63 protein-coding genes, 1 pseudogene and 1 riboswitch (1 of these 65 running past the window's edge) are annotated in these 56,962 nt (G+C 41.9%); of the genes and pseudogenes, 13 read left to right on the forward strand and 51 right to left on the reverse strand.

Features of this window, described 5'->3' with window-relative positions; all coding sequences use genetic code 11:
* Window positions 1-73: 73 nt before the first annotated feature.
* The 9 genes from JOC94_RS02895 to prsW form a co-directional block, all read right to left on the reverse strand.
* A complete protein-coding gene (locus JOC94_RS02895) occupies window positions 74-670 on the reverse strand; it encodes a YphA family membrane protein (protein ID WP_077113304.1) in 597 nt (198 codons plus the stop codon).
* 398 nt (window positions 671-1,068) lie between these two features.
* Window positions 1,069-2,211 carry a 30S ribosomal protein S1 gene (rpsA, locus tag JOC94_RS02900; protein WP_077113303.1) on the reverse strand — a complete coding sequence of 381 codons (1,143 nt, stop codon included), beginning with the start codon at window positions 2,209-2,211 and terminating at the stop codon, window positions 1,069-1,071.
* A 141-nt stretch (window positions 2,212-2,352) separates the two neighbouring features.
* Complete coding sequence (locus JOC94_RS02905; RefSeq protein WP_077113302.1) at window positions 2,353-2,937, reverse strand: lysophospholipid acyltransferase family protein; 585 nt, start codon at window positions 2,935-2,937, stop codon at window positions 2,353-2,355.
* Window positions 2,934-3,614: a (d)CMP kinase gene (gene cmk, locus JOC94_RS02910; protein ID WP_077113301.1), complete on the reverse strand. Its 681-nt coding sequence runs from the start codon at window positions 3,612-3,614 to the stop codon at window positions 2,934-2,936. The genes JOC94_RS02905 and cmk overlap by 4 nt, the downstream gene beginning before the upstream one ends.
* A gap of 97 nt (window positions 3,615-3,711) precedes the next feature.
* Window positions 3,712-3,879 carry a DUF5359 family protein gene (locus JOC94_RS02915; RefSeq protein WP_171973995.1) on the reverse strand — a complete coding sequence of 56 codons (168 nt, stop codon included), beginning with the start codon at window positions 3,877-3,879 and terminating at the stop codon, window positions 3,712-3,714.
* A gap of 57 nt (window positions 3,880-3,936) precedes the next feature.
* Window positions 3,937-4,590, reverse strand: coding sequence for a flagellar brake protein (locus JOC94_RS02920; protein WP_077113300.1), 654 nt, complete (start codon window positions 4,588-4,590; stop codon window positions 3,937-3,939).
* Window positions 4,591-4,700: 110 nt separating this feature from the next.
* Complete coding sequence (gene ypeB / locus JOC94_RS02925; RefSeq protein WP_077113299.1) at window positions 4,701-6,050, reverse strand: germination protein YpeB; 1,350 nt, start codon at window positions 6,048-6,050, stop codon at window positions 4,701-4,703.
* A gap of 15 nt (window positions 6,051-6,065) precedes the next feature.
* Window positions 6,066-6,830, reverse strand: coding sequence for a spore cortex-lytic enzyme (sleB, locus tag JOC94_RS02930; protein WP_236016959.1), 765 nt, complete (start codon window positions 6,828-6,830; stop codon window positions 6,066-6,068).
* A gap of 145 nt (window positions 6,831-6,975) precedes the next feature.
* Window positions 6,976-7,668 (reverse strand): glutamic-type intramembrane protease PrsW, encoded by a 693-nt coding sequence (prsW, locus tag JOC94_RS02935; protein ID WP_077113297.1) that lies wholly within the window; start codon window positions 7,666-7,668, stop codon window positions 6,976-6,978.
* 116 nt (window positions 7,669-7,784) lie between these two features.
* Here prsW and JOC94_RS02940 point away from each other — a divergent pair, with 116 nt between their 5' ends.
* On the forward strand, window positions 7,785-8,801 hold the full coding sequence (locus JOC94_RS02940; RefSeq protein WP_077113296.1) for an asparaginase: 1,017 nt from the start codon (window positions 7,785-7,787) through the stop codon (window positions 8,799-8,801).
* A 190-nt stretch (window positions 8,802-8,991) separates the two neighbouring features.
* Here the strand turns inward: JOC94_RS02940 and JOC94_RS02945 are convergent, their stop codons facing one another.
* The 6 genes from JOC94_RS02945 to JOC94_RS02970 all read right to left on the reverse strand — a co-directional run bounded on the left by JOC94_RS02945 (window position 8,992) and on the right by JOC94_RS02970 (window position 16,020).
* On the reverse strand, window positions 8,992-9,978 hold the full coding sequence (locus JOC94_RS02945; RefSeq protein WP_077113295.1) for a YpdA family putative bacillithiol disulfide reductase: 987 nt from the start codon (window positions 9,976-9,978) through the stop codon (window positions 8,992-8,994).
* 351 nt (window positions 9,979-10,329) lie between these two features.
* The gene (locus tag JOC94_RS02950) at window positions 10,330-10,905 is read right to left on the reverse strand and encodes an adaptor protein MecA (protein WP_077113294.1); all 576 of its coding nucleotides are present in this window, start codon (window positions 10,903-10,905) and stop codon (window positions 10,330-10,332) included.
* 1,108 nt (window positions 10,906-12,013) lie between these two features.
* Entirely contained in the window at window positions 12,014-12,790 is a 777-nt protein-coding gene (locus JOC94_RS02955; RefSeq protein WP_077113292.1) for an ABC transporter, read from the reverse strand.
* On the reverse strand, window positions 12,765-13,751 hold the full coding sequence (locus tag JOC94_RS02960) for an ABC transporter ATP-binding protein (RefSeq protein WP_077113291.1): 987 nt from the start codon (window positions 13,749-13,751) through the stop codon (window positions 12,765-12,767). The genes JOC94_RS02955 and JOC94_RS02960 overlap by 26 nt, the downstream gene beginning before the upstream one ends.
* Window positions 13,752-13,972: 221 nt before the next feature.
* The gene (locus tag JOC94_RS02965) at window positions 13,973-14,926 is read right to left on the reverse strand and encodes an LpxL/LpxP family acyltransferase (RefSeq protein WP_205178556.1); all 954 of its coding nucleotides are present in this window, start codon (window positions 14,924-14,926) and stop codon (window positions 13,973-13,975) included.
* A gap of 2 nt (window positions 14,927-14,928) precedes the next feature.
* Window positions 14,929-16,020 carry a HesA/MoeB/ThiF family protein gene (locus tag JOC94_RS02970; RefSeq protein ID WP_205178558.1) on the reverse strand — a complete coding sequence of 364 codons (1,092 nt, stop codon included), beginning with the start codon at window positions 16,018-16,020 and terminating at the stop codon, window positions 14,929-14,931.
* Between the two features lie 350 nt (window positions 16,021-16,370).
* On the opposite strand from JOC94_RS02970, the gene JOC94_RS02975 reads away from it, so the two are divergent.
* Both JOC94_RS02975 and JOC94_RS02980 read left to right on the forward strand, forming a co-directional pair.
* Window positions 16,371-18,887 (forward strand): ABC transporter permease, encoded by a 2,517-nt coding sequence (locus JOC94_RS02975; protein ID WP_205178560.1) that lies wholly within the window; start codon window positions 16,371-16,373, stop codon window positions 18,885-18,887.
* A gap of 24 nt (window positions 18,888-18,911) precedes the next feature.
* On the forward strand, window positions 18,912-19,586 hold the full coding sequence (locus JOC94_RS02980; protein ID WP_077113287.1) for an ABC transporter ATP-binding protein: 675 nt from the start codon (window positions 18,912-18,914) through the stop codon (window positions 19,584-19,586).
* Window positions 19,587-20,039: 453 nt separating this feature from the next.
* On the opposite strand, the gene JOC94_RS02985 is transcribed toward JOC94_RS02980, so the two are convergent.
* Entirely contained in the window at window positions 20,040-20,813 is a 774-nt protein-coding gene (locus JOC94_RS02985; RefSeq protein WP_205178562.1) for a metallophosphoesterase, read from the reverse strand.
* A gap of 388 nt (window positions 20,814-21,201) precedes the next feature.
* On the opposite strand from JOC94_RS02985, the gene JOC94_RS02990 reads away from it, so the two are divergent.
* The 3 genes from JOC94_RS02990 to JOC94_RS03000 are packed head-to-tail and all read left to right on the forward strand — an operon-like array spanning window position 21,202 to window position 22,305.
* A complete protein-coding gene (locus tag JOC94_RS02990; protein WP_205178564.1) occupies window positions 21,202-21,423 on the forward strand; it encodes a spore coat associated protein CotJA in 222 nt (73 codons plus the stop codon).
* Window positions 21,424-21,426: 3 nt separating this feature from the next.
* Entirely contained in the window at window positions 21,427-21,684 is a 258-nt protein-coding gene (locus JOC94_RS02995) for a spore coat protein CotJB (protein ID WP_205178566.1), read from the forward strand.
* 51 nt (window positions 21,685-21,735) lie between these two features.
* Complete coding sequence (locus JOC94_RS03000) at window positions 21,736-22,305, forward strand: manganese catalase family protein (RefSeq protein ID WP_077113283.1); 570 nt, start codon at window positions 21,736-21,738, stop codon at window positions 22,303-22,305.
* A gap of 60 nt (window positions 22,306-22,365) precedes the next feature.
* Here JOC94_RS03000 and JOC94_RS03005 read toward each other — a convergent pair whose 3' ends face one another.
* The 4 genes from JOC94_RS03005 to JOC94_RS03020 all read right to left on the reverse strand — a co-directional run bounded on the left by JOC94_RS03005 (window position 22,366) and on the right by JOC94_RS03020 (window position 24,475).
* Complete coding sequence (locus tag JOC94_RS03005; RefSeq protein ID WP_205178701.1) at window positions 22,366-22,509, reverse strand: hypothetical protein; 144 nt, start codon at window positions 22,507-22,509, stop codon at window positions 22,366-22,368.
* 182 nt (window positions 22,510-22,691) lie between these two features.
* Window positions 22,692-23,153 (reverse strand): DUF2663 family protein, encoded by a 462-nt coding sequence (locus JOC94_RS03010; RefSeq protein ID WP_236016955.1) that lies wholly within the window; start codon window positions 23,151-23,153, stop codon window positions 22,692-22,694.
* 67 nt (window positions 23,154-23,220) lie between these two features.
* Window positions 23,221-23,877, reverse strand: coding sequence for a LysM peptidoglycan-binding domain-containing protein (locus JOC94_RS03015; RefSeq protein ID WP_205178575.1), 657 nt, complete (start codon window positions 23,875-23,877; stop codon window positions 23,221-23,223).
* On the reverse strand, window positions 23,861-24,475 hold the full coding sequence (locus JOC94_RS03020; protein WP_077113281.1) for a CPBP family intramembrane glutamic endopeptidase: 615 nt from the start codon (window positions 24,473-24,475) through the stop codon (window positions 23,861-23,863). Before JOC94_RS03020 ends, JOC94_RS03015 begins: the two co-directional genes overlap by 17 nt.
* 255 nt (window positions 24,476-24,730) lie before the next feature.
* Here JOC94_RS03020 and JOC94_RS03025 point away from each other — a divergent pair, with 255 nt between their 5' ends.
* Window positions 24,731-24,979 (forward strand): ferredoxin, encoded by a 249-nt coding sequence (locus JOC94_RS03025; RefSeq protein WP_077113280.1) that lies wholly within the window; start codon window positions 24,731-24,733, stop codon window positions 24,977-24,979.
* A gap of 125 nt (window positions 24,980-25,104) precedes the next feature.
* Here the strand turns inward: JOC94_RS03025 and JOC94_RS03030 are convergent, their stop codons facing one another.
* The 12 genes from JOC94_RS03030 to JOC94_RS03085 form a co-directional block, all read right to left on the reverse strand.
* Entirely contained in the window at window positions 25,105-25,686 is a 582-nt protein-coding gene (locus tag JOC94_RS03030; RefSeq protein ID WP_328799766.1) for an ECF transporter S component, read from the reverse strand.
* A gap of 150 nt (window positions 25,687-25,836) precedes the next feature.
* A riboswitch (FMN riboswitch) is annotated at window positions 25,837-25,974 on the reverse strand.
* Between the two features lie 124 nt (window positions 25,975-26,098).
* Entirely contained in the window at window positions 26,099-27,874 is a 1,776-nt protein-coding gene (locus JOC94_RS03035) for an ATP-binding protein (RefSeq protein ID WP_205178593.1), read from the reverse strand.
* Complete coding sequence (locus JOC94_RS03040; protein ID WP_077113277.1) at window positions 27,871-28,587, reverse strand: response regulator transcription factor; 717 nt, start codon at window positions 28,585-28,587, stop codon at window positions 27,871-27,873. Before JOC94_RS03040 ends, JOC94_RS03035 begins: the two co-directional genes overlap by 4 nt.
* Before the next feature lie 98 nt (window positions 28,588-28,685).
* Window positions 28,686-29,867: a c-type cytochrome biogenesis protein CcsB gene (ccsB, locus tag JOC94_RS03045; RefSeq protein ID WP_077113512.1), complete on the reverse strand. Its 1,182-nt coding sequence runs from the start codon at window positions 29,865-29,867 to the stop codon at window positions 28,686-28,688.
* Window positions 29,848-31,521, reverse strand: coding sequence for a cytochrome c biogenesis protein ResB (gene resB, locus JOC94_RS03050; RefSeq protein ID WP_077113276.1), 1,674 nt, complete (start codon window positions 31,519-31,521; stop codon window positions 29,848-29,850). Before resB ends, ccsB begins: the two co-directional genes overlap by 20 nt.
* Before the next feature lie 15 nt (window positions 31,522-31,536).
* Complete coding sequence (resA, locus tag JOC94_RS03055; protein ID WP_077113275.1) at window positions 31,537-32,064, reverse strand: thiol-disulfide oxidoreductase ResA; 528 nt, start codon at window positions 32,062-32,064, stop codon at window positions 31,537-31,539.
* A 107-nt stretch (window positions 32,065-32,171) separates the two neighbouring features.
* A complete protein-coding gene (locus JOC94_RS03060) occupies window positions 32,172-32,900 on the reverse strand; it encodes a pseudouridine synthase (RefSeq protein ID WP_077113274.1) in 729 nt (242 codons plus the stop codon).
* 90 nt (window positions 32,901-32,990) lie between these two features.
* Window positions 32,991-33,524, reverse strand: a complete 534-nt coding sequence (locus JOC94_RS03065; protein ID WP_077113273.1) for a spore maturation protein — start codon at window positions 33,522-33,524, stop codon at window positions 32,991-32,993.
* Between the two features lie 2 nt (window positions 33,525-33,526).
* Window positions 33,527-34,120 (reverse strand): nucleoside recognition domain-containing protein, encoded by a 594-nt coding sequence (locus tag JOC94_RS03070; RefSeq protein WP_077113272.1) that lies wholly within the window; start codon window positions 34,118-34,120, stop codon window positions 33,527-33,529.
* Window positions 34,113-35,258, reverse strand: a complete 1,146-nt coding sequence (locus tag JOC94_RS03075; protein ID WP_139345701.1) for a D-alanyl-D-alanine carboxypeptidase family protein — start codon at window positions 35,256-35,258, stop codon at window positions 34,113-34,115. Before JOC94_RS03075 ends, JOC94_RS03070 begins: the two co-directional genes overlap by 8 nt.
* 457 nt (window positions 35,259-35,715) lie before the next feature.
* Window positions 35,716-36,300, reverse strand: coding sequence for an SMC-Scp complex subunit ScpB (scpB, locus tag JOC94_RS03080; RefSeq protein WP_077113270.1), 585 nt, complete (start codon window positions 36,298-36,300; stop codon window positions 35,716-35,718).
* Window positions 36,287-37,045, reverse strand: a complete 759-nt coding sequence (locus JOC94_RS03085; protein WP_077113511.1) for a segregation/condensation protein A — start codon at window positions 37,043-37,045, stop codon at window positions 36,287-36,289. Before JOC94_RS03085 ends, scpB begins: the two co-directional genes overlap by 14 nt.
* Before the next feature lie 723 nt (window positions 37,046-37,768).
* Between JOC94_RS03085 and JOC94_RS03090 the strand changes: the two genes are divergently transcribed.
* Window positions 37,769-38,266 (forward strand): DUF309 domain-containing protein, encoded by a 498-nt coding sequence (locus JOC94_RS03090; protein ID WP_171973989.1) that lies wholly within the window; start codon window positions 37,769-37,771, stop codon window positions 38,264-38,266.
* 516 nt (window positions 38,267-38,782) lie between these two features.
* Here the strand turns inward: JOC94_RS03090 and JOC94_RS03095 are convergent.
* The 16 genes and pseudogenes from JOC94_RS03095 to JOC94_RS03170 all read right to left on the reverse strand — a co-directional run bounded on the left by JOC94_RS03095 (window position 38,783) and on the right by JOC94_RS03170 (window position 52,375).
* Window positions 38,783-39,148, reverse strand: a complete 366-nt coding sequence (locus JOC94_RS03095; protein WP_077113269.1) for a GNAT family N-acetyltransferase — start codon at window positions 39,146-39,148, stop codon at window positions 38,783-38,785.
* A 255-nt stretch (window positions 39,149-39,403) separates the two neighbouring features.
* Window positions 39,404-40,723, reverse strand: coding sequence for a diaminopimelate decarboxylase (gene lysA, locus JOC94_RS03100; RefSeq protein ID WP_077113268.1), 1,320 nt, complete (start codon window positions 40,721-40,723; stop codon window positions 39,404-39,406).
* Window positions 40,724-40,856: 133 nt separating this feature from the next.
* Entirely contained in the window at window positions 40,857-42,353 is a 1,497-nt protein-coding gene (locus tag JOC94_RS03105) for a spore germination protein (RefSeq protein WP_077113267.1), read from the reverse strand.
* Window positions 42,354-42,378: 25 nt separating this feature from the next.
* Window positions 42,379-42,834 (reverse strand): stage V sporulation protein AB, encoded by a 456-nt coding sequence (locus tag JOC94_RS03110; protein ID WP_077113266.1) that lies wholly within the window; start codon window positions 42,832-42,834, stop codon window positions 42,379-42,381.
* A complete protein-coding gene (locus JOC94_RS03115) occupies window positions 42,794-43,414 on the reverse strand; it encodes a stage V sporulation protein AA (RefSeq protein ID WP_077113265.1) in 621 nt (206 codons plus the stop codon). Before JOC94_RS03115 ends, JOC94_RS03110 begins: the two co-directional genes overlap by 41 nt.
* Window positions 43,415-43,511: 97 nt before the next feature.
* Entirely contained in the window at window positions 43,512-44,273 is a 762-nt protein-coding gene (gene sigF, locus JOC94_RS03120) for an RNA polymerase sporulation sigma factor SigF (protein WP_077113264.1), read from the reverse strand.
* Between the two features lie 12 nt (window positions 44,274-44,285).
* On the reverse strand, window positions 44,286-44,726 hold the full coding sequence (gene spoIIAB, locus JOC94_RS03125) for an anti-sigma F factor (protein WP_077113263.1): 441 nt from the start codon (window positions 44,724-44,726) through the stop codon (window positions 44,286-44,288).
* A gap of 2 nt (window positions 44,727-44,728) precedes the next feature.
* Entirely contained in the window at window positions 44,729-45,067 is a 339-nt protein-coding gene (gene spoIIAA / locus JOC94_RS03130; protein WP_213088966.1) for an anti-sigma F factor antagonist, read from the reverse strand.
* 121 nt (window positions 45,068-45,188) lie between these two features.
* Window positions 45,189-46,355, reverse strand: a complete 1,167-nt coding sequence (locus tag JOC94_RS03135; protein WP_077113261.1) for a D-alanyl-D-alanine carboxypeptidase family protein — start codon at window positions 46,353-46,355, stop codon at window positions 45,189-45,191.
* 426 nt (window positions 46,356-46,781) lie between these two features.
* Window positions 46,782-47,969, reverse strand: coding sequence for a phosphopentomutase (gene deoB, locus JOC94_RS03140; protein ID WP_077113260.1), 1,188 nt, complete (start codon window positions 47,967-47,969; stop codon window positions 46,782-46,784).
* Window positions 47,970-48,064: 95 nt separating this feature from the next.
* Complete coding sequence (gene xerD, locus JOC94_RS03145; protein ID WP_077113259.1) at window positions 48,065-48,955, reverse strand: site-specific tyrosine recombinase XerD; 891 nt, start codon at window positions 48,953-48,955, stop codon at window positions 48,065-48,067.
* 5 nt (window positions 48,956-48,960) lie between these two features.
* Complete coding sequence (locus JOC94_RS03150; protein WP_077113258.1) at window positions 48,961-49,188, reverse strand: YqzK family protein; 228 nt, start codon at window positions 49,186-49,188, stop codon at window positions 48,961-48,963.
* 148 nt (window positions 49,189-49,336) lie between these two features.
* Window positions 49,337-49,816 carry a ferric iron uptake transcriptional regulator gene (fur, locus tag JOC94_RS03155; protein ID WP_077113257.1) on the reverse strand — a complete coding sequence of 160 codons (480 nt, stop codon included), beginning with the start codon at window positions 49,814-49,816 and terminating at the stop codon, window positions 49,337-49,339.
* Between the two features lie 102 nt (window positions 49,817-49,918).
* Window positions 49,919-50,566, reverse strand: coding sequence for a stage II sporulation protein M (gene spoIIM, locus JOC94_RS03160; protein ID WP_077113256.1), 648 nt, complete (start codon window positions 50,564-50,566; stop codon window positions 49,919-49,921).
* Between the two features lie 101 nt (window positions 50,567-50,667).
* The gene (locus JOC94_RS03165; RefSeq protein ID WP_077113509.1) at window positions 50,668-51,828 is read right to left on the reverse strand and encodes an endonuclease Q family protein; all 1,161 of its coding nucleotides are present in this window, start codon (window positions 51,826-51,828) and stop codon (window positions 50,668-50,670) included.
* Window positions 51,828-52,375, reverse strand: a pseudogene (locus tag JOC94_RS03170) (NUDIX hydrolase). The gene JOC94_RS03165 and the pseudogene JOC94_RS03170 overlap by 1 nt, the downstream one beginning before the upstream one ends.
* Before the next feature lie 72 nt (window positions 52,376-52,447).
* Between JOC94_RS03170 and mciZ the strand changes: the two are divergent.
* The 5 genes from mciZ to JOC94_RS03195 all read left to right on the forward strand — a co-directional run bounded on the left by mciZ (window position 52,448) and on the right by JOC94_RS03195 (window position 55,114).
* Window positions 52,448-52,582, forward strand: coding sequence for a Z-ring formation inhibitor MciZ (gene mciZ / locus JOC94_RS03175; protein ID WP_077113254.1), 135 nt, complete (start codon window positions 52,448-52,450; stop codon window positions 52,580-52,582).
* Window positions 52,583-52,634: 52 nt separating this feature from the next.
* The gene (locus JOC94_RS03180; RefSeq protein ID WP_205178595.1) at window positions 52,635-53,561 is read left to right on the forward strand and encodes an aldo/keto reductase; all 927 of its coding nucleotides are present in this window, start codon (window positions 52,635-52,637) and stop codon (window positions 53,559-53,561) included.
* Between the two features lie 128 nt (window positions 53,562-53,689).
* Complete coding sequence (locus JOC94_RS03185) at window positions 53,690-54,022, forward strand: GNAT family N-acetyltransferase (protein WP_213088957.1); 333 nt, start codon at window positions 53,690-53,692, stop codon at window positions 54,020-54,022.
* Between the two features lie 272 nt (window positions 54,023-54,294).
* On the forward strand, window positions 54,295-54,621 hold the full coding sequence (locus JOC94_RS03190) for a helix-turn-helix domain-containing protein (protein ID WP_077113251.1): 327 nt from the start codon (window positions 54,295-54,297) through the stop codon (window positions 54,619-54,621).
* Window positions 54,622-54,946: 325 nt separating this feature from the next.
* A complete protein-coding gene (locus tag JOC94_RS03195; RefSeq protein WP_205178597.1) occupies window positions 54,947-55,114 on the forward strand; it encodes an anti-repressor SinI family protein in 168 nt (55 codons plus the stop codon).
* Window positions 55,115-55,197: 83 nt separating this feature from the next.
* On the opposite strand, the gene JOC94_RS03200 is transcribed toward JOC94_RS03195, so the two are convergent.
* The 3 genes in view from JOC94_RS03200 to JOC94_RS03210 are tightly spaced (at most 22 nt apart) and all read right to left on the reverse strand, a layout consistent with a single transcriptional unit that may run on beyond the window.
* Entirely contained in the window at window positions 55,198-55,860 is a 663-nt protein-coding gene (locus tag JOC94_RS03200; RefSeq protein ID WP_205178599.1) for a CoA transferase subunit B, read from the reverse strand.
* Between the two features lie 19 nt (window positions 55,861-55,879).
* The gene (locus JOC94_RS03205; RefSeq protein ID WP_205178601.1) at window positions 55,880-56,569 is read right to left on the reverse strand and encodes a CoA transferase subunit A; all 690 of its coding nucleotides are present in this window, start codon (window positions 56,567-56,569) and stop codon (window positions 55,880-55,882) included.
* Window positions 56,570-56,591: 22 nt separating this feature from the next.
* Window positions 56,592-56,962, reverse strand: the 3' portion of a protein-coding gene (locus JOC94_RS03210; RefSeq protein WP_205178603.1) for an acetyl-CoA C-acetyltransferase. It continues 826 nt past the right edge of the window; only the last 371 of its 1,197 coding nucleotides appear in the window; the start codon falls outside the window, past its right edge — the gene reads right to left on this strand; the stop codon is at window positions 56,592-56,594.

Raw genomic sequence — 56,962 nt, forward strand, 5'->3', positions numbered from 1 at the left:
AAATTATATTACATCCATACATGGTATCACAGCACTTATTTTTATGCCAAAAAGAAACCGGCAGCGGGAAGTGTTAGTGCATGACCCTTTGAGTGGCATGCTGTTTCATTATTCGTTTAACAGCAGTTAATAGATGAGCAATCAAAAGCAATGTGGCGCTCAGTCCAAAAATATCCAAATATTCCAAGGAGCCGACTGTATATGGCATACTCCACTGTGACAAAAACACTCCTAAAAAAATCTCCCCGAGCAAGGTTCCGACAACGATCGCAAAAAATCGGTAAAACAATGAAGCAGGATATAGAATCCATCCGATGATATACAAAGCGGAAGAAAGAAGGATTCTTTTATCTATGAGAACCCATACGGGATCATATAGTTCAAGTAAATAAGCACCTGCGTAGCCGACCATGATCGTGAGTGCCGAAAAAATGAAATACATTTTTTGGAGAAAAGACCACTTCGAGATCACCACACAGCTTCCCATCATTAATAAAACGGCGGCTCCGTTCACAGTAACGGATTTTACAGAAAACGATATCGATGAAACTACGAGCAATAACAGAGACAAAGCGGCAATCGGCAGCCTTGCCGGATCATCCTTATTTAATAAAAAGGTCGCGACAATCCATACGCCCCACAAAAAAAATAAAAATATAATTCCTGACATGAAAATCACCCCCATTTGTTTCATTATGGGATACAAATGAGGGCTTTAATCAAATTGATAGAGCGAAATTTCAAGCAGTGGGCTTTTTAGACAGGACGAAGGCTAGGATCGAAAGCGCCCTGTTGCAAGCTCAAGCAACGCATCCCCGAAGCCCGCGCTTTTTCTTCAGCGTGACGGTGGCGGCCAAGCTTTCCTTGTCCATCGCCGCGCTCGCACTCGTACTTCCCGCAGGTCGCTTTAGGATGCGTTCATGAATCAAGGTCGAAGCTTTTTACGTGTCTTGGCGACCCGCCCCGCATCAATCAGGCGATTGAAGCAGGGAGCTTGCTGCCGGTTTACGCGCGATAAAGTTTTCCTTATAGAACAACCTTCCGTTCTTCAACGGAAGGTTTGCAGACTTATTCGTTATTAAAATCTTTTAGCTTGTCGCCAATCATGTCACTAAGCTGGAATCCCTTTGTCTCTTCAACCGGTTCGTAATTGTTATCCCGGCTGTAATCTTGTTCTTCCAATTCCTTCATGCTTAAAGACATTCTTTGTTCTTCTTCGTTCGTGTCAAGAACTTTTACTTGTACGGTTTGCCCTTCTTGAAGAACTTCATGCGGCGTACCGATATGCTTATGGGAAATTTGGGAGATATGGACAAGTCCTTCTACTCCCGGGAAGACTTCAACGAAGGCGCCAAATGATACGAGACGTTTGACTGTTCCTTCGAGAACTGTTCCCCTGGGAGCCTTCTCCGCTATATTTGTCCAAGGTCCAGGCAAAGTTTCCTTGATGGACAGAGAAATTCTCTCGTTTTCCTTATCTACCGACAATACTTTTACTTGTACTTTCTCGCCTTCCGTTACGACGTCCGAAGGTTTTTCAACATGATGGTGGGCCAGCTGGGAAATATGCACCAATCCGTCCACCCCGCCGATATCGACAAATGCGCCAAAATCGGTTATGCGTTGAACTGTTCCCTCAAGCACTTGTCCAACTTCAAGATTTTCCAGCAATTGTTTCTTTTCCCGTTTCTTTTCTTCTTCAACAACTGCGCGATGGGAAAGAATGAGGCGGTTTTTTTCTTTATCCAGTTCCACAATCTTAAACGAAAGAGTTTTTCCTTGATATCCGCTGAAATCTTCTACATAATAATCTTCAACCAAAGAAGCTGGTACAAAGCCGCGAACACCCAGATCAACCACGAGGCCGCCCTTAACCACTTCGTTTACTTCTGCATCGAATATTTCATTATTTTCAAAGCGTCTTTCCAATGTTTCCCACGCATTTTCAGCATCAACCTTACGCTTTGAAAGAATGAGTAAGTTCTCTTCTACTTTCGTAACGATTAAGTCAAGGACATCTCCCTCAGATATTACATCAGATGCTTTTTCAACATGGAGACTGGAAAGTTCACTAATCGGGATAATTCCATTTACTTTGCTGTTTTCAATGTCCACAAGAACTTGCTTTTCTTCAATTTTGGTAACTGTTCCTTTTAACTTGTCACCTTCGTTAAATGTTACCTCTTCAATATTGTTCATATCCTCTGACACTTTTACTCCTCCTATCCGGCTTAAAGATGCGCATGAATGGATTCCATTTAGCAAAAAAGAAGAACACCAATCCGCACATTTCTTTAAAATCGTCTTGATATTAACTTCTTACAAATAAGAATCTTTGTCAAGCAATACACGTCAGCCTTTGTTGTCATTGATTAATTTTTTTATGTGAGACATAATGACTTCTGTCGCCTCTTCGGCAGAACGCTTTTCCCTTCTTATTTCTTCAAAGTCGATGGGCGGCCCATAAACGACCGTAATTTTTCCGAAAGGTTTATACGGTCCGATAATCGCACAAGGCAAAACAGCTGCCTCAGATCTTAAAGCAAAAAAACCGGCTCCGGCAAGCCCCTTGCCGACTTCCCCTGTTTTGCTGCGGGTTCCTTCCGGAAACAGCCCGATGACATGCCCCTCTTTTAAGACTTTCAGCCCCGTTCTCAAAGCACCTCTGTCACTCATGCCCCTTTTTACCGGAAACGCCCTCACATGAGGCAATACCCACTTTAAAACCGGGGCTTTGAACAACTCTTCTTTCGCCATAAAAGATACTGGGCGCGGGCAAGTTATCCCAACCATCGGGGGATCGAGGTTAGATATATGGTTGGAGCAAAGGAGCACCCCGCCTGACTTTGGAAAATGTTCAATTCCTTTTATTTCCACCCGGTATAAAACCTTCAAAATGCCTTTGACGACTGTTCTTGCAAATATATAAAATTTCAAGACACTTCGATCCTTTCATTTGCCAAATGTATGATTTTGGAAACGACCTCATCCACGGAGAGGAATGAAGTGTCTATTTCGATCGCGTCTTCCGCTTTTCTGAGCGGCGATATTTTACGCTCCGTATCCTGTTTGTCCCGAGCCAGGATGTTTGTTTTGATTTTGGCAAGATCGGAAGGATATCCTTTTTCCATATTTTCTTTATGGCGTCTTTCAGCTCTAATATCCGCACTCGCCAATAAGAAAATTTTCAATTCTGCATGGGGCAGTACATTGGTCCCGATATCTCTGCCATCCATTACAACGCCGCCGGCATTGCCCAAGGCTTTTTGACGGGCAACCATTTCATCGCGAATCAACTTATGGGCAGCAACAATAGACACATTATTCGTTACATCTGGCTCGCGTATTTCTTTCGTAACATCCTTCCCGTCAAGAAGCACTATCTGCTTTTGGCCGTCATGTTTCAATTCAATCGTTGTTTCTTTTAGAACACGTATCAAATCTTCTTCGCTGCGTATATTTATATGTTCCTTTATTGCCTTATATGTAAACGCCCTGTACATAGCACCGGTGTCAATATAGATGTAAGAAAGCCGATCCGCAACAATTTTGGCCACGGTGCTTTTCCCGGCTCCGGCTGGGCCGTCTATGGCAATGCTTATTTTTTTTGTCAACCTGTTCACCTGCTTACCTGTTTATGGACATGTTTTATTTTACCATATTCTGTACACGTCGATCATAAACAAATATTAAAAAATCTCGAAAAGCTGTTCATAAATCGAGGGGTGCTTCATTTATTTCGGAAGAAACCCCCTCATATAAAAATACTTTGTTTAAATTTAAAAGATAAGTAGACGGTTGAAAAAAACCTTGAACAAGGATGAGAATAATGAGGTGAACAATAATCAACTTGCAAAGCAGCCGTTCAAAAATAGACATAGGCTCCCTCCTTTTTCTATAGTATGCAATAAATGAGGGAGCATTATTCGGTGAAACTTAGTGTAAGAATCCTTTTTTTCGGTGAGCAAGCTGCTTTTCAAAACAGAATTTCGTCAACACTTGTTGGTCATTTCGGTCGGGATTCATATACTTTACGGAAACATACTCCGTTTCTTTTCTCGTAAATGTTCGGATGACGATACATTGAAAAGTCATTGTATACATTTTCCCGGATTTCATTTTAATGGTAAATTCTACGGTGCCATGTTCTCCTTTTTGCAATTGCACGCCATCGGGAAGAATGGCGGCACAACCTCCCGCACTGATATTGTCAGTGACGGTCACAAATTCGATAGCCTTTCCCGGGAAGCGAAAGGTGATGTCAACTGCTGTTTCCACCCTGACGTATTCCCGCCTCTGTATTCTTTTTATATGGTGATCTCCAGGAAGCGGGAGCTCAACCAACGGAACAGTATCTTTCACAGTTCGGCTTACCTTCGTATGAAAACAATAACTTGCGGAGTTTTCATCTGTAAAAAAAACAGTCAACTCGGTATCAGGAGGTATAAAGGCCACTCTTTTTGTTTCCTTGTTAATCGGGTAATAGATATAGAAATGAGTATCATTCAGGTCAGCGACTTTCCCTTTGTAATGTTTCACCATCCCATCTTGATTCATTTCCAGCGTTAAATCCAAACCTATATACAGCATGGGCAAGCACTTCCTACTCATTCTTGTTACATCTATTATGTCATGAAAAAACAACATTTTCCAGATTATTTCTGAATAGGGATAAAAGAAAGCAGCCGCTAGTGGGCTGCTTAAATCACGTCTTCGTATATGGGTTCGGCATTTTGCATTTTTTCCACTTTTTCTTCATAGCCATTCTCAGCATTGATATATATTCGATACGTATCATTGTCCATTGTGCCAATTACTTCGTAGCAAAGCACTTCATCCCCAAGGTCGTTCGTAATGACGGCAAGCCCGTCCTCCATGACCTTGACATTGGAATTTAGATTACCGCGAGCCTCTTCTTTCGTTATTTTCGGGGAAGGCAGATCCCGCTCGCGATTGCTTTGCAAGTAATCACTGCCTGTAAATCCGACAATTTGTCCATTATCAAGCGCCACCTTGATTTTAATGGATTCCGGATAAATTCGGACATCGTCCTGCATGGTGACATATGTCAACAAGCCTGTCGAATCGTACTGGACACTTTCCGCTAATTGTAATTTTTTATAACCATGCTTTTGTAAAAATTGTTCCGCTTTTTTCGCGGCCTCGTTTAAACTGATTTTTTGGTCCTTTACTTCACGGTTATCCATAAAATATATGGGGTAACCTCCGGTTTTTGTAATATCCATGGCAGCCTCATGTCCTTTGCCGTTTTTCAGTACGACATTATAGAATCCATATGCGGACCCCTTTCCGTTTTCAGTGACACGGACATCTTTCGGTTTTTGTATCCCGCTATATTTTTGAGCGAGTTTTATCGCTTCATTTTTGGAGATTTTTTTCCCTTTTAAGTGATCAAAATTTTCGTCCCGCTGTTGAAAGCTGACGATTGACGAGTTTTGTAAATTTTCTTCATCATAACCGGTTGCCTTTTTCTCTACTGTCTTAAAACCATCGATGATCGTATTATCAGCATTTTCTTTTCCTGAGGCCATTGCCGATTCGACATCCATCCACCGTAAATTTTCTTTGAGGACAAGATTCTGTACTTTTCTTAACTCATTCCTGATTTCACCGCTTTGGTTATATAAGCTCTTTAATGTTTTTTGCTCTTTTGCAGAAAGCGGTTCATCGTCCAAGTTTCGAACTGCCGTTTTATAACTGAAATCACCGATATTTGACAAAAATTGTTCTGTCTTATTGAAAGGAAGCAGCGTCAATGGCAATTGTCCCACCTGCCCGCGGGCATCGGAAGTAATCCTCCACACATCGGCCAAAGCGGGCGACAGTGACCTGCTTGAGTTCATAGCGAGTGTGCTGCCAATTTTATCGTGCAATAAGTCCATTTGGTATGTTAAATCGTGAAATGCTCTTTGATAGTTGTTTTCGGCATTGATCAAAATCGCGTTTTTTTCCTGGTGTTCTTGATAGCCCCACGCCCCTGCCCCGACAACTGCAACGGCAAGAACAACCAATAATATGTTTCTAAGCAATGATGGCACCTCCAGTCATTTACAAAAGATGTGTTTCCCGATTCGCTTAATTTGCGGTCTTGTCCAAATCCAGGCGCTTGTTGCGGTGTCTGGATTGAAATAATATAGGGCGCTGGTTGATGGGTCCCACCCATTAATGGCATCCAAAACCGCTCGTTTTGATGTTTCATTCGGCGTTAGCCATATTTGTCCGTCAGCTACCGCGGTAAAGGCTCTCGGTTCAAAAATCACTCCCGAGACTGTGTTTGGAAATAGCGGACTGTTTACCCGATTTAATATGACGGCGGCAACCGCCACTTGCCCTTCATAAGGCTCCCCCCTTGCTTCACCGTGCACAGCGTTTGCCATTAGCTGTATGTCATTTTGTGAAAACCCTGCTGGCGTATTGACCGCTGTTGGCGCCTGCCTTTTGGGAGCAGGGGCGGGACCTGTCTGCTTTGATGGTTCTGTTCCGCCGTAATGAGTGAATTTTTTTCCTTTCTTGATTTGCTCTTTGACAAATTGCTTGTTGTACTTGGACGCTTTTACCAATTTTGCTTTTGTGGCTTCACCAGCCAGACCATCCACTTTTAATCCGAAACTTTCTTGAAAGTTTCTAAGCGCCCAATATGTGCCCCAACCGAATACTCCGTCTATTTGCCCTTGATAGTAGCCTAAATACTGAAGCCGTGACTGCAATTCGATCACATCATCACCAACAGCGCCCTTTTGGATCACCTGGTTTGTAAAGGCGTCCGTTTTATGGGCAGGTGCGGCTGATAGCCCGAAACAGCACATCATTAAGATGAGAACAAGTTTATATTTTGCGCCAAACCTCATGTCACACCCTCCAAAGAATAAATTGTCATAGGGTTATTATGAGGAATGACGCATTTTTTATTCATAATGGCCGGCCTTGGCCACTATAAAAAAAGAACACCCCCACTTAAGAAATGGAGGCGTCCCTGCTTTGAAGTTTTTTCTTATAAAATTCTTTTGTCATCAGATGGGCATGCTTCACTTTCTTGAGTCCAAGCCACCAAAGAAATAGCATAAATGGAAAAATATAATAAATCCAGTTCCTTCCGGACAGCAAGATATAATCATATAATCCATGGAGAACAAAAGGCACAAAAAAAGCAGTAAACACCCATTTCCAACTATTTTTTTCCGTTTGAAACTTACCCTTTCCCAAGTAATAGCCCATTATAACACCGAATAGAGCATGGCTTGACACCGGGAGCAAAGCGCGGCCAAAGGCGAGACTTACGCCGTTTGCAGCCAAGTATATAATGTTTTCCACGGTGGCAAAGCCGAGTGATATACTCGCTCCATAAACAATCCCATCAAACGGCTCATCAAACTCGGCATGTTTATACACATATAGAAACAGGACAAACCATTTAAAAAATTCTTCCGTTAACGATACAGAGAAAAATGATGACAAAATATCGCTTTGAAAAATCCCTTCAACACTCATAACATATTGAATAAACATGATTGGAAAGGTCAAAATGGCACCAAGCAAAAATGTTTTAAAGACAATCAGCACAGGTTCCTGCCCAAACTGGTCCCGCAAGTAGAAATAACTCAGCAAAGCCAGCCCCGGGGCAACTCCAGCTGATATAATTGCAAGCATTATGCGGCCCTCTTTCTCTTTTTCTCTCTTTTTCTTTCTTTTTCTTTCCTTTCATCGTATCATGGAACTGACCTTTTGAACATGGCAGATCGCAAAAAATTCTAGGAGTTGAAAAGATGAAAACATTGCTTGTGATTCATACAGGCGGGACGATAGCGATGAAGAAAGATTCGACTACACAAACAGTGGGAATGGGACCAAGCAATCCGTTGACCGAATCGACCGGCGAATTGTCGGATTCCACCCATATAAACGTCATTGAGCCTTTCCATAAGCCCTCTCCCCATATGACCGTCACCGACATGGTTTACTTAAAAAAAATCATTGAAAAGGAATGTTCCGAGCAAGATTACGATGGGGTCGTGATTACTCACGGAACAGACACATTGGAAGAAACCGCCTTTTTTCTGGATTTGACAGTACAAGTGGATGTTCCAGTTGTATTGACCGGGGCGATGCGTTCAAGCAATGAAAACGGCGCCGACGGTTTGCGTAATTTCATTTCAGCGATCCGCACGGCTGAGGAAGAACAAGCGAAAAACAAAGGGGTGCTCGTTGTCTTTAATGATGACATACATACAGCTATTGAAGTAACGAAAACACATACTACAAGCGTGGCCGCGTTTCAAAGCCCTGTTGCAGGCCCTGTCGGAACCATTACCCCCCATCGAATTTTATTCCACTATAATCCTTTATTGCAAAAGAAACTGCCAGTACAAGAAATGAGCAAAAAGGTCGGGTTGTTAAAAGCATATGCCGGAATGGATTCATCCATGTTTTTGGCACTAAGGGATATGGCGTATGACGGTATCGTCATTGAAGCATTGGGGCAAGGAAATCTTCCTCCCGGATCAATACGAGGCATCGAAATGCTTATAAATTCTGGATGTCCTGTTGTGGTTGTGTCAAGGTGTCAAAGTGGATTCGTTTATCCAACGTATGATTACCAAGGAGGAGGAAGCCACTTGAAAGACTTGGGCGTCATTTTTTGCCATGGTGTAAACGGACAAAAAGCCCGGATCAAATTAATGGCCGCATTGATGAACACGGAAGACCGAAACGAATTATCCCGAATCATGGCAACACACTCTTCCCCTTCCATTGAACATTCGTTAAAAACCGCAAGCGATTGACGTACCGACTCGGAGGAGGACGATGGTGGCGATTGCAAAAAGCTAGAGATCAGAACCGATTGTCATACTTGAAAGATCAACATTTTACTATGGGTGAATGCATCTTTCAGGAAACTTTCCCAAAAGATGTGTTCACCACGTGTACGAATAAGGCTTTATTTTTTCTTTTAACAAAAAAACATCCCGGATATTAAGTAGACCGGGATGCACACATCATTTCTTTTTCTTTAATCGCTTTGGCGATTTGGCCGCCATGAAAGCGCCCATTTTCTATAAATATTTCATTCGCGTTGTTTCCGGCTGCGATCACTCCCGCAATAAATAAATCCGGGATGTTCGTTTCCATCGTTTCCGGGTCAAATAAAGGCTTTCCTGTCCTGTCATCCATGTTGACCCCCATTGCTTTGATAAAAGAGTGATCCGGATGATAACCTGTCATGGCAAAAACAAAGTCGTTATGTAGCTCCTCTTCCTTATCATCCACAACATACCGAATCGTTTTATCTGTAATTTCGCGAACAACAGCATTAAAAACCATGGAAATTTCACCGTTCCTCACGAGCGCTTCGAAGTCCGGCAATACCCACGGTTTAATGCTCGGTGAATATTCGCCGCCACGGTATAGGACAGTCACGCGCGCCCCGGATTTTTGCAATTCCAAGGCTGCATCAATGGCCGAATTTTTGCCGCCGATCACGGCGACATCTGTATCAAAATACGGATGAGCTTCTTTGAAATAGTGGTACACTTTGTCAAGCTCCTCACCCGGGATATTCATCATATTCGGACTATCGTAATAGCCGGTGGCGACAATGGCATACCGCGCGCGATAGATGTCTTTATCCGTTGTGATTGTAAAAAAACCGTTCTCTTTCTGGATACTTAAAACTTTCTCAAACCTGTTGATCCTTACATTCGTTCTTTTGACGACTTCACGATAATACGTCAAGGCCTCATTCCGTTTAGGCTTACGATTAACGGTGATAAATGGAATATCTCCGATTTCCAACTTCTCACTTGTGCTGAAAAAGGTTTGATGGGTTGGATACCGATATATGGCATTGACAATATTTCCTTTTTCAATGATCAATGGATTTTTTCCTATATTTTTCAATGCAATTGCCGCAGACAGGCCGCAGGGCCCTCCCCCAACAATGATGCATTCTTCTTGTACCATGTGCGAAAACTCCCCTATCTTGGCGATTAATAAGAAAAGCGCAAGCGTCTGTTCATCGACCCACAGACTGGAACACCTCGGCGGGAAAAAGGAAACAAGGAAGCGATGTTGAGATGGTGCTCGTATAATGTTTCCTCGTGTCGCCGTCGTGCACGGTGCGACGAGGCGAGGCTTAACCCTCATCGAACCTGCTGGCGAAGCCTGCTAGTCGATGCGCGCTGGAACTAGACAACAAAACCTTCCGTTTAAAATGTAAAACGAAAAAACTTGTACTTCCTTACCTTACAAAAAAAGCTCCTATTCATTATGATAGGAGATTTTTAGAAGTTGTGCAAAACTTACGTGCCGGCCTTAAAAGTGTTGCTGTAATATATAGATTGCTTCATTTTTAACAATCAATTCTCCATAATCGTCCAAGTAGGCATCAGAAAAGATGGACTTGTCGCCATACTCGCTGAACAGACTGTCAAAATACTCATAGTGCTTCGGATTTGCCTTCACTTTGAAAAAATACTTATTTTTAAACGCATATAAAGAGTTTTTCCCTAATGGCACCGAAGATTCTTTTAGCCTTTTTGACAATAATATGACATGTTCAAAATCATCAAATTGAAACAGAAGACTTCGGTTCCTTTTATTGGAATCATTTCCAGCTATGATGGATGGAATATCGTCTTCTTCATCATCTTCTTCAATCGTCAAAATGAGAACAAGTTCTTTGGATGTCAGTGAAAAAATTTCAACGGAGACGGCGCCGAAATGATTTAACTCAAATATGCGACCGGCTTCATCCAACATTTCATCAAATAAAACGTCCCATAAAAAAGATTCCTTCAAAATTTCATCTTGGAGAAACCCCTTTTTCGTCAGCTCTTCAAATGTAATGGAATATTTAATTTTGTTGGCTGCTATTCTTTCGAGTTTCATGTCATCCGCCCCCTGCCCGATGCTGTTACCTCCATCATATGAAGGAGCGGGCGGATGGTTCAAGAAAGGTCTTTTGGAATGAAATTTACTTTTAACTTTCTCCATGTGTGATCGGTGTAAGATGGTTTTTTTGCCTGGCACCGAGCTTTAAGGGAAGTAGTGCGTCGCATCCATGTGGATGAGAGGCGCGCAACGTTTTTACGCATCCATAACACGGATCAGGTCAATACTAAACGGTCGGACTAAATACGGGAAAGGAAAACCGGGAAAGGACAAGACTGACCAAAAACCGACTGCTGAAAATGCAACGGGAATGGAAGAAACTTGAAACGGGTGAAGAATGGTTTCTAAAAAATGGAGCGAACCCAAAAGAAAGCGTTTTAGACTGCTTCAAGAAAAAGTTTGCGTTTCACGAGGAAGAACGCTTTCCACTCGGGCTGTTTGTTCTATGGCGTGGGATTGGCGTGTTTTATCATTGCCACCCGTTCAACATGTGGTTTGATTTCGGCTCTATAAGGCATAATGCTTGCCGCGCCTAATGGCGCTTGTTCCTGTTTAATAACTGCCTATGCCGACTAAAGAGAGTGTTTATTACGATGCCTCGTCTTCGATGATCTCTGCTTCCTCTTGCTGCTGGATATACCTTCGCTATTGATCCCTGCTGCGCAACTGACATTATTCTCGCGGAATAGATCTGGGCTGCCGCTTCCTTTTTCATTTAGAATACGATCAAGCACCATGAGGGCACTTTTTCATTTGAGGAATTTCATAAATGCTGACCCACTATTGTCGTATATCTTCACTACATGAACGTTTTCCGTCACTCACACTTGCTTTGATCAATTCACTTTTTTGTGTTGGCATAGCTCCTCAAGTAGGTCCGTACTTTTTTTCGTATCTCATTGAAAAGCTTACCGACAGTATTTGAAATGAATATGATGATGTTCATTACAGTACAATCGAAGTGTGTGATAATCGATTTATACTCATGGCTATCGTCCTCTTTTGCTTGAGAATTGGTTTCGCCAGCCAAATCTCAAGCAAGGACGATTTTTCAATCCTTCCTGCTTTTGCAAGTTTTGTTCTCATTAGCATAGGCTGGAGCTTTTTAATAATGAGCCAGTAAGCCCTTTTTCATCGCGAAACGTTCACAACCAAGAAAAACAAAAAGACCCAGACCAAAATATACAATTGTGTTAATCCCTAAAAACAGATAGTCACCCCAAGTAAAATCAAACAAACCAGCATTATAAATCATTACATGCCGGATAAGATCAACCCCTTTTACGAAGGGAGCAAATTTGAGATAAGGAGCGACCGATAAGGGAACAAAGGTCAAACCCATCAAAATAAATTGAAAAATTTGCAGGAAGGCATGGATCTGTTTCACAATAACAGAAAGACCGGCAATCATGAACCCGACCCCAAACATGCTTAGCAATGTAAGAAATAAGATCGGCAGGATGGTTATTACATCCAAGTTTAACCATTGTCTTGCGGTCGCCATTGAAAGAAAGAGCAATCCAGAGATAATGACAAAGTAGAGTATTGACAGGGATACTAAGCGGGTAACCATGATTCGCCACATTCCCATAGGGGACATGGCGAGCTGTTCCAACGTCCCGCGCATCGCCTCGTTCGTGATTTCATAACCAATATTTTGCATAACCATGATTCCTAGAAACCAAATAACATAGTTGACGATCACGTGTTGTGTCGTAATCTCTTGTATCGTTGCTTCACCAAAAAACTGAATGCCCAGAAACATTCCTAAAAAGACGATGTAGAAGGTAAACGCTAACGCAATCGTATTGGGCAAATAACGTTTTAATTCGAGATATTCTTTTATTAAATTTGCTTTAAATAGATTGAGCCAGCGTTTCATGTGTTTTTTCCCCTTTTATCAGCTTAATAAAGACTTGTTCAAAATGGAGCATCCCGCGATCAATGGATTCAATCACAACTCCTTCATGTCTCAACATATCAAACAGTTCATAAATCTGTTCACTAACAGAGAAGCTAATCTCTAATACCGAATGGTGAGAAGCCGGCAAATAATTGAACATTGGAAATTTATTCTTTAATTTGCTCAATTGGTGCTCATTTAAATGTCCTTCCAACGAAATGGAATAAGCACGGGCGTCAAACAAGCGCAGCAAATTACTAACCTGATCATCAGCTACGATTTCTCCGTCACTAATGATGATGACTCGCTCACATAAATCCTGAACGACTTCCATGTCGTGAGTGCTAATAATAATTGTGCGATTGTCAACCTGGGCAATACTTCTTAATAGTTCCCGAACCTCATGCCTTGTTCCTACATCTAAACCAAGAGTAGGCTCATCCAATAAAATAACATCACTGTCAGCAAGCATCGCTACTGCAATCGCCAGCTTTTGTTGCATTCCTCGAGATAAGCGATTAACGAGTTCGTTTTCTTTTTCCTCAAGACGAAATTTCCGCAACAAATCATCCACTCGCGAAGTAATCTTCTTTTGCGACACTCCTCTGTTACCAGCAAAATATTCCATGTTTTCCCTAACAGTTAAACGCCAGTACAAGTTTCGATTGCCTTCTAAAACAGCGCTAATATGACTTAGAGCTTTTAATCGGTGTTTTTTGTTATCGATGCCTTTGATAAAAACGGTGCCCGCATCCGGTATTAAGAGACCACACATCATTTTGATCGTTGTAGTTTTTCCGGCCCCGTTTGGCCCTAAAAGTCCAAGAACTTCTCCCGCTTTAACCGAGAAAGATATTCCATTTACTGCTTGAACCTGCTCTTTTGATTTTCGTTTCTTATATGCTTTTGTAATATTGTTAACCTCCACCACCAGTCCCACTTACTTCATCCTCTCCTTTATGTTTAAGTTACGCAAGAGACGAATCAAGAATCCATTTACATCTTCATCGTTCATATAAGAAATCGCAAACCTCCGAGAGTACTCGGTAAAGCTACCCCAATAAAGGGGAAGATGGTCGGTGAGATGGATTCGTTACGGTTGGTTGTACAGGTTGCGCCGGGAGTCAATCTGCTAAAATAAACAGAACCATAAATGAACTTTTATTTACTCATTTCTTTCTGCACAACCATTTCCTCTAAGAATGCCCACCCTCTCCACTGTAGAGGATTCTCTTTTATATGGTATTCCATTTTATTGAAAATCCGCTTGTTCACCTCAGCAACATCTTTTTTATGATGAATATAAATAGGTTCGTCGAATATGATTTCCACTTGATCACGCACGGCTTCAACTCTTACTAATATAATAGGTGATTTCGTGATTGCCGCAATGGAAGCCGATCCATCTGGCGCATAGATTTCGTTACCCAAGAACTGAAGAGTTTGCCTAGGTAAAATATCTGAACCATTCACTTCAAGCGGTAAAGCGACAAAAGAATTCCGTTTTAATGCTTTTAATGCCTTCACTAAAAATCCGCTTTCCGGAACGGTTGCTGTTTTAAAATTAGACCATAAGTTTTCGGGAAAATATGCTTTTATCATATCTACTGCCCATATTTCAGCATCTTTTTCCCCAAATAACTGGAAAATAGGGTAACCTAGTTTTACCAATAATGGAAATAACAACTGGAAAGGGCCCCAGTGCAGTTGGCCTAAAATAGCGCCATTCCCATCTATTAGAGCCTGATCTAAATACTCAATATTCCTAATTGTTACATGTTCTGAAATAAACCGGTCATCGTGGGACATGATCATAAAATAAGCAGGCCATAGGGAACTTGTAGACATCAAGTATTGGATGAACTCAACCAACTGATCCTTTGGGAACACATTCTCCATGTCGAAATGTTTAAGATTCTGATGAATGTGCTGTAAGTTGGACTCCCAAAATCCCGTCTCTCTTAATTTTTTTATCTCGTCTCTTCGGATACTTTCCATGACGTCAAACAAGTTTCCTGGTTCCATATTTCTCAAGCGCTTAAATAATTCATTTTTGTCGAGTAAATCCATCGGGTTAAAGAATCCTTCTACTAGATTTTGGGCTTTCTTATCCATCATCATCTCACCTTTTTTAGTTTTTGTGCATGAGAGCAAATCCCACAGTTTTTATTTCTTTCTATATCAAAGAGCTTAATATTCAATTTAATGAAATCAAATTCTCCTCTTTTGTTTTTCATGATCGGTTCGCTAATGTTTGTCAGGACTCGAATAGCTTCCCACGCATGTAGATTTGCCACAATTGAGGAGAGAGAGCCAATTGAACCAACTCGTCTGGAGGATTTAATCAATTTCCAATCCTTATAATCACTCTCTAAGCTTTCCACAATACACTCCCAACAAATTGTTTCCCCCGGAATGATAGTCGGTCCAATAAAACCCAAGTGCCCCAAATAACCACCAGAAACAATGTGTGGAATCTTTAAATCTTGTGCAGCCCGTGATACCCACTTCCCAGTTTCGGTTACGCTTGGTTCATCAATACAACTGATGACAATGTCACTACCATTTACGACACTATGTATGTCGGTGTCTTGATGACAAAATATATCAAATGTATCTACTTGTGCCTCTTGGTTCAACATTCGAATTTTATGTTTGACAACATCCACTTTTTTTCTTCCAATATCATTATATGTATACAAATTTTGCCTTGTTAAATTGCTTTCTTCGACAATATCCCCGTCTAAAATAACAAAGTGATTGATACCAGCCATTGCAAGTGTGGTAATGACCCAACTGCCAATTCCACCAAGTCCAATAATGACGGCTTTTTTACTAGATAATTCCTTCTGAATGATCTCTCCACCCCGTGACGAATCGTATTCGTTGAAAAAATCAATTTGTCTTTGATTTCTGTTATACGAGTCTATTTGTGTTAATTTTCCGGATACTTCAAAGACAATTCCGTCCTCTAGAAGAAGTTTAATTGCATTAGTTATATCGTTTTCCGTTATTTCTGGATTCACTAGTTTAACTTCATAGATAATTTCTTTCAGGCTTCTTTTTTCTTCCATGACTTTTAACAAGGACAAAAAACCAGGATCATAATCATAGATAAGTTGTTTTTGATTATGTACAAACAAAAAATGTATAAATTCCTCACCTTCTACATAGATTTCAAGTGATTCTTTTATACCATATGTTTTCAAACCTTCATGCCCCCTTTAAACAACATGAATAGTACCTATGGAGGAAAACCACCATAGGTACTATTTGAGTTTTCAAATCATGTGCAAGCGACACAGAAGCATGACTTCTCACGAATTACTTCACCTTTTTTTGTTACTTTCATTTCTCAACCCTCCTTTTCAAAGACGTTATGTACATGTACATATCTCACCGATAGAATAGTCCAACTATTTTAATAAGACAAGAGACTTAGGAACTATTTTTATATTTTTATTTTTCTTTTATTTTTATATATTGAATTAAAAAACATACTTTGTTACACTCAACATGATAAAAATACGCAAGATAAACTTCCAATGGAGGTCATAAATTGAGTATTATATTAAAACATGTGGTAAGAAATATAAGAGAGAAAAAATTCAGAACATTGATTTTACTATTGAGCATTTTTCTCTCAACGGCGGTTTTATTTGCAGGGCTTAGTTTGAATTCTGTCATTAACGAAACGTACTCTAAAATGTTGCAAGGCGTGTATGGAAACACAAACATTGTCTTGAAAAAAAATGGTGATGCTCCGTTTTATGCCCCGTCTGATATTATGCTTGATTCCGTTTCTATAGGTCAGCGGATTGATCAACTTTACATGAATGGAAAATGGAAATCCGCTGACAAAGATGTTCGAGTTTCACTATGTGGCATGAATGTTGAGCAAGCAAAAGATGCCGAGTTGGTTTCCCCCCTTCGTCAACTGGATGGATACGGTTCGGATGAAACGATGATTATGATCAGTCAAAAAACGGCATCCGATTATGGTTTGAACCTTGGGGACGCCATTGAAATTGAGCACAGTCTGGGTAACGAAACATTTACCATTGGAGCGATAAGTGAAACGAATGGCATATTTTACTCAGAGACAGGGCAGATACTTCTTGTTACATCGCTAGACGAACTGAATCGTATTTATGGCATGGATAAAGCGGTGAATCAAACATTGATTCAAGTCCCGAAGGACGAACTGGATAAAGCAATAAATACGCTGGCGGATCAAAACGTTCATTTTACCGTTCAACAAACAAACGCGGCCGATACACTCGTTCGCGATGAAGAAACGTTTCAAATCACGATGATGTTAGCCATTATCATCATCGTCCTCATCAGTGCCTATGTCATTTCAACGTTATCTAAACTCATTCTTGCCGAACGCATGCCCGTCATAGGTACGTTCCGCAGTATCGGATTTAGTAAGCGGATGATGAATCGCGTTATTTTATTGGAATTTTTCGTATATGGCTTGCTTGGCTCCACACTGGGAGTCGTGTTCGCCTATATCATACTCCCTTATACGGCATCTATTTTCAACGAATATAAAGAGTATGACGTTAAACTGGTGACAGACCTCCCATTGAGTCAGTTGACTATTGCATACTTGTTTGGGCTGCTTTTTCCGGTAGGCATTAATTTTTTACGTATTCATAAGGCCAATTCGACACCGCTCAAAGACTTAATCCTCAATACACAGCACGTATCACAACAGCATTCCAGAATCACGACAATGATTGGAATCAGTTTTTTAGGGGCCGCCTTTATTTTATATTATCTAAATAATACCGATCACTTGCTCATGGCCATCTTTTCGGTTTTATGTTTATTTATTTCAATTGTCTTATTAACTCCGCGTATGTTAAATGGACTATCCAACTTATTTCATCTTTTTGTAAAACAGACGAGAAGTGGAAATCTCATCCTTTCAACAAAAAATATTGCAAATAACAAGATCGTCTCTAATAATTCCAGTATGATCATCGTGGTTCTCTTACTATTGCTAATGGTGGGGATGGTCAGTTCCGGGATAGACCAATTTTTAACAAATTCATTTAAAAAAGACTTCGACGTGACCGTGAGAGGATCAGAAGGTGGTGAATTAGAACCTGGTCTGATAGAGAATGTAAAGGCCATGGACGAAGTGTCGCGCACATATTATGATCACGTCAGTCTGGCAGAGTATCAGGTGAATGGGAACCGCGAGACCTTTTCAGTCCATGGGGTAGATGATATTAGAGAATTTGATACATTTTATTCGGGAATTACGTTGCTCGGTGACGCCGAAACAAAAATGAAAGAAGTTCGGAATGGCATTATTATAGATGAATATCAACTCGATAAATACGACCTTAAAATCGGTGAAACAATTCTTTTGCAGCCTTTGGATGACAACTTTCAACCGTTGGCGGACGGTTTCATTGAAGTCGTAATTTCTGGTGCGATGGAAAGTTCAGCCTTTTCCCAAAACAGAAACACCGTTCTCATTCATCAAGAATATTTCGCTCAGCACTTTGACGGTTTCTTCAATCAATTGTCCGTGAAAATCAAAGATGAAGATAAAGCTGAAGATGTGAAGGAAGCGATTGCTGATCAATTTATGGATACTCCAATAACGGTTATGACGTTTGACGAAATGATCGCTTCGCAAAAGGCGACGATTGACACTTTGATAAATGGAATCAAAGTCATTATTGCTATGGGACTGGTGGTCGGACTACTAGGCATTTCTAATAATTTGCTGGTTTCGTTTTCCCAGAGAAAAAAACAATACGCCGTGCTTTATTCCGTCTGTATGAGCAGAATGCAAATCATACGCATGTTATTTTGGGAGATGTTTATCACTTTTATTGCTGTGGTCATGATTAGTCTTTTAGGGGGGCTTGCATTAAATAAATTGATGACAAAATTGTTATATGCGATTGGATTACGGATCGAATATCAGTTTACCTTTGAATTATTTGGAATTTTATGTGCGTTCGTATTTATTTTACTCATTCTTTCCACAATACCGGTTGCCCGACAAGTCTTTAAATTAAATATGATGAAGGAACTGCGGTATGAATAGAGAGCCGGATGAGAGGAAGTGCTTATGTTGGAACATATTGTTGAAACGGAAAATCTTTGTAAGATTTACAAGGTGGGCCAGGAAGACGTGCCCATTTTAAAAAATATTGACCTTTCTATTGCAAAGGGAGAATTCGTCTCGATCATGGGGCCTTCCGGTTGCGGAAAAAGTACATTGCTCTACTTACTTGGCGGCATTGACGAACCAACATCGGGCAGAGTCCTGATCGAACAACAAGACCTTCATCAACTAAGCGATCAAAAGAAAAGTTCGATACGTCGAAGCTTTATCGGATTTGTATTTCAGTTTTATAATTTAGTGCACAATCTAACCGTTGAGGAAAATATCATGCTACCTTTAATCATGGATGGAAAAAAAGCAGCTAACTATCAGCGCCAGCTGGATGAAACATTAGAAATTGTTGGATTAGCAGATAGAAAGAAATTCACCCCAAGGGAGTTGTCTGGAGGACAACAGCAGCGGGTGGCCATTGCTCGATCCTTGATCATCAATCCGAAGCTCATCCTGGCGGATGAACCGATTGGCAATTTAGATAGCAAGACGGGAACGAACATTATGGAGCTTTTCTATCGGATCAATAAGGAAAAAGGGGTTACCATTATTCAAGTCACACACTCGAATGAAGCAGCACAATATGGCGACAGAATCATCCGCATGAAGGACGGTACACTGGTCTAAAACTCACGATAATCAAACATTTTAGCGAATCGATTCCTACATATTTTGGCAGGTCGCCAATGAAGACTATAAGAGGAGCAGGTAACAAGTTGCCAGTAGAATGACGCTGGGGAAAAACCTGTAAAAATGAATAGGCCGCATGAAATCAAATGGGAAAACCTTGATTTCATGCGGTTTTTATTTTCACGATTCGTACTAATACCAGTTCGTTTATAACTGATGTCCCTGCTTCATGAGGTCACCTCGCCCGCCATGATATGCAACCCCCAAGATCGCCGTATCCGCTTCATCCCTCCGCCAACAAAGCGATGCGGTCTAGGTTGTGGAAAAACGGACACGTACACCCAATTTACAGGAGTATTGGCAAGCGGGCTTCCTCACGAGAAATAGTATAAATCATTGCAGACTACCATTTTCATTGACGAATTGTCGAAAAAGCACGCTTCATGACGATTAGTCATTTTCCTTATTTTTGATCGTAATCAGATGGGTTTCTGCCGGGGCGCCGAGCCTTAATGGCAATAGTGTTGTTCCATACCCGTTACTGATCAGTACCGTAGCGCTGGGGCAATGAAACGTTCTTCCTCGTTGGTAAGGCCCGAATCCAAAAATTCGAATTTGGCCGCCATGTGTATGCCCACTCAAAATAAGAGAAATATGATCGGACGGCCTGATATGCTTGAGGATGGAAGGTCTATGGGATAGCAAGATTTTAAAATGACGATCGTCCAAGGAATGTGAAATAGCCCTTGATAAAGGTTCGGACGGTTCATAATCATCAAGGCCGATCAATGCGATTGAACTTTCTCCCTTTTGAAGAAAAGCCGTTTCATTTTTTAAAACAGTGACGCCACATTCATCAAACAATTCATTCAGCTTTTTAGTATCAACCTCATAATCATTATTACCCCAAATGAAAAAGACTGGTGCCACCTGTTGCAGCATTTCAATATTTTTCCGCGTTCTTGCCAAAGGGACGCCTCTTTCCGTCAAATCCCCGCCGATGATGACAATCTCGGCTTTGCCTTTTATTTGTTGAATGATGCTCTCATGAATGAGCCTTTTATGAATGTCGGAAATGAAGAAAATCGTTAATTCTCCCCATTGTGTTGGAAAGTCGGGAAATGCGAGCACCTCTTCTTTCACTTCATTGCGAAAAGCCTCTTTTACCATAAATAACAGCAAAAACACGGCTAACAAAAAGATTAACAACATCACCAAAAACATGCGATCACCCTATTTATTCAAACGGATAGAAGTTCGCGGGCTCAGAACGCCTCAACAAGTACAGCGCCTGTACGCCCCGCATCCCTAACCCCGCTGATTGAAGTTTCACCTTACCCCGCATTAACTGGCAGTAAGCCCACCGCTTTAAGAAATCAAGATAAAACGTGATTGGCTAGTGGTGGGACAACTGCCTGTATATGCCCGATTGGTTCTACTAACAATCAGCGGATGAAAACCCCGCTGATTGAAGTTTCACCTTATCATATGGGTAACATCTTACCATACGAAGAGTAAAATATGCTTTAAATAAGAAAATTTTATTGTTTTAAAGAATGTTATCGGAACAACTACAATACAATGGAATGACCATAGGAAAAGGAGGAAGCCAATGTACACGCTTTACAAGACGTATAAACCATACGTCAGTCCTTTTGATCCGTGCCCGCCCATAACAGTAAAATCTTATTCCACCCCTCCAAATTTATATTTGGGATTTCAACCACCTAATTTACCTCAATTCCCTCCCAGGGAGGCGCTCAAAGCAGGAACATTGTGGAAAGTTTTTTACGATCCGTATTATAGCCCCTATGAAAGGGCGAGGGAGGACTGACCCATGAAACAGATGCCTCCTGAATATTACAGCCAATTGGAAGAAATACAAACGATCGACTTCGTTCTTGTGGAACTGACACTTTACCTAGATACACACCCAAACGACATGGACGCGATTCGCCAATATAATGAGTATATAAAATTAAGAAAGACCGCTGTGAAAAAGTTTGAAAAACAATTTGGCGCCTTATCGCACGGTTCCACTTACTCAAGGCACCCATGGGATTGGAAAGAGGCTCCATGGCCATGGCAAGTATAACTGCTTGCAATTCCAGGATGACTAAATAATGACAAGGAGGTTCTTCCACTCATGTGGGTTTATGAAAAAAAGCTGCAATATCCTGTAAGAGTAAGCACATGCAATCCGATGCTTGCGAAATTTTTAATTGAACAATATGGTGGAGCCGATGGAGAGCTGGCCGCTGCCCTTCGTTACTTGAATCAGCGATACTCGATCCCCGATTCTGTCATTGGGCTCTTGACGGACATTGGAACGGAAGAGTTTGCCCACCTGGAAATGATTGCCACGATGGTGTATAAACTGACAAAAGACGCTACACCCGAACAAATGAAAGCGGCCGGGCTGGGAGCCCATTATGCGGATCATGACAAGGCACTGTTTTATCACAATGCCGCTGGTAATCCTTGGACGGCCACATATATCCAGGCAAAAGGTGATCCCATTGCCGACCTGTATGAAGATATCGCGGCGGAAGAAAAAGCGCGAGCCACTTACCAATGGATTATTAACATGAGTGATGATCCTGATTTAAATGACGGCCTGCGCTTTTTAAGGGAGAGGGAAATTGTTCATTCACAACGCTTCCGCGAGGCAGTGGAAATACTAAAAGAAGAAAGGGGCAAGAAGAAATTCTTTTAAGCTTTTACCAAACACCCCGATATTTTCCGAAAATATCGGGGTGTTTGCCTGTTCTACAAATTATCCTTTCATGCCTTGAAGCCAATCATCATAACATTCATCACAAAGTACTTCTTCCCTGTCCATGTCACTTACTTGGAAAGTGACGAAATGCCATTCATTTTCCTTCATATGCTTCGTATAATAAAAACAATTTTCGGACACCGTTCATCCTCCCAATGCTGGAATATGTATTAGTGTACAAAGATTGAACGTGACTTATTCGGAAAGTTTGCCTGTTTTTTCAAAAGAAGAGGGGTTTCTAGTCGATCATTCGACTGGAAACCCCATGCTTGTGTAAAAACATACGATTCAATTTTCGAATTAAACGGCAGATCGTTTCGAAATTACTTACTTTCATGAAACAAGTTGATATCATATTGGCGTTTGATTTGTTCAAAAACCTGATAGCGATCGCCCCAGCTGTCTTCGTGCCATAAATCCTTGCTTTTATCAATAATTTCACAACGCAATTCTTGATATTCCTTTTCAGCCTTCTCTTTTCTCTCATAAAAAATTTTGACGGAACCGAACAATAATGCTCCAATGATGAATAGGTAAGCAAAATAGGCTGTCCCCATAATGGCCGAAACCGCTTCTATCGCCGATAGGTCATGAGGGATAATGAAATACTCGTAGCAAACATAACCTATCGCAAGACAATACAAACAAGCAATCGTTAAAAGAAAAAAATGAATGTTTTTGTAGCGGTCAAACTTGAGCTTTCTTTCAATTAAGTTCTGAATCATTTTTTTCGTCGCTTGGTCTGTTTGATCATCCAGTTTTTGAAAAATCATTTCCATAGTCATTGTTCCCTGCCTCCTCATAGACTTCTTCCTCAATCTATGATTCAACTTGGGCATCTATGATAAATCTTTATGGCTTAGGAATTTTTAACGTTTGGCCGACACTGATTTCATTGCTGGATAATCCGTTTGCCTGTTTGATTTTGTCAACACCTTGCTGGGATTTATAATAATTCATCGCTATTCTAAACAAGGTTTCTCCAGGTTGTACTTGATGATAAATGACACCATCCTGCCCCTGCTGAGCTTGTTCATTGTTGCTAGGTGTCGTTTCCTTTTTGGGTGTCTGCTTTATCGGCTCTTCCTTTTTAGGTTCCTCTTTAACCGGTACCTCTTTTTTCACCTCTTGTTTTGGCGGAGGCTCCTGTTCTTTGACCTCAGTTGATTCTTCCTTTTGCTGCGCAGTATTCTCTTTTTCTGCCTCTTGTTTCTGTTCTTTTTCACTTACCTCTTTTTCAGTATCTTTTGAGGATTTCGCTTCATCAGTCTCAAAAAGGACTTCTTCCCCGGAACTGGAGTTTACACGATCGGCATTTGACTTGTCGCTGCCGTTAATGATTGCCAATATCGCAACCGGAAGCAACAACAGCACCATCACCAGGATAAGCGGAACGGATATTTTCACCTTACGCTTTTTTTTATGTCTTGATCTGTGGTATTCCGTCCTTGAAGGCAGACTTTCTATTTTTGCACCCGATTCATTTCCCTTTTTATTCATACCCATCATTTAACCCCTTCTTATGTTGTTGATCAAACTTCTTTTTTATATATATTCCCAGCAAAAAATCGATTGTAAAGTGCATCGCCATGACAGCGAACAATTGATTTCCGGACCATTCATATACAATCCCGATCCAAAAACTCAATACAAGGACATTGACGATTAGATACCAATGTGTCCAATAACGTATATGTATCAAAGCAAATATAATGCTGGCGATGATAAGGCCAAACTTGGTTTGAAGAATTCCCCTAAACAATAATTCCTCTGAAACAGCGACAACGCCTGCAACAACAGCTATATTCCAGTAAGACATGCCGGAAAATAGTTTTGTATTGATACCGCCGTCATCATAATACTTGTCAGGTAAAAAATTCATGAGCAGGATATCAATGAGGACAACGGCTACCCCATTGACCGCACCAAGCACAATCCATTTTGCTTCAAACCGAAAAAAAAGGTCCGGATCCCAAAAGCTCTCCACTAAAAACGATCCAGAGATGACGGCCATCAACAATATAATCAGCTGTGTGATGTATAAGTCTAGCAAAAGTTCTTTCCTGGTCATTTTGCTGATGAGATCAGCCTGTTTTTTTATTTTCATGAAGTCCACTCTTTTAAATCATTTTTATATTTCACAATGATGAACTTTATAACATTCCCATTGCAACTATATTTTATCATGAATTCAATTTTTCGACTATGTTCCCCCTCCTTCGTCAACAATAAAAAAGATTCATGAAAATATTTTTTACTTCCCGGTTTATATTGTTGAAATGTCTAAGGAGGAGCATTAATATATATTCAGTAATGAAAATATTATGATTCACATATTCTGAATCATATGGAGGTTTTTTGTGTGGCAAAGTTTACGATTGTTGACCAGGATACTTGCATAGCGTGTGGAGCATGCGGAGCCGCTGCACCTGACATATATGACTATGATGATGATGGACTTGCTTACGTCGTCCTTGATCATAATCAAGGTACAGAGGAAGTGCCTGATATATTGGAGGATGACATGATGGACGCGTTTGAAGGTTGCCCAACCGATTCAATCAAAGTTGCCGATGAACCGTTTGATGGAGATGCCTTAAAGTTTGAATAAGCTTGCGTTCCTGCAAATCGCCGAGAGGCTGAGAGCCTACTTGGTCAATGCGGAGAATCATAACGAACAAAAGCTTGCAGATTCGCTCAACAAGTAGAAAAGCGCCGAAAACGGCGCTTTTTGGTTTATGCATTTTTGTAAACGGCCTGCTTTTCGATCCAATTTTTCATACGCGCATAAATCAATAAGAAAATAACTGTTACAATCAGTCCTTTGATGATATTAAACGGCAAGATCGCTGCCACGACCAATTGCCTTAGCGCAGAGGTGGACATCGGGTCCCATCCCAACAAAATGATGTAGGCAGGGAGTATCGCGACATAATTTAAAAAACTCATAAAAAGCGACATGAATAACGTTCCGACAATAAGTGAAACAGCAAGGCCCCATTTTTTATTAAGTCGTTTAAAAACATAGTAAGTCGGAAGAACAAAAACGATTCCCGCAATAAAGTTGGCAAAATTTCCAACAGGAATACCTGCTTCACTGCCGATCATGAGATAATCAATGATGTTTTTGATCAACTCGACCAAAACTGCCGCCAACGGGCCAAACATCAACCCGGCGATTAACGCGGGAATATCGCTGAAATCTACCGTCAAATATGCCGGAAACGGCGGAATTGGAAATTTGATGAGCATTAAAATGAATGATAGGCTGCTCAGCATTCCAATAGCTACAAATGATTTCGTATTCAATTTTCTCAAGATCCTCTCTCCTTTGAGATTCATCTCATTTCGAAGAAAGGTTTGCCGGCATCATCGCCAAATAAAAACCCCCAAAGAATCGACTTTGAGGGAGAATGATCGGCATGCGCAATAAACGTCCAAATTTTGCAATTTTGAAAGTACGGCAACCTTCATCTTCTCCCATCCAGACTGTACTGTCGGCTTTGGATTCACACCAAATCCTGCCCCTAAAGAGGCTCGCGGGCTTAGAAGCTCTAAGGCTTCATCACCGCCGGTCGGGAATTTCACCACGCCCCGAAGATGAATCATATATTGTTGTTAGGTGTCATTATACAATAAAAAATGATTTATGTGAAGTGAAATATTTAGATCGATGACCAATCATGTTACCCATGAAACAAGAATTAACGCCAAGCTTCAACACTATCTGTTATTTAGCAGTCGGCAGGAAAATCGTAAAGGTTGTCCCTTCATCAAGCTTGCTGGCCACCGTCATCATGCCATTATGGGCGTCGATGATATTTTTGGCAATGGCAAGCCCCAGGCCAGTTCCGGACTTTCCTCTTGTCCTTGCTTTATCTGCCTTATAAAATCTTTCAAACACAAAAGGCAGGTCCTCTTCGGGAATACCGGTTCCATCATCCTCCACTGTGATCATAATACCATTGTCGACAGTTGTCTGGCTGACCTGTATATTCCCCCCTTCATGCGTATGCCTAATGGCATTATCAATCAGATTGGTCAACACTTGTTCAATACGATCAGAATCAAGTGAAAAATATACGTTATCTTCTACACTGCTTTTGAGTTCAATGTTGTTCTCCCGCGCAATGGCCTGAAATTTGGATGTGATTCTTTGCACAAATTTGCCTACATCCACTTTTTCATAATGAAGCGCTGTATGGCCCGCTTCCATTCTGGCTAAATCGAGCAATTCATTAACAAGCCTGCCGATTCTGAGCGATTCGTCATAGATGATTTTAATAATTTCCCGCTTTTCTTCTTCTGATCCAGCAATATCATCAATAATGGCTTCACTGTATCCTTGGAGCATGGCGATCGGCGTCCGGAGTTCATGGGAAACATTGGCCACGAAATCAATGCGTAACTTGTCAAGGCGCCGCTCTTCTGTCATGTCCCTGATAACGGCTACCGCGCCCCGGACGTTTTTCTGGTCATGGGTATAGAGCGGACTTACAATCACGACATAATATCTCCCCTGAATAGAAAGTTCCCCGGTTTGCTCCGCCTCATCGGCAATCGCTTTCTCAAGCAAAGCAGCCAATTCAGAAGGCATAGGGTGTTCCGAATCCATTTCATCGTAAGGCCATAGATGCAGAAATCGCTCTGCCGGAGGATTTGTAATTAAAATCGTACCGTCGCGGCTGAATGTCATAACGCCGTCCGCCATACTGCTTAATATGCTCGTAAGCTGTTCTTTCTCCTGGCGAAGTACGTTCATATTAAACTTCAGCCGTTTCCCCATCTGATTAAAAGCATTGGCCAGTTCTCCGATTTCATCATGAGTCAAAAAGGGAACACGTGTATCAAAGTATCCTTTTGAAAGCTCAAAGGCAGCCTCTCTCATTTTTCTGAGAGGTGCAGTAATGCGTGTTGATAAGAAGAAAGCAAATACAGTCGTCAACACGATCGCGATTCCGGCCGCAAGCAAAATCAAATTTGCTGTTTGTTTTGTCGTTTCCTTTAACACACCGAGAGACTGATAGATAAAAATGGCTCCACTTTCACCTTCATTCAGACTGAAAGGCACCCCGGCAATGATATAGTTTTTAAATCGTCCGCCAGTTTCTTCCATCTCCGACAAGGATATTTCCTTTTCAATGACCGCTTTGTTGGTAAAAACTTTTTTTAGATCTGCATCGTTTAAAAAGACGCTCGGCGGTATTTTATTGTCTTTCCCAATGTTTGGTGAGTATAAAAACTCGTCCTTGTTGTAGGCAATGGCCACACCCACGGGATCATCGACAATCTCGAACACAATTTCTTCACCGAGACCGTCATCACGATGGGATTCGATAATACTCGACATCTTCTTGGCGGTGTCCGATAAATCTTGTTCAATTTCATTCACATAATATTTTTCAAAAAATTGGATCAGCAATATCGTCAAAATAATCAACACAAAGGAAACCAGCAGCAGGATGGTCATCCAAAGCTTGCCAACAACGCTATGCCAAAGCCTCATTCATTGCCTGCCTCAAATTTGTATCCTACTCCCCAAACAGTTACAATCATTCCTGCTGCTTTTTCGGATACGCGGTTTAATTTTTCCCGCAACCTTTTGATATGGGTATCAACAGTTCTTAAATCGCCAAAAAACTCATATTGCCAAACTTCTTTCAGCAAATGCTCTCGATCAAACACTTTATCCGGAGATTTGGCCAGGAAGTGAAGAAGCTCATACTCCTTGGGAGTCAAATTCACTTCTTTTCCATCAGCTGTCACCCGGTGGGCATCATGGTCAATAGATAAATGTGGGTAAACAATAATATCCCGCGCAGTCGGATCGGTGTGCAAATAGCTTGTTTGCGAAGATCTTCTTAATACAGCTTTGACACGCAGGACCACTTCCCTTGGACTGAAAGGCTTGACAATATAATCGTCTGCTCCCACTTCAAATCCCTGGACCCTATTTGCTTCTTCTCCTTTCGCCGTAAGCATGATGACTGGTGTTGCCTTTTCTTCCCGCAATTCTTTACATACTTCAATGCCATCTTTTTTCGGCATCATTAAATCGAGTAGAATGCAATCGTAATCCTTGCTAAGCGCCTTTTCCAGCGCTTCTTCACCATCGGCTGCCTCTTCGATCACATAATTTTCGCGCTCTAGATACATTTTCAGCAGCCTTCTAATCCGATCTTCATCATCAACAACTAATATACTTACTTCCCGTTCCATCCTAATCCCTCCAAACTTCATAGTCCTATTCCTATTGTATTCGAAAAAGACCCGCACTAAAAGCGCGGGGGTCTTTCATGATAAATATTGCGCCGGAACTATGCATAAGAGTGCAAACCGGCAATAATCAAGTTAACAAACACGAGATTGAAAATGATAATGGCTACTCCCACAACGGCAAGCCAGGCTGAACGTTCGCCGTGCCATCCCCTTGATAAGCGTAAGTGAAGGAAAACAGCATAAAATAAGAACGTAATAAGCGCCCAAACTTCTTTCGGGTCCCACCCCCAAAATCTGGTCCAGGCAATCTGGGCCCAGATCATGGCAAATATTAAACCGCCAAGGGTAAAAACCGGAAAACCGATCAATACAGAGCGGTAGCCGATTTCATCAAGGAGATCCAAATTCACCCTGCGAACAAGAGGTTTCAAGAGCATGCTGATTCGTTTCCGAAAGATTAAGCGTACAAGCAAATACAATATGGTTCCCGTTATGACAGTCCATAATATAGTATTTAATTTTTTCGCATTGACGAGTGCCGGCATTTCCACTAAAGGATTGAAGCGTCCCTCAGTGAGCAGTTCTCCTTCATGCGGGCCAACAAGTGCGGGAAGTTGGTAGGACAACTCTTTTTCCTGATCATTTTTGTCCACCCAGGCAAAATCTGCTTTATAGTCGGCCAAGGAAAAGGCTGATGAAGTGATTATAAAGGCAATCGTTGCCACAAGGCAGTACATAATCACTTCCAGCCAAAAAGACCTTTTGTCTTTCACCGTAGGATCAACCGCTTTTAATAAATAAATGAGCCCTGCAACGAAGCTGACAGCTAAAATAGCCTGTCCTGCCGCTACAGTCGTAACATGAATATGAAGCCAATCACTTTTTAGCGATGGAATGAGCGGACTGATTTCCCTTGGAAACATGCTGGCAAATGCGATTAGTATCATCGCAACAGGCAAAGCGAATAATCCAAGCACATTTAGGCGATAGATAAAATAAAGAAGAATGAAAGCCCCAACGAGCATCATGCCAAAAAAGGTTGTGAATTCAAACATATTACTGACAGGAGCATGTCCCGCCGCAATCCAGCGGGTAACAAAATAACCGAGCTGTGTAATAAAACCGATGATGGTTGCTACAATCCCCAGCTTGGACCAGCGATTTACACCTTTTTCCTTTTCTCTCCCTCTCTTATCACGGATTGCACCACTAAAAAGAAATGTCCCGACAAGATAAAGAATAAAGGAAGTGTATAATAAACTACTGCTTAGTTCTGCCAGATTCTGCATCATGATTCCTACTTTCTTTACCGTTTTTTTCCTTTTGAGACTGATCAATTGGTTCAGGAATACTTGTGCCTTCAACCATTCCGGTAATTTCACGTCTCAGACTGTGCCAATTTTTATTTGTATGGCCGGCTATAAGAAGTTGGCCTTGCTTGTGCTGCAGCCAAATACGCCTGTGGTTCCAGTAGGAGCCTTGGATAACCCCGATCATAAAAATGGTTCCCCCGACGGCCAAAACCCACAGCGTTAAATCTTTTCGTACAGTAAGCCCTGTAGCATTTCTTGTTCCAATACCTTTGAACGCCATTTTATACTCTGTTTCTCCAAGCGGTTCCACAGTTTGTCTAATCGCTGTAAAACTCACTTCTCCGTCGGGTTTCTCGGGAGAAATCATGTTAAATAAAAAAGCTGGATTATTCGGGACAGGAGAATTCGTTTGCGGTTCGCCATTTTTCGCAAAACCGGAAAAATCCGGGTAATACCCCAGTAGCTCCACTTTATAACCATTTTTTAAGTCGTAACTTGTTTTCGGATCAAATAAATCAATGGTTACTTCTCCATGTTCCGTTTCTGTTTTTTTGTCAATTAAAGAAAAAGTCATCGTCTGAAATTCATCCTGTTTGAAATTGACTTGGTATACGGCAAAATTGTCGAATTTCAATGGTTCATTCACACGGATCTTGGCATCTTTCACTTTAATCAGTTTTTCTTCAGAACCGACCGCCTGTTCTTTGTCTCTTTTATAAAGAACAACATCGGATTGGAATTCTTTTACAACAGAACCGACTCGTTCAAGGGCTTCGCTATATACTTCTTTGTCCTTTTCCTTGTCATAAAACTCTACTGTATTTTTTTTACTTTCCAAAACGTATTCATTATTTGTTCCCGGAATCGTTTTTTTCTCCCCTTCACGCAGCCAGACCTCTTCGTCCACATACATGCCCGGAACGAATCGCAACATGCCGCCGATTAGGAATATAATCAATCCGATATGATTAACATAGGGACCCCAACGTGAGAATCTTCCTTTTTCGGCAAGGATACTTCCGTCTTGTTCCCTGATCTTGTATTTTTTCTGTTTTAACCGTTTTTTAAACGTTTCAATGTCTTCTGGCGACACATCTCCTTCATACCGCCTAAACAATCGCTGCCTTTTTAAAAAACCCTCATGTCGGTCAACCCGCTGGTTTTTTAAAGCCCGATGCAACGGGATAACCCGATCAAGGCTGCAAATGACGAGCGAGACGCCGATTGAGGCAATTAATAACAGGTACCACCAGGAACTGTATAAGTCATGGAAACCAAGATTATAATATATCGTCCCGAAGGCTCCATATTGGCTTGAATAGTATTCGGCAGGGTCGGCATTCGGCGGTATGTACATCACTTGCGGAAGGATTGTTCCAAGAGCGGAAGCGATTAGTGTAATGACAATCAGCCACACTCCCACCTTGACAGACGAAAAGAAGTTCCATATTTTGTCAACCAACGTTTTATTGTATGTTTGAGACCTTCTGGCACTGCCCTCATAACGCATATCATGCAGGTTTTCTTTTTTCGCTTCTTCGGTCAATGCCCGCCCGCAAGCTTCACAAAGGATTGTTCCTTGCGGATTGACGTGACCGCAAACACATTTCACATCATTCATAAAAAACTGCTCCCCTTACGGTTTAATACTCTCCATCATCGCCTGTATTTTCGCTTCCGTCAGCTCGCCTTCTTCCACCTTTACCACATTTCCTTCCGGATCAATCAAAAACGTTGCAGGCAAGTTAATGACACCGTACGTTTTCATTACATCCTGATTTTTGTCTTTCAAAATCGGAAACGAAAGATCATGCTTTTCTACAAATCGTTTGATTGAAAACTCCGGTTCTCCGACATTTACTGCTAAAATTTCAACTCCTTGATCTTTATAAACGTTATACTGATTATCCATAAAAGGCATTTCCCGCTCACACGGCTTGCACCACGTGCCCCAAAAATTCAGGAACACGCCTTTCCCCCTGTAGTCGGATAACTTATGTTGTTCGTCTCCAAGATCCGCCAAAACAAAATCAGGCGCTTGTTCGCCGACTGATACTTTTGAGCGTGAATCTTTCGTAAAGTTGGCGTAAAGTGTGTATGCAATTGCTGCGATCATAATAACAAGAATGATTGTCCGAATGACCAGCCGGTTTTTTTTTGACATGAAAGACCATGCCTCCTTATTAGACGCGAATATCCGTTTACATTATATCATTTTCTTCATAGAGCCATTGCGGTGGTTATGAAGGTTATGTGAAAACTTCCCTGTTCTCAGCATTGCCCTGTTCGGGCGAGAACTTTCAATTTTTTTACCTCATGCGGGGTTAATTCCCGGTATTCTCCCGCATTTAGTCCATGAAGGGTCAAAAAGGCAAACCTTTCTCTTTTTAATTTCATCACCGAATGGCCAATCGCGTCAAACATTTTGCGCACTTGGCGGTTTCTCCCTTCATGAATGGTAATCTCCACAATGGAATGGCCTTTTCGCTTATCGGCTGTTAACATCTTTGTTTTCGCCGGAGCGGTTTTTCCGTCCTCCAATTGGATTCCTCTTTCCAGCTTTTTCAACAATTCTCTTGATGGCAGCCCTTTAACTTTTGCCACATACGTTTTCGGGATTTCATGTTTGGGATGTGTCAATAAATGGGTGAATTCTCCATCATTGGACAGAAGCAAAAGCCCGGATGTATCATAATCCAGGCGTCCAACCGGATATATTCTCTCTTCTACATGCGGAAAAAAATCAGTAACTACTTTCCTGTTCTTGTCATCCTCAACCGCACTGATAACGCCGCGTGGTTTATAAAACAAATAGTATTTCTGTTCCTCTTGCTGCAACGGAATGCCATTCACCTGAATCTTATCCGAAGGTGTTACTTTTGTTCCGAGTTCTGTTACTACTTTTCCGTTCACTGTTACCTTGCCCTCTGCTATCAGCTTTTCCGCCTTTCTTCGAGAAGCGATTCCAGCATGGGCAATGACTTTTTGTAAGCGTTCCATTTTTTCACCTCAAGCCTGCATTTTCTTTATGAATTATTGCATAAGAACAGAGAAAATCAAAGAATGTTGATCCAAAATAAAAAAATCCGGTTATGAACCGAATAAAATAGTCACGATGATGACTGCCGCCGCTATACCGATTACATCAGCTATAAGGCCGACTTTTATAGCATCTCCCATTTTTTTGATTCCCACTGCCCCAAAATAAACCGTTAACACATAAAAGGTCGTATCCGTACTTCCCTGAATGGTTGAGGCCAATCTGCCGATAAAGGAGTCAGGGCCATAAACCGAAATGAGATCACTCATAACACCTAGAGCCGCGGTGCCGGATATCGGCCGTATGAGTGCGAGCGGGACGATTTCCGCGGGAACGCCAATCGAATCCAAAACCGGTTTGATCAGCTGAATCATGAAGTCCAGTGCACCCGAAGACCTGAAAACTGTAATAGCAACAAGCATTCCTACTAAAAACGGAATAATGGAAACCGCAATCTTGATTCCCTCTTTTCCCCCTTCAACGAAATGCTCATAGGTGGGGACTTTTTTCCACGTACCATAGAGTAAAATAACAGCGATGATGACAGGAACAATCCATAAGGACATGGCCGATATAAATTGCATTGCTATTTTACTCCTTTTCGTATTCTTCGGTAATAAAATAGCCGGTCCACAATAATGGCGCCCAACGTAGCACATATGGTGGCCACTAAAGTCGGGCCTACGATGTCTGTCGGCCCGGCTGATTGATAATTCATTCGAATCGCGATAACAGTAGTGGGAATTAGGGTAAATCCTGAGGTGTTAAGGGCAAGAAACGTAATCATCGAGCGGCTTGCAACGGGCTTTCCCCCATTTAATGCTTTTAACTGCTCCATCGCTTTGATACCGAGGGGTGTAGCGGCATTTCCAAGTCCAAACATGTTTGCAATAATATTCGATAAAATATAACCAACGGCGGGGTGATCGCTTGGAACATCCGGAAAAAGCCTCAGAATGGCAGGTCGAAATAGATTGGACAGTTTTTCCAAAAGGCCTGCTTCCTGGGCAATTCGCATCATTCCGAGCCAAAACACAAGAATGCTGATAAGACCAATACACAAAGTAACGGCTTCGTTAGCTGATTGAAAAATAGCTTCGTTCACTTCTTTCATCGTGCCATTCAATCCAGCAAACACGAGGCCGATTAAGGTCATCCCGACCCAAATATAGTTAATCATTTATCTTCACACCTGTCTGAGTGAAAAATAGATTTTTAAAAGTTTGCCACCAGCTTTTGTCTTTGTCATGATCCAATTCCTTTACATAAATGGGAATCGTCCGCACGACATCATTTTGAAAATAAAAAACCGCTTCTCCAGCCTGCCCCTCCTTCATTTTTTTCAGATCTTCCCTAGAAAGCAAACGATACTTGATTTTAATATGGTCCACTTCTGTATTTTGCAACGGGTAATGGACGTCGTGCTTGACAAATAATTGCTTATTATCTGGAAGCCCCTCAACGTTAAATAATTCGCCTTTTGGCAGCAATTGTTTTATTTCGAAATGATCAAAGCCATATTCATACATCGAAATATGGTCATTCCAATCATCGGACGCGTTTAACGTAACGGAAATCAAGTCCATTCCATTTTTGGAAGCTGTCGTGACAAGAGTTCGTCCGGCTCTTTTCGTATAGCCGGTTTTACCGCCGGTTGTATGTTGGTATTTTTCAGTGAGCAAGCGATTTTTGTTTTTCCACCTGGCTTTACCGTCTTCTCGATCCACTGTATATGCTTTTGTTCCCGCGATCTCTTTAAACGTGTCATTGTTCATGGCATATCGCGTAAGAAGCGCCATATCGTAAGGGGTTGAATAATGATTTTCGTGATCATCCAAACCAGTGGGATTGGAAAAAACTGTTTGGCGCATTCCAATTTCCTGCGCTTTTTGATTCATCAGGAAAACAAACCCTTCCACACTTCCCCCCACGTGTTCCGCAATGGCATTGGCAGCATCGTTCCCGGAGCGAAGCATGAGGCCGTATAACAGATCTTCCAGTTTTATTTTTTCGCCGACTTTTAAATAGATAGATGATCCTTCAGTCATCACCGCCGTTTTACTGACCGTAACGGTTTCATCCAGTTTTCCTGATTCAATGGCCACAATAGCTGTCATAATTTTGGTAATGGAAGCGATCCTGGCAGGCACGTCCGAGTTTTGATCATAGAGGACTCTCCCGGACCCTTGCTCCATTAAGATGGCTCCAGATGCACTCAAGGATAACTCAGGCTGCTCTTCCCTGTCTTTTGGCGAAAAGGCGGCGAGCCATAAAAGTATGCACAGACTGATTAAAATCGCATTGATTTTAACAAACATCCTTTTCCCCTCGCCCCCCATTTATTTGTACAAGTCTATGCGCCACTTGTAGTGTTATGACAAAAAGAAGGGCTATTAAACATAAAAAAAAAAGGACATTCATCCGAAATGAAGCCCTTTTTAGCTTTGTTGCGTTTTAGGAATGTTGTAAATTTTGGGTGGCAGTTGGTTTGCCATCTTAGCACATTTCACCGCTAAAGTTTTTGCGCGCAGTTGATGTAACGGAGTAAAAAATGTTAATCTCAAAGAGATAAATTTAGGCAAGCGCATGTGCCTGAGGGCTTGAGCCATGTCCATAAAAAAGCAAAAGAAAAGCGCCTGTAAAAAAGCTAAGACCTCCACTTTAAACAATTCAAAGCAGAATGGAAGATTGTATGTGGGGCAGGAAGAGCCCTCTTTCGCTTTATTTCATCGCGAGTGCTTCAGTTTGTAGTTATAAGCGGGCGCTTGCGTTTCTTTATTTGATGGATTCCTGAAATTTATCATAGAATAAATCTGCTTCTTCTTCCTGTGATCCATCCATTTCCGCGTCGGGCAGCGGAGGGAGTTCTTTCAAATCCTTGAGACCGAAGTAATCCAAAAATTCTCTCGTTGTCCCGTATAAAATCGGTCTTCCAATCCCTTCTTTCCTCCCCACCTCTTTAATAAGTCCTTTGGCAAGAAGCGATCTGATCGGTCGCTCTGTCTTTACACCGCGAATTTCTTCTATTTCAACTCTTGTAATGGGTTGCTTATAGGCAATAATGGCGACTGTTTCAAGCGCGGCCTGAGAAATGGATGGATGCTGCGTATTTTCCACAAGCCTTTGCAAGTATTTCGAAAGCCTTCTTTTCGTCACAAGCTGGTATGTCCCCGCAAGCACTGCAATCGTAATGCCCCTGCACTCGTTGTCGTCATACTCCTTCTTTAATTCATCCACCAGGTCGTACGCTTCCTTTTCGGTCATTTCCAATACATGGCATATTTGCTTGATGCTTAAGCCTTCGTCCCCCGCAGCGAACAATAAGCTTTCCAATATTCCTTTTTCCTTAGCTGCTTTCACGTACAATCTCCTCTTTCGCCTTTATATAAATTTCTTCAAAATTGCCCGTTTGTTCCACATAGACGGCATTACTTTTCATTAACTCCAATATGGCCAAAAACGTCACGATGATGACACTCTTGTCATCATGGTGGAAAAAGTCCGAAAAATGAATCGGCGTCCGATGCTTCTCAACGATTTCCAGCAGCTCTTCCATCCTTTGCTCGATCGTGATTTTTTGAATTTCCACTTTGGCAGCCGCCGGCTTTCGCAGTCTTTTTCTTTTTAACAGTTTGTTATAGGCGGCAAGCATGTCAAAAACCGAGACAGAGTCCGCTTCAGAAATGGGATCGGCGTCCGCGGCAAATTGGGAAAGGTCGCTCGGCGGTTTTGTATAAATATGGCTGCGATCATGTTCTTTTTGTTTAAAAAGTTCGGCGGCTTCTTTGTACCTCTTGTATTCGATCAACTGCTCGACGAGTTCTGTTCGTGGGTCCTCCTCCTCAATTGAAACGTCTTCCTCTTCTTCCTCCGCTTTATTCGGGAGCAGCATCTTACTTTTAATTGACAGAAGTGTCGCTGACATCACCAGATATTCACTTGCTTCATTCAACTCCAGATCCGAAAGCGTGTGTATGTAGACCAAATATTGCTCTGTCACCTCAGCCATGGGAATATCGTAAATATCAATTTCCATCCGTTTGATCAAATGAAGCAGCAGATCAAGCGGTCCTTCAAAAACATTTGTTTTTACTTGATATGTCATAAAATCACCAAATATGTCGTTAAATTGTACTTTATCCCGCACGTAAGGTGCCGTAAGACTCCCACTTCAAGACCTGAGTTGATACAAAAGGTCTAAGTGGGAGAAAACGGCACCTAAATGCCCGATTGGTTCTACTAACATTTCTTGGGAAAGGCATACCAAGAAATGAAGTTTCACTTTATCCCGCACGTAAGGTGCCGTAATACTCCTACTTCGAGACCTGAGTTGATACAAAAGGTCTAAGTGGGAGAAAACGGCACCTAAATGCCCGATTGGTTCAACTAACATTTCTTGGGAAAGGAAAACCAAGAAATGAAGTTTCACTTTATCCCGCATTAACTGGCAGTAAGCCCCTTTGCTTAGAAATCTAAATGTAAGGTAGAAAGTGCCGGGTCAACTGCCTGTAAATGCCCGATTGGTTCAGCTAACATTTCTTGGGAAAGGCATACCAAGAAATGAAGTTTCACTTTATCCCGCATTAACTGGCAGTAAGCCCCTTTGCTTAGAAATCTAAATGTAAGGTAGAAAGTGCTGGGTCAACTGCCTGTAAATGCCCGATTGGTTCAGCTAACATTTCTTGGGAAAGGCATACCAAGAAATGAAGTTTCACTTTATCTTTAATCATACAATATTTTTCGGTTAAGAAGTAAGTAAATTCGGGTGGTAATTTACATATGATATACTTATCTTGAAATGCGCGAAAAAGCGAAAGGGGCTTTGAGATTGATTTATCCTTTCTCATATATACAATTTTTATGTCATTTTCATGGTGACAGAGATTATTTTGAATGCCATGAAGTATTGGAGGAACATTGGAAGAAAAGCGGGATGGAGCGAAGTTCCATTTGGGTCGGTCTTATTCAAGTTGCCGCCAGCCTTTACCACTACCGCAGGGGGAACATGCGGGGTGCGGTTAAATTGTTGACCAGGGCGCTGGAAAGCTTGAGTAAAAAAAGGAGCGAGCTGCATGCTTTGGGGATAAACTATTCTCAACTGATGGAAATACTGCAAAAAAGCTTGAAACATATGAAAAAGTCGCGATTATATACCGCTATTGACTTGCCGATACAAGATGCGGAATTATTGGTCATCTGCAAAGAGCGAGTGCGAAGGCACGGCTCTAGCTGGGGGCGGTTGGATGACGTTTGGGACGAAGGAATTGTTCATAAACACCTGGCAAAAACACATGAAAAAAAGACCGTTATACAACCAAAGCAATAAGCGGACGGTTTAATAACGAGCCAACCATTTAGCTTTTTACCGCCTCGCTAGAAGCTTTTGGAGCCCTAGCTTACCATAAACAAAGAGACTGTGACACAACTAAATCAGCTGATGAAAAAACGAACAATAAAGTGAAACTTCATTCAGTAGGCGTTTTCTTCCACCTCCTACTGAATGTTAGTTGAACCAATCGAGCATTTGGGTGCCGTTTTCTCCCACTTGGACCTTTTGTATTCACTCAAGATCTTGAAGTGGGAGTATTACGGCGCCTTACATGCGGGATAAGTTGTCCTAATGTATAATACGCAAGCTTTTAGCGTAGTCAACATATGTAGACTCCTTCGGGAATAGCTCGAGCTGAAGATCCCGCAGGAAAGCGATCTTTGCTTTCCGAGGAAGCTGAAGCCGTGCCCGCGGAAAGCGAAATATTTGACGTAGCGATGATAGAGATTTTTTAACACAAATAAACCGAACAATTATAAATGAATTGTTCGGCTTTTGCTATTTCGTATTTGCTTATGTCCCAGACTCTTCTTCGTCCGCGATACCGCATTTTTCAAAAAAAGAGGATGTATGCTCATTGGGAACGACCTTTTTCTGTTCATGCAATTGTTTTAAAGACCTTACCATATTTTTGCCAATTCCTTGACATCGGTGGGATGGGTTAACAGAAATGTGCTGCACTTCAATGATGTCGTCGTCAATAACAACCCCGATGAGTCCAGTTATATCTTCTTCCTTCCAAAGATAAAGCTGCCATTTGTCATCGCCTTCGTATTGTTTCATCGTTTGCTGCAGCTTTTTTAAATCTTTTTCATTGGGCATAAACGAAAGAAGGCCCATTGCTATTTTTTCATAACCTTTTTTGTAGCGAATTAACATCATTAATCCCTCATTAGTCTTTTTTCCGTACAGAATATTGTCATTTGTTCGGCACAATTACAAACCAATAGAACAATCCCCATGCAAACGCCAAACCGAACATAAAAAGGAATAAGATTATATTTTGCTTGCGCATGAACGGACACTCCTACCTTCATCATACTCATAAATATGGATAACGGCATAAGAATCAACAAAGTTCATTGTAGCGGCTTTTTCCATTTATCGCAAACTTTTACCTATTGAGGGAATCATTTAGATCGTCGTTTTTTCGCTATAAGGAATATCCAACCGGACAAGATCGTCATAAGTCTCACGCTTTATAATCAAGCGGCTTGTTCCGTTTTCAACAAACACGACGGGAGGTCTTGGAATACGATTATAGTTGCTAGCCATCGAATAACAGTACGCACCGGTACAGAATACCGCCAATAAATCATTTGTTTCCGTTTCTGGGAGCGGCAAATCCCAAATCAGCATGTCTCCCGTTTCACAGCATTTGCCTGCAATGGACACGACCTCTTTTGGTTTTTCGTCCGCACGGTTTGCCATAATGGCATCATATTTGGCGCCATAAAGTGCCGGCCTGATATTGTCGTTCATCCCGCCATCAACAGCCACATATTTTCGAATGTCAGGAACTTCCTTGCGGGAGCCGATTGAATAAAGTGTTGTTCCAGCATCTCCAACGAGGGAACGTCCCGGCTCAATCCAAATTTCCGGCATTGGCAGTGCCAATCTCTTCGTTTCCCGTTTAACCTCCAGAATCATTTCTTCCACATACTGTTCAGGTGGCAACGGTTTATCCTCATCCGTATAACGAATCCCAAAGCCGCCGCCAAGATTGAGAACTTCGGGAGTAAACTGGTATATGTCTTTCCATTCATTAACTTTTCCTAAAATTTTCCTTGCCGCCAATAAAAATCCTGTTGTTTCAAAAATTTGTGAACCGATGTGGCAATGGAAACCGAGCAAATTGAGGAATTTGCTTTCCAACGCTAGGGCCACAGCGGTTTCAGACTGCCCATTTTGTAAATCGAATCCGAATTTCGAATCTTCTTGCCCTGTTGAAATATAGTCATGCGTATGGGCTTCAATTCCCGGTGTAACCCGCAACAAAATATTTACCTTCTGGTTTTTCAGTTGGCAAAGATGATGAAGCATATGAAGTTCATGGAAGTTGTCAACGACAATGCAGCCGATCTGATGGTCAAGCGCCATTTTCAGTTCTTCTTCACTTTTGTTATTCCCGTGAAAATGAATTTTTTCGGCCGGAAAATTCGCGACGATCGCTGTATATAGTTCACCGCCCGAAACAACATCCAGTGACAGGCCCTCTTCATGAACGAGCTGCAGCATGGCTACCGATGAGAAGGCTTTGCTTGCGTATGCTACTTGGTGTTTTACGCCCAATTTTTCAAACATATATTGAAAAGCTCTGGCCCTTTTTCTAATTAAAGCAACGTCGTACACATATAATGGCGTACCATATTTTTCTGCAAGCTTTACGGTATCGCAACCACCGATTTCCAGATGCCCTTTACGATTGATCGTGGCCGTTCCACTTAATTGCATGATGTCTTCCCCCCACTAGTGCATGTATAAGAACAAAGCAATCGGTACTATTTCCGATTGCTTCTCAAGTCAAACATTGACTTATATACTATAAGTAAGCATTACTTTACCATAATATAGAGCATACTGCAATTTATTTTTCGGATTCGCCCGGCCTTTGCCGCACCCTGTTTCTCGGTCGAACAATGCTTGGTCGCAATAAGCTTCCGGGTACTGGACGCCGCATGAAAATTTGGAAGAGAGCGATGGGATTAAAAGGCAAAATCGGCCATAAATAAGGAGCATTTAAAGGTCGCAACGATATTAAAAAAAGTAAATAAATGGTCACCCCCACGATAAATCCGGGTGCTTTGAAAATTGCCACGCAAATGAGCAATAGCATCCGGAAAATTTTATTGGCGACGCTCAATTCATAGCTGGGAGTAGAAAATGTCCCTATGGCGGCTATGGATACATATAAGATGACTTCAGAATGAAATAAACCAACATCTACGGCAATTTGCCCAATCAGAACGGCCGCAATTAACCCCATGGCGGTGGATAATGGTGTCGGGGTATGGATGGCCGCAATTCGCAAAAACTCAATCCCGAGATCGGCAATGAGGATTTGAATGATCAGAGGTATATCAGACTCCTTGTTCGGCCCAATATAAGCCAGTTTTTCCGGCAACAAGGACGGTTCCATGGCATATAAAAACCATAGTGGCAGCAAAAAAATGGATACCCATATGCCAAGAAACCTCGTCCACCTGACAAATGTCCCCACAGCCGGCGATTGCCGGTACTCTTCTGCATGCTGCATATGATGAATAAATGTCGCAGGCGCAATCATCACACTTGGAGATGTATCAATGAAAATCAGGACATGCCCCTCCAGTAAATGAATGGAACCGACATCTGCCCTTTCCGTATAGCGGACGAGTGGGTAGGGATTATAACCCTGTTTCAGCAGAAACTCTTCAACCGTTTTGTCCGCCATCGATATTCCGTCAATATGAATGTTATTCAATTCCTTTTTCACTGTATCAACAAGCTGGGGATTCGCGACTCCGTCTATATACCCGATCGCAACATCTGTTTTGGATCTTTCCCCCACTTTAATCATCTCAAAACGGAGCCTTTCATCACGGATTCTCCTGCGGGTCAATGCCGTGTTAACGATCATATTTTCTACATAACCATCTCTTGATCCCCGTACTACTTTTTCCGTGTCAGGCTCCTCCGGCTCCCTTCCCGGATAGCTCCGAACATCTACAATCATCGCTTGTTTTTCGCCTTCAATGACAATCCCGACCAACCCTGACAGTACTTGATCCACCAATTCATCAAACGTTTTTACATGTTCGACAGATTCGTGGACAAGCCGGTTTTCAATGATTTCTGGCAAGCTTTCGGACGGTTTTTCCTTCTCATTCAAATTAACGAGCTCTTTTAATAATTCAACGATAAATTGAGTGTCACACAGCCCATTGACATAATAGATATGGATTTCGCTTTTTAATATAACGAGTTTTCTGTGTCCAATGTCGAAGCTTGTTCCCAGACCCACCCTGTCTTTAAAGTACTGTTCCAATCGTTTCAAATCAGCCGGAATTTCTCTAAATCGCTTTTCTGCTTTATTTTCACCCATACAATAAGCTCCTTTTTTAACTCGATTATTCAAACTCTACAAAATAGAGCCATTGAAACAAAGAGCCTGCCATTTTACCAAAGACAAGGGCCATTAATAATAAGATCAACTTTCCTTTCATGCCGATCCGTTTTGACAAGATCGGCAAAACATTTAAGACTTCCGTAAGTGCGGCAGCAAGCATTCCAATAAACAATCCATTCGCCAAGCCGACTGGAATTAACAGGCTTGAATACAGCTTGATAGACCCGTTTCGCAAGTCGAACAAAGAGGAGACGACCACACTGATAATGACTGCCCATTCATAAGCCTGTATTTGGTGTCCTGTCTTTGTCAGTTGGGTTAACCTCGGAATAATCCCCAGCACGGTTAAAAAAGCAACAAAACCAATTCCCACGGCAAGCCCGCCAGCCAGGCCGACAAAAATGGTGCATAAAGCACTAACGATCGTCAATCCGCTCTGCACTTTCTTTCTTTTCATGAACGATTACGTACTTGTCCAAATCTTGCTGATAGTTAAACATTTCGATTTCCAGCGGGCTCGGCTCCTCATTAAGTCTCTTTTTGAATAAATGATTAAAAAAGAGGATCATTCCTACTCCCAGTCCAATTGAATAGGGAACCTGCAGTAAATACGGTCTGTCATTTTCTATTCCGGTCAACATCCAATACAGCTTTTGATGAATCTCCTGCATGCTTGTTTCTTCATGGAAGTTCATAATGGTAAGTCCCGAACCGACAAACAAAAGCAGCCAAACAACGATGAATAAAAGAAAGTTGGCTGTCTTTGACTTTTGTACAAATTCGACAATCGTTTCCTCGGGTCCGACTGTTTGAATATTACTCTGTGGAAAGTGGCCGCCGATCTTTTCAATAATCATTAAAGCGTCAATCACAACAAATTTGCCTTCCCTATCTGTTTTCACATACAACTCCAGCGCATACAGCGCTTTCAGCATCTGTTCCGGAGCAATGATGTTGGCAATATCGTAAAGCCTGATGGGCCGTTCCTCTACCATTTCCACTCGGTGCTTCATTTGAATGTATATCGTATCCTCCATTTTCCCACTTCCCGAAACTGCATATTGTGTCATTTATTATCTGCAAAACTGACATGTTCATGCATTTGAAGTGAACAATAAAAAAAGAGCGCATGGATTACGTCGGCTCCATACGCTCTTTCATTTGCTCCAATATTTTTTTTTCAAGACGGGAAACTTGCACTTGCGAAATGTCCAATCGTTTGGCCACTTCTGATTGGGTTTGGTCCTTATAGTATCTTAAATAGACAATCAGCCGTTCTCGTTCATCCAGGCCTCGAATCGCTTCCTCAAGAGCAATTTTATCGAACCACTTATGATCAGCCTGGTCAGACAGCTGGTCCATCAGTGTAATGGGGTCGCCGTCGTTTTCATAAACGGTTTCATGGATAGAGGCGGGAGATCGTCCGGCGTCTTGCGCCATGATGATATCTTCGACCGTTACACCGAGATGATCTGCGATTTCGGATACGGTTGCGACTTTTCCATTTTTCTTGGCAAGCTCATCTTTCGTTTTTCTGATCTTATTGCTTAATTCTTTTAATGACCTGCTTACCTTCACTGTCCCGTCATCGCGAATAAAGCGCTGAATTTCCCCGATAATCATTGGAACAGCATACGTTGAAAATTTCACATCATAAGAAAGGTCGAATTTGTCAACTGATTTTAAAAGCCCGATGCTGCCAATCTGAAATAAATCATCCGGTTCATACCCTCGATTTAGAAAGCGTTGGACGACTGACCATACAAGCCGCATGTTTTTTTCAACAAGCAACTCTCTCGCTTCTTGGTCGCCAGCCTGGCTTCTTTTAATATATTCTTTTACTTCCTCGTCAGTTAAAAAAGGGGCATTTGCATTTTTTTTAAGCTCCACATCCATAGGCGCGGCTCCTTAGTTGCATAACGCTTTATTTTTCGTTACATACTTGATTAAGCGAATGGTTGTGCCTGTACCAGGGTGTGATTCAATTTCCAGGTGATCCACAAAATTCTCCATGATGGTAAATCCCATTCCGGATCTTTCCATTTCCGGCTTCGTTGTAAACAATGGCTGTCTGGCTTCATCAATGTCTCGAATGCCGACACCGTTATCCCGTATGACCAAATCCACCTTTCCATCCTCTATGGCTGCCGAAATATAAACAATTCCCGCCGGGTTTTGTTCGTAGCCATGGATGATGGCATTTGTAACAGCCTCTGACACGACTGTCTTGATCTCCGTCAATTCATCCATTGTCGGATCCAGTTGAGCAATAAAGGCGGCGACAGTCACTCTCGCAAATGATTCATTTTGGCTTAGTGCACTAAACTGAATTTTCATCTCGTTCCTCATTGTTAAGCAACCCCCAATCTTTCAAGTGCAAATTGCTCTGAAGATTCAAAACGGACAATTTTAAAAAGACCGGACAATTCAAACAATCTCTTTACCGGTGGAGAAATAGAGCAAACAACCATTTCTCCTTTTTTTAATTTGATTTGCTTATATCGGCCCAGGATGACCCCAAGCCCTGAACTATCCATAAAAGTAAGCTTTTCGAGGTTTAAAACGAGATGTAAGATGTCATTCTTTTCCATTTCCATACTGATTTTTTCTCGCAGCATTTCCGCGGTGTGATGATCCAGCTCCCCGGATAGACGAATGCACAAGACGTCTTGTTTTACTTCCATTTCCATTGTCAAACCCACTATGCACAGCCTCCTTAAATGTCAATAGTGAGTCAATTCTACCTTTATGTTCCGGATTCCTTCCTCGTGACAAAACTAGAAGTAATTCGCTAAAGTATCTCAAATATCGTTATTTTGATTGTGTAAATAATCCGAAAGACCGTTTATATAACTGCCACCAATTTGCTTTTTCCACGTTTTTTTCAGCGACAAGCGGAGCGGACAGCAATTGCTTTCCGTTTTTTTCAATAATGATTTCTCCGACTTCGTCACCTTTTCTTAATGGAGCCTTGAGGTTTTTATGCAGTTTTACTTTCGTTTGAAAATCTTTAGCTTCCTCATCTTTTTTCGTCAAAATGGAAATGGGTTCTGCGGTTTTGGCATTGACTTCCTTCAACGAACCTTTGCTGATTTTTGCTTTTCCAAGCACTTCATCCTTTGGATAAAGGGAGTGGGAAGCATATTGTGAAAAAGCATAGTCAAGCATTTTTGTAATCTGGGTATTTCTGCTTTTGGATGTCGGTGCTCCAAATACGACAGCAATGACACGCATCCCGTCTTTTTTCGCAGTGGCTGTAAGGCAATACTTCGCGTCGCTCGTAAAGCCGGTTTTTAATCCGTCCACACCGGGATAAAAGCGGACGAGTTTATTCGTATTGACAAGCCAGAATTTTTTATCTGTATCCTCCCGTAAATACGATTCATACAACTTCGTAAAATCTGTGATTTCTTCATGCTTTAACAATTCTTTTGCCATGATGGCCATGTCATGTGCGGTGCTGTAATGATCTTTCGCTGTCAATCCTGTCGTATTTTGAAATTTGGTATCTTTCAACCCCAATTCCGCTGCGCGCTTGTTCATTTTCTCTACGAAAGCTTCTTCACTTCCCGCTATTCGTTCGGCAAGTGCAACAGAGGCATCATTTGCGGAGGCAATGGCGACACCGAGTAACAGCTCCTTGACTGTCATCTCTTCACCAGCCTCAAGAAAGATTTGTGATCCCCCCATAGATGCAGCATACTCGCTCGTCCTGATTTTTTCGTCAAGCTTGAGCTGTCCGCTGTCAAGCGCCTCCATGACTAACAGCATCGTCATCACCTTTGTCATTGATGCGGGCGGCAGTTTTTCTCTGCTATTTTTCTCATATAAAACAGCTCCTGTATCACGCTCAATTAAAATGGCTGATTTCGAATCATCCGAGAGTTCAGTTTTTTTCTCTTCTGCCGATACGGGCTTGAATATAAAAGCTGTGGCGAGTAGCAATAAAGATAAGAATAAAACGGCGAACCTCTTCATCCTAACCCCTCCAATTATTCTTTTAAAAACGGGAAAGTTTACCAACTATCCCCATTCTCTCCTGGAAGAGTTTTTTTATACGATGTTTTATAAAAAAGAATGAAGTATGCTTATCACCCGAGAAGCATTCAACTACTGGCATAGTGCACAGACTACTGTATGAGGTACAGGGTTCCCTGGCTTACCTTTATTCCCGAGATCTTGTTTAGGAAAATGAAACGATCTGGCGCTGTGAAGACTTCCATGATTGGAGGAAGAGAATCCAAAGGCCGAAAAATCCGCCAATTTATACAGCTACAGTCTCCGGTCACGCTTTCACAACCCGGTGACCGGTTTTCCATCGTTCTGCCTGGAAGGACCGTATAAATAAAAAATCAGGTGGAAGAGATAGGTTTTCTTCCACCTGATGATAAGATCATTTCGTGATTAGAGAGGGTCCTCGATTAACAAGTCTAAAAAACTGTCTCCGGCACCGGTCCATTTTAACCGGAAATTGGCGGCAACTGTTGCGCCGACATCAGCGAAAGATTTGCGGATTGGCAGTTCTCCCCCTCTTTTAAACCTTTTTGAATACACTAATAGCGGAACATATTCTCTTGTATGGTCGGTCCCATGATGTGTCGGGTCATTACCATGATCCGCTGTAATGATCAATAAATCATCGTCTTTTAATCTTTCAATGATTTCCGGAAGCCGTTCATCAAACTGTTCGAGCGCTTTTGCGTATCCTTGTGGATCACGTCTGTGTCCGTATTTGGCATCAAAGTCAACCAGATTGATAAAGCTGATCCCGTTAAAGTCTCTTTGCATTGTTTGAATCAGCGTGTCGACCCCTTCCATGTTGGAAGTTGACCGGAATGACTCGGTTATTCCTTCCCCATCGTAAATATCATGTATTTTTCCAATGGCAATCACGTCGAATCCGGCATCACGCAAGTGATTCAAGACAGTTGGCTTGAACGGCTTTAAAGCATAATCATGACGGTTGGCAGTTCTTTGAAAATGACCGGGTGCTCCAATAAAGGGCCGGGCAATCACACGCCCTACTTTAAACTCGTCCGCCAAAGTGATTTCTCGCGCCTTTTTACATATATCATACAACTCTTCAAGCGGGACCACCTCTTCATGGGCGGCAATTTGCAAAACAGAATCAGCCGATGTGTAAACGATCAAGGCCCCGGTTTTCATATGTTCCGGGCCAAGCCTTTCAATGATTTCCGTTCCGCTTGCCGGAATATTGCCGATAATGGACCTGCCTGACGCTTGCTCCAATTTGGTGATCAATAGCTCCGGAAATCCGTTAGGAAATACTTTAAACGGATGGCTCGTAATTAAGCCCATTAATTCCCAATGCCCTGTCATCGTATCCTTTCCCATCGAAGCTTCCCGCATTTTCGTATAGTAGGCAAGGGGCGGATCAGCCTTCTCAATTCCTTTGATTTCCTTTATATTGGAGAGGCCAAGCCTGCCCATGTTGGGCATATGTAAACCGTTCATATTTTCGGCGATATGTCCGAGCGTGTCTGCCCCCATATCTCCGAACTCTTTTGCATCCGGTGCTTCTCCTATCCCTACAGAATCTAAAACAATAATATGAATTCTTTTATATGACATTCCTTGGGCCTCCCTGAATTCAAATGTTGTATGTAACAGTATTATACCCGCTCAGGAACATCAAAAAACCACTTTTGCCTATAGCATAAGCATACTTAAGCGCGGGGGTGGTATTTTGCATACATATCTTTTAATCTCTTTTTTGATACATGTGTATAAATTTGAGTAGTGGATATGTCCGCATGGCCAAGCATTTCTTGGACGGCCCTTAGATCGGCGCCGTTTTCCAGCAAGTGAGTGGCAAAGGAGTGCCTGAAAGTATGCGGAGTGAGTTCTTTTTTGATGTTTGCCTCCGCGGCTATTTTTTTTACGTTTTTCCAAAATCCTTGCCTTGACATCCGTTTTCCATGATGGTTTAAAAATAAGGCGTTCGTTTTGTATTTTTTCCGCAACTTTGGTCTCGCGTTTCGCAAGTATGTTTCCACTGCCTCAATCGCGGCGGAACCGATCGGAATGATTCTTTCCTTATTGCCCTTCCCGACGCAGCGAACAAATCCAATCGTCAAATGAACATCATCCAAATCCAAGTTCAGCAGCTCGGTTACCCTTAAACCGGTTCCATACAAAAGCTCCAGCATGGCCCGGTCACGCATGCCAAATACGGTTGTCGAATCCGGTGCTTCCAACATCGTTTGCACTTCAGTGATGGACAAAACCTTCGGCAGTACTTTCTCCTGCTGCGGCGATTCGATATGAATAGTAGGATCGCGCTCTGCAATCCGTTCTCGAAGCAAAAATTGATGGAAGGAGCGAATGGAGGCGATATGCCTTGCCAATGTTCGCGTTGATTTTCCTTCTCCCTTTAGTTGGCCCAGAAATTGGATAATATGCATTCTGGTAATATCATTATACTGTTTCAGCCTTAACACACTTTGAATATAATGAAGATAGCTTTCCAAATCACGTTCATAAGATTTTATCGTATTGTCTGCCAATCCCTTTTCTACAACCATAAAGTGGATAAAATCTTGAAGTTCATCTTTCATGTTCCCTACTCCCCATTTAAGTAAAAAAGCATGAGACGGGAAAACCAGCTGTTTTTTTCTTCCCCGCCTTGCTGAATCACCTTGATGGCCGTTCCCTCCGGTTCGTCATAACGGCGGTAATTCTCATATTCCTGGCTTATCAAAATCATACCATAATAAAATAAAATCGTGCACGCAGCAAATAATAAAAACACTCTAATGGTACTAAAGATCATCTTGAAAAAGTTCCCCATTTGAAACCCAACCTTTATATCTTTTATTCAAATTATTCCGTATTACCATGATATGCATATCTTGTCTCCATTTATACCTGCACGGTTGGGAAAAGCATCAATGGGCAACAAAAAACGCCTTTTCCTCCTGTTCCGGAAAAAGGCGTTACTATTCTTTATCACGTTTATCATTGGCTTTTTTAGGATCTGGTTTTCCTTGACAGCGCCAGCAAATCCCGTGAAAAGTCAAGCGATGGTCTTTAATTTTAAAATTCCAGTCATGCTCGACGACTTTTTCCACATCTCCAAGCAAATCTTCCTGGATTTCGTCGACTGTCCCACACTCAATACAGATGAGGTGGTGGTGGAAGTGATCAGCTCCCTCTTGCCGTAAATCATAACGGGAAACCCCGTCTCCAAAATTAATTTTATCCACTACTTTTAATTCCGTAAGAAGCTCCAGCGTCCTATATACCGTAGCAAGGCCTATTTCCGGCGATTTTTCTTTGACCAGAAGATAAACATCTTCCGCGCTCAAGTGATCGTCTTCATGTTCAAGCAGCACCCTTACCGTGGCTTCACGCTGGGGAGTAAGCTTATAGCTTGCGGAATGTAGTTGTTTTTTTATTCTTTCGATCCGACTTTCCATCTTATGTATCCTCCCTCGCCACTGTCTTTTATATTATAGCAGACAAAGGCTAATAATCAAATTAAAATCATTATAAAATGGAGGCCGGATTCATTGAGAATGCTATCCTTGAAGCGAGGCTAAAATGGACTTCATCAACACCGGTGCAGCATAGGCTTCGATGCTCGCAGCCACTGTGATAACAGCAACCACAGCTATATACGACATAAAATAACGGGCAAATTCAGGAACGATCCGATAGGAAAATCCCTGCCTGACAAATATTTTTCTGATTAACTTAATTGAAAATGCAATTGATATCGCCCCGATAAAAATATAAACAGGGATGATAAGCAAGTTTTGCGGCAGCAGTGTTACAAAAGCCAACAATAGTCCATTCCAACCCATTTGATGGACAAGAAAACCTACTGAAAAACCGATAGTCACCCCTTTTAAAAAGAGCAATATTAATATTAAAGGGAATCCGATGATAGAAATGCCGAGCAACCACATTAGTCCGACAAATTTCACATTATGAAAAAAACTGATTTTTAACAGCTCTTCTGACTTGCCGATCTTTCCATCGGCAACTTGTCCAAAAAACTGATTCAAGTAATAAAACAAATCTTCTTTTTGCGCGACGGACAAACTGTTGACGATGATGGCACCGAAAATGATGCCCATCACAAACAAAACCATAATAAAACAGTAAATAGAAAAGTAGAATTGTACATGACGCGTGATAAAATTAGAAGAAAACCGTTTCCGCATTTGCTGCTTCCCTCCGTTCTACGATTGTTACATCTTATGAATGGGGACCACAGCATATGACTCAATGGCAACAGTTTTCTCTTTGTGAAAAGATTGGAAAATCACCGCTTGGCAACTTTTCCGTACCGCCCTCCACCACCTGCTTCGAGCTCAAGCCCGCCCTTTCTTGCTTGTAGAATGAGATCTGAAAGTTGTGGCTTGATGACTGCCTGTAAATCTTCTCTTGTCACACGATGCAATATGTTCATTTCAGAGCCGAAGTGATGATATAATGTTTCCTTTGTTTTTGGGCCAAGCCCCGGTAAAAAGTCAAGCGGCACTTGATGAATATAAGGGGGGCGTGTTGGAGGCGTACCGCCTTTCGCCAACTCAGCAATCCTTTCCGAAACACCTTTTGTAAACTTTTTCGACCCGCATTCGCTGCAAGTATCCCCTTCCTTTACTGTGAAGCATTTGGCACATGCCGTTCGATAATATTTGCCAAGAAAAGGATTTAGCCCGTAATTTTCAACAATATGATGCCCATCAAGTCGATGCATCATTTTTTGAATGGACCGGAACGTCGGTGATGCCAAACGCACTTTTTGATACTCTCTTGCCATTTTCGGGAGGGAATGGGCATCCGAATTGGAGAGGAAAACATAGTGATGCAGTTCGTTCATTTGATCAGCCATCGCGGTATCGGAACTTAGCCCGAGTTCCATTGCATCAATTTGATCCTGTGCAAATACTTCTGTTAAAGATTGTTTCACCCCTTTTCCATATAAGCTTTTGAATGGGGTGAACACATGGGCGGGAATAAACAGCCCGCCGAGGGAGCGCACAGTCTCTTGAACGGTCACAGCACTCTCATATACGCGTTGTGTGCTTAGTTGAATATTTGTTACCCGTTTGGAAAGCCAAGCAGAAAAGTCCGTCAACGACTGCAATGTGGGAAAATAGGCAAGAACATGAATCGGACCGCTGCATTTTTCATCCAACAGTTCCATTTCAGTACCAGGGATCAGGGTCACATCTTCTTGAAACCGAAAGCCGCCCTCTTTCAATTCTACCAGTTCACTGGCGTTCAAAAGCATGGTCATTTCTTCTATTACTTCGGGTGAGTGGCAATCTATGACTCCGACAATATCCAATCCTTTTGGAAAGCGGGCCGCCTTTAAAATGTTGGTCAAAGTTAAGTTTTTGGCTGCCGTAATTTTCACCGGTTTGCCTGTATACGTTCTTCCGATATGTATATGCAGGTCGGCAAAATAATCCTTCATCATTGTTTTTGTCCCAAAAGCTCCATGAATTGGACAGCAAAAACAGTTTTGGCATCGTAAATGCGCTTATCATGAATATACTGTAAAGCTTCATCCAAGGTTACTTCAAATAATTCTACAAATTCATCATCGTCCCCATTTAAAGGATTCTCCACTTTCTCCAAGTGCTCTGCATAATAAAGATGGATCACTTCATCGGCAAAACCAGGTGATGTATAAAATGAAGTAATATATTTCATTTGTCCTGCCCGGTATCCCGTTTCTTCTTCCAATTCCCTTTCAGCCGTTACAGCCGGATCTTCACCCGGCTCCAATTTTCCCGCCGGTATTTCTAGAAGAGATCTTTCGAGCGCCTTCCGATATTGTTCAACCATGACTATTTTTTATCTTCCGTCACCGCTATAACGCCTACTGCACCTGGATGGCGCACTATTTCACGTGTTGATGTATTTCCATCAGGAAGCGCAACCTCGTCCACCTGAACACTTATGATGTTTCCTTGAAAAATTGGCTGTGAACGGATTGTTTTTTCTTCAAATTTTTTCAACTTTCTCAGCTCCCTGTTCTATTTCTTTTCTGGATTCTCATATATTTTACCATACACCAGGGAGGGATTGCCGTGAGAGTGATCATTGGAGAAAAACGGATCGTATTATCAGGAAAAGCTTGGGAAATTCAAGCTCTTTTGAAGAAATACGCTAGGAAGCATCAGTTTTTGAAGGATTGGCTGGACTCCTGCACATTGATTGAATAGGCATACCGCATTTCGTTACAATAGATGCTGAATAGTGAAAGGCGGGATGTGTATGGAGAAACGGAAACTTGGAAAATCCAATTTATGGGTGTCAAAAATGGGCCTCGGCTGCATGTCACTCGGGACAGACGAAGTGAAGGCAGCCGGGATCATTGAGGCCGCCATTGAGGAAGGTGTAAATTATTTCGATACAGCCGATTTATACGATTATGGCGTCAATGAGGAAATGGTCGGAAAAATACTTGCTCCCTTCCGCGACGAAGTCATCATCGCCACGAAAGTCGGTAATCGATGGAACGAGCAAAAAGACGGCTGGCGCTGGGATCCATCTAAAAAGTATATAAAAGAGGCTGTCAAAAACAGCCTGCGGCGTCTGAAAACCGATTATATCGACCTGTACCAATTGCATGGCGGAACAATAGAAGACCCCATTGATGAAACAATCGAAGCTTTTGAGGAATTAAAAGCCGAAGGACTCATCCGATTTTACGGCATTTCCTCCATTCGGCCAAATGTCATTCGGGAGTACGTAAATCGTTCCGCCATCGACAGCATCATGATGCAATACAATCTCTTAGACCGGCGTCCGGAAGAATTGATGCCGTTTCTGACAGAAAATGATGTCAGTGTTGTCACACGAGGATCTGTCGCAAAAGGCATGTTGAGTGATAAAATGCTCGAATTAAGAGAAGAGCAATTCGAAGAACTGGAATACCTCAACTATTCTGCGCAGGAGCTGTATGAATTCTATGAAAGTGTAAAAGCGAAGCTGTTAAGTCGTTCCGACAGGACGCTCAATGAATTGGCTCTTCAATTTAACTTATCCAATTCATCAGTAGCCGCTGTTGTAGTCGGCGCCAGCAGCATTGAACAAGTACGGGATAATGCCCGGGCTGTAAACGCACGTCCCTTATCAAATGAAGAAATGGGCATCCTCTCCATATTAACGAAAAAGAATCGGTATTCCAGCCACCGTTAATATCTAAGGTGTTCATTAGAAAAGCAAAATGCCAAGATAGTAATTTATTAAGTCATTTATCATTTAGCTTATAGATCAAAAGCTTACTGGGGATATTCTGAAGAATTCTACAAAAATGTAAAGATGATTTGACTATTACGAAAGAGTATATAGAAAAAAATCCTGTTTATTTACTGGAAAACGATAACAATTTAGTAGCATTTTATAGCTTCTCTATACATGACCGGAAATTAGAAGCGTTATTCATTGATCCCGCTTATATAGGTAAGGGATTGGGAAGGTTTATGTGGGAAGATTTATTAAACAAAGCGAAAGCATTAGGGATAAGCGAATTTACTCTTCATAGTGAACCTAAAGCAGAAGGCTTTTATTTAAAAATGGGAGCGAAAAAGATCGGGATAACTACATCTACTGTTTTTCCTGACCGTAAGCTCCCACTTATGAAGGTTCATGTAATATAAGGATATAAATCTCAAAAATCCGGATCCAAAAGTAATCATTTTTAATATATATTGATATTGTTTTATCAATTTTTTTATTCCTTATTATTGGCAAGACCCGATAAGAATGGTGGAACTTTAACTGCTTCTATTGAATGCCGGAATTGACCTGAAAGCAATACAAAAGTTTTACGGAAGAAGGCGACACCTATATAAAATGATTCGTTGAAAGATTGGCTCTATTCATCGACATTACATATATGGTATAATGGCCTTTGAGTAGGTGACCGCATATGATTGGCCAAAGAATCAAACAATATCGCACACAAAAGAAAATGTCATTATCTGAAATGGCAGAAAGAGCTGGTATTGCCAAATCTTACTTAAGCTCCATTGAACGGAGTATCCAATCCAATCCATCTATTCAGATATTGGAAAAAATTTCATCAGTTCTTGATATCCCAGTTCATTTTTTGCTCCACGGAGAAGCAAAAAATGGTCACTGTGCACTCGACCCAGATTGGGAAGAACTTGTCCGTGAAGCAATGGCCTCCGGAGTTTCTAAAGAAGAGTTCCGCGAGTTTTTGGAATTTAATAAATGGAAAATGAGAAATAAATAACGCCCGGCCGTGAGTGCTGGGTGTTTTTGTCTCGATGACGTGCCAATAGTTCCGCTTCATCGTGAAAAATAGCGCTCATGCATGGTCGATGACCAAAACCTTCCTCTCTGCCGGATTTCCTGCTTTCCCCTCCAAGTATCCTTTTTTCCCGAAGGCTTTTCATACTAAAAACATGGAGAAATGCTAAATATGACGTGTTTTGTCTAATTTTCGTTCTCTATTAAGCAATTACTCCCTTTTCCTCTCCATTCCGTTACTTTATAAAGAACGTATCGTTCCCTATAATGAACGTTATGGGGAAATAGAGCTGTATGGGGGGTCTTTCATGAGAGAAGCAGAAAACAGGCAGAAAAATAGCCAAAAGCTCGATAGCGAATGGGTAACGCTTCTGATGGAAGCAAAGCGACTAAATATAACCCCGGATGAAATTCGCCGCTTCCTTAATAAAAAATCCAAAACCTTTCAGCAAGATGACTTCGACAAAAAATCATAGTTTCGCTGAGAGAAAGATCCATAGACCTAAACATGAGACGGCTTGATTCCCGCGAGAGGAACAAGCCGTCTTTATTTTGATCTTTAATATGCATTCATCGTAACATCCGGATCTACTTGCAATTCCGGCTCCGTTGATGCTTTTACATCCTCTATTGAATATCCCTTGGCCACTTCTTTAAGTACTAATCCGGATTTCGTCACATCCATCACCGCCCGGTCGGTAATGATCCGGTCGACGACCTGCTTGCCTGTTAAAGGCAGGGAACATTCATTTAAAATTTTCGGTTCGCCGTTTCTATTGACATGCTCCATGATAACAATCGTTTTTCCGGCCCCATGAACCAAGTCCATGGCTCCGCCCATGCCTTTGATCATTTTTCCAGGGATCATCCAGTTGGCCAAATCGCCATTTTTTGAAACTTCCATTCCACCCAAAATAGCAATATCCACATGCCCGCCCCGAATCATCGCAAATGATTCGGCACTGTCAAAATAAGCTGCACCTGGAATGGCTGTCACTGTTTCTTTCCCGGCATTGATTAAGTCAGCATCCACCTCGTCCTCCGTCGGATAAGGGCCAATTCCGAGCAAACCATTTTCCGACTGCAACACGACTTGTTTATCTTCAGATATATAATTGGCAACCAACGTAGGCATACCGATGCCGAGATTCACGTAAAAACCGTTTTGAATTTCTTTTTCTGCCCTTTTGGCAATCTGCTCCCGAATGGCAGCTTTGCTCATCTCGTATTCCTCCTTCTCCTTATGCTCTGATCGTTCTTCTTTCAATCCGCTTTTCAAGGCTTCCTTGGATAATGCCTTGTACGTAAATGCCAGGTGTATGAATACAATCGGGATCGAGATCGCCTATTTCAACGAGCGTTTCGACTTCAGCAATCGTTACTTTGCCCGCAGCGGCAATCATTGGATTGAAATTGCGTGCTGTTTTTCGGTAAACAAGATTTCCCATCTTGTCTCCTTTCCAAGCACTGACGAGACTGAAGTCTGCCGTTAACGCTTCTTCCAATACATACTCCTTTCCATTAAATATCCTGACTTCTTTTCCTTCCGCTATCGGAGTGCCGACACCTGCAGGTGTATAAAAAGCCGGGATACCCGCACCACCCGCGCGAATTTTTTCTGCAAGCGTTCCCTGCGGTGTCAATTCCACCTCAATTTCACCAGCCAACACCTGGCGTTCAAATTCTTTGTTCTCTCCCACATAAGAGCCGAAAATTTTTTTTATTTGTTTATTTTGCAAGAGAAGTCCAAGCCCCCAGTCATCGACTCCGCAGTTATTGGAGATAACCGTTAAATCTTTCGCTCCTTTTTCCACAAGAGCCAAAATGAGATTTTCGGGGATTCCGCACAGGCCAAACCCTCCAACCATCAATGTTGAACCATCCGTAATTTCGTCCACAGTGTCCCGAAATGATGTAAAAATCTTTTTCATGTCATTCTGTCCTCCTTTGTTGTTATTTTTGTGCTTCCAACTCAACAACAGTGGCTACCCCTTGACCGCCGCCAATGCAAAGTGTGGCCAGCCCTCTTTCGGCTCCCCTTCTTTTCATTTCATGGATCAACGTTACAAGAATTCTTGCCCCGCTCGCTCCGATTGGGTGGCCAAGGGCGATGGCTCCCCCGTTAACATTCAATATAGAGCGGTCAAACCGCAGCTCCCTGTCGACAGCCAGCGACTGGGCGGCAAATGCCTCATTCGCCTCGATCAAATGAATATCTTCCATGGCTAACCCCGCTTTTTGCAAAGCTTTTTTCACAGCCGATACAGGTCCAATCCCCATGATGCTCGGATCAACGGCCGCATTGGCGTTTGCCTTGATCGTTA

The sequence above is a fragment of the Siminovitchia thermophila genome (assembly GCF_016909185.1).
GTDB lineage: Bacteria > Bacillota > Bacilli > Bacillales > Bacillaceae_C > Siminovitchia > Siminovitchia thermophila.

What these genes read in the sequence shown, in the direction of transcription:
- JOC94_RS02915 (WP_171973995.1), bottom strand. Translation starts at nt 3,879, where the DNA reads ATGTCTATTTTTGAACGGCTGCTTTGCAAGTTGATTATTGTTCACCTC.
- JOC94_RS02940 (WP_077113296.1), top strand. Translation starts at nt 7,785, where the DNA reads ATGAAAACATTGCTTGTGATTCATACAGGCGGGACGATAGCGATGAAG.
- sigF (WP_077113264.1), bottom strand. Translation starts at nt 44,273, where the DNA reads ATGGATGTGGAGCTTAAAAAAAATGCAAATGCCCCTTTTTTAACTGAC.
- JOC94_RS02955 (WP_077113292.1), bottom strand. Translation starts at nt 12,790, where the DNA reads ATGAAACGCTGGCTCAATCTATTTAAAGCAAATTTAATAAAAGAATAT.
- JOC94_RS03205 (WP_205178601.1), bottom strand. Translation starts at nt 56,569, where the DNA reads ATGAAAAAGATTTTTACATCATTTCGGGACACTGTGGACGAAATTACG.
- JOC94_RS03165 (WP_077113509.1), bottom strand. Translation starts at nt 51,828, where the DNA reads ATGAAGGATTATTTTGCCGACCTGCATATACATATCGGAAGAACGTAT.
- JOC94_RS03010 (WP_236016955.1), bottom strand. Translation starts at nt 23,153, where the DNA reads ATGACTATGGAAATGATTTTTCAAAAACTGGATGATCAAACAGACCAA.
- JOC94_RS03105 (WP_077113267.1), bottom strand. Translation starts at nt 42,353, where the DNA reads ATGGGTGAAAATAAAGCAGAAAAGCGATTTAGAGAAATTCCGGCTGAT.
- JOC94_RS02920 (WP_077113300.1), bottom strand. Translation starts at nt 4,590, where the DNA reads ATGCTGTATATAGGTTTGGATTTAACGCTGGAAATGAATCAAGATGGG.
- JOC94_RS03115 (WP_077113265.1), bottom strand. Translation starts at nt 43,414, where the DNA reads ATGGAGGATACGATATACATTCAAATGAAGCACCGAGTGGAAATGGTA.
- spoIIAB (WP_077113263.1), bottom strand. Translation starts at nt 44,726, where the DNA reads ATGAGGAACGAGATGAAAATTCAGTTTAGTGCACTAAGCCAAAATGAA.
- JOC94_RS03190 (WP_077113251.1), top strand. Translation starts at nt 54,295, where the DNA reads ATGATTGGCCAAAGAATCAAACAATATCGCACACAAAAGAAAATGTCA.
- deoB (WP_077113260.1), bottom strand. Translation starts at nt 47,969, where the DNA reads ATGTCATATAAAAGAATTCATATTATTGTTTTAGATTCTGTAGGGATA.
- sleB (WP_236016959.1), bottom strand. Translation starts at nt 6,830, where the DNA reads ATGATGTGCTGTTTCGGGCTATCAGCCGCACCTGCCCATAAAACGGAC.
- JOC94_RS02965 (WP_205178556.1), bottom strand. Translation starts at nt 14,926, where the DNA reads ATGGATAAGAAAGCCCAAAATCTAGTAGAAGGATTCTTTAACCCGATG.
- JOC94_RS03060 (WP_077113274.1), bottom strand. Translation starts at nt 32,900, where the DNA reads ATGGAACGCTTACAAAAAGTCATTGCCCATGCTGGAATCGCTTCTCGA.
- JOC94_RS03020 (WP_077113281.1), bottom strand. Translation starts at nt 24,475, where the DNA reads ATGAAAATAAAAAAACAGGCTGATCTCATCAGCAAAATGACCAGGAAA.
- JOC94_RS03095 (WP_077113269.1), bottom strand. Translation starts at nt 39,148, where the DNA reads ATGTTAATTCGCTACAAAAAAGGTTATGAAAAAATAGCAATGGGCCTT.
- JOC94_RS02950 (WP_077113294.1), bottom strand. Translation starts at nt 10,905, where the DNA reads ATGAAACTCGAAAGAATAGCAGCCAACAAAATTAAATATTCCATTACA.
- JOC94_RS03150 (WP_077113258.1), bottom strand. Translation starts at nt 49,188, where the DNA reads ATGGGGAACTTTTTCAAGATGATCTTTAGTACCATTAGAGTGTTTTTA.
- JOC94_RS03035 (WP_205178593.1), bottom strand. Translation starts at nt 27,874, where the DNA reads ATGAGGCTTTGGCATAGCGTTGTTGGCAAGCTTTGGATGACCATCCTG.
- JOC94_RS02985 (WP_205178562.1), bottom strand. Translation starts at nt 20,813, where the DNA reads ATGTTTTTGGTGATGTTGTTAATCTTTTTGTTAGCCGTGTTTTTGCTG.
- JOC94_RS02895 (WP_077113304.1), bottom strand. Translation starts at nt 670, where the DNA reads ATGTCAGGAATTATATTTTTATTTTTTTTGTGGGGCGTATGGATTGTC.
- JOC94_RS03200 (WP_205178599.1), bottom strand. Translation starts at nt 55,860, where the DNA reads ATGAGCAAAGCTGCCATTCGGGAGCAGATTGCCAAAAGGGCAGAAAAA.
- prsW (WP_077113297.1), bottom strand. Translation starts at nt 7,668, where the DNA reads ATGCTTGCAATTATATCAGCTGGAGTTGCCCCGGGGCTGGCTTTGCTG.
- JOC94_RS03085 (WP_077113511.1), bottom strand. Translation starts at nt 37,045, where the DNA reads ATGACATATCAAGTAAAAACAAATGTTTTTGAAGGACCGCTTGATCTG.
- JOC94_RS03135 (WP_077113261.1), bottom strand. Translation starts at nt 46,355, where the DNA reads ATGAAGAGGTTCGCCGTTTTATTCTTATCTTTATTGCTACTCGCCACA.
- JOC94_RS03015 (WP_205178575.1), bottom strand. Translation starts at nt 23,877, where the DNA reads ATGATGGGTATGAATAAAAAGGGAAATGAATCGGGTGCAAAAATAGAA.
- xerD (WP_077113259.1), bottom strand. Translation starts at nt 48,955, where the DNA reads ATGAAAGATGAACTTCAAGATTTTATCCACTTTATGGTTGTAGAAAAG.
- JOC94_RS02990 (WP_205178564.1), top strand. Translation starts at nt 21,202, where the DNA reads ATGTACACGCTTTACAAGACGTATAAACCATACGTCAGTCCTTTTGAT.
- JOC94_RS03110 (WP_077113266.1), bottom strand. Translation starts at nt 42,834, where the DNA reads ATGAAAAGAAAGAAAGTGCAGAGCGGATTGACGATCGTTAGTGCTTTA.
- JOC94_RS02945 (WP_077113295.1), bottom strand. Translation starts at nt 9,978, where the DNA reads ATGGTACAAGAAGAATGCATCATTGTTGGGGGAGGGCCCTGCGGCCTG.
- JOC94_RS03180 (WP_205178595.1), top strand. Translation starts at nt 52,635, where the DNA reads ATGGAGAAACGGAAACTTGGAAAATCCAATTTATGGGTGTCAAAAATG.
- lysA (WP_077113268.1), bottom strand. Translation starts at nt 40,723, where the DNA reads ATGCAATTAAGTGGAACGGCCACGATCAATCGTAAAGGGCATCTGGAA.
- fur (WP_077113257.1), bottom strand. Translation starts at nt 49,816, where the DNA reads ATGGAAAGTCGGATCGAAAGAATAAAAAAACAACTACATTCCGCAAGC.
- spoIIM (WP_077113256.1), bottom strand. Translation starts at nt 50,566, where the DNA reads ATGCGGAAACGGTTTTCTTCTAATTTTATCACGCGTCATGTACAATTC.
- JOC94_RS02980 (WP_077113287.1), top strand. Translation starts at nt 18,912, where the DNA reads ATGTTGGAACATATTGTTGAAACGGAAAATCTTTGTAAGATTTACAAG.
- JOC94_RS03070 (WP_077113272.1), bottom strand. Translation starts at nt 34,120, where the DNA reads ATGATTAACTATATTTGGGTCGGGATGACCTTAATCGGCCTCGTGTTT.
- spoIIAA (WP_213088966.1), bottom strand. Translation starts at nt 45,067, where the DNA reads ATGGAAATGGAAGTAAAACAAGACGTCTTGTGCATTCGTCTATCCGGG.
- JOC94_RS03040 (WP_077113277.1), bottom strand. Translation starts at nt 28,587, where the DNA reads ATGGAACGGGAAGTAAGTATATTAGTTGTTGATGATGAAGATCGGATT.
- JOC94_RS02995 (WP_205178566.1), top strand. Translation starts at nt 21,427, where the DNA reads ATGAAACAGATGCCTCCTGAATATTACAGCCAATTGGAAGAAATACAA.
- JOC94_RS03195 (WP_205178597.1), top strand. Translation starts at nt 54,947, where the DNA reads ATGAGAGAAGCAGAAAACAGGCAGAAAAATAGCCAAAAGCTCGATAGC.
- JOC94_RS03000 (WP_077113283.1), top strand. Translation starts at nt 21,736, where the DNA reads ATGTGGGTTTATGAAAAAAAGCTGCAATATCCTGTAAGAGTAAGCACA.
- resB (WP_077113276.1), bottom strand. Translation starts at nt 31,521, where the DNA reads ATGAATGATGTGAAATGTGTTTGCGGTCACGTCAATCCGCAAGGAACA.
- resA (WP_077113275.1), bottom strand. Translation starts at nt 32,064, where the DNA reads ATGTCAAAAAAAAACCGGCTGGTCATTCGGACAATCATTCTTGTTATT.
- JOC94_RS03075 (WP_139345701.1), bottom strand. Translation starts at nt 35,258, where the DNA reads ATGTTTGTTAAAATCAATGCGATTTTAATCAGTCTGTGCATACTTTTA.
- JOC94_RS03065 (WP_077113273.1), bottom strand. Translation starts at nt 33,524, where the DNA reads ATGCAATTTATATCGGCCATGTCCTTATGGATTGTTCCTGTCATCATC.